We start from the raw sequence: 57,671 nt of genomic DNA, 5'->3' as shown, positions 1-57,671 counted from the left end.
CTGCCAGGGAGTTGATGTCATCAAGTTGACGGACGAAATCAGCAATGAGCGGGTCGTCAATGGGCGCCAGAAGGCGGGCGATGTTGATTTGTGCGAGGTGATTTTGTGACATTTGGTGAGCGATTTGGCTAAAAGATAAGTTTTTTCAAAAAAAAGCGGCAACAGATGGTCACATCCGCTGCCGCTCCACTCAATATTGCGAAATAAAAACTTACAAATTCCCCTTCTTCAACTCCGAAACCGCATAATCCGCAGCTCTGGCAGTCAGCGCCATATAAGTCAAAGATGGATTGACACAGTTGGCTGAAGTCATGGCAGCACCGTCCGTTACGAATACGTTAGGAGCAGCCCAAACTTGGTTGTGTTTGTTGAGTACCGAGTTTTTGCGGTCAGTACCCATGCGGGCCGTCCCCATTTCGTGGATGCCCAAACCAAGAGCAGGATCGCTGCCTCTGGAAGTTACGTTCTTTGCACCCATGGCTTCCAACATTTCGGCAGCATCGGTTTGCATGTCTTTGCGCATGTTGAGCTCGTTGTCGGTGTAGCCGGCATCCACCACGATTTGTGGCAATCCCCATTGGTCTTTCTTGTCGGGGCTAAGGAACATCATGTTGTCTTTGTAAGGCAACCATTCTCCAAAGCCGCCCATACTTACACTCCATGGGCCAAGGGAAGTCAATTGCTTTTTGAAGTCTTCACCAAAGCCTAGAATGTCGCGGTTCCAGCCCATACGCGTTCCGCCGCCCTGGTAACCAAAACCACGGATATAGCCCTTCCCTTCTTGATAGAGGTTGCGGTACCGAGGAATGTAGAAGCCATTGGGCCTGCGGCCAAAGGTTGTTTTATCCAATTCACCTTCAAAAGTACCGCTAGCGCCCACGCCCAAGTGGTGGTCCATCAGGTAACGCCCCAAAGAACCCGACTCATCCAAGCCAGCATCACCGTACCGTTGGGTTTTGGTGTTCATCAAAATGCCCGTGGAAGCAACACAGGAGGCATTAACGAAGATAATTTTGGCAAAAAACTCCATTGGTTGTTTGCTCAACTCATCAACTACGTTTACCCCTTTGGCTTTGCCAGTGGTTTCGTCATAAATCAAAGATCCCACAATGGAGTGTGGGCGGAAGGTCATGTTGCCCGTGCGCTCGGCGGCAATCAACGTAGCGCCGTTGCTGCTGAAGTAGGCACCATAAGGGCATCCTCTGGAACAGAGGTTGCGGTATTGGCATTTGCCGCGGCCCAAGGCGAGTTGCTCCTGCGTAGGTGCAGTCAAGTGGGCAACGCGACCGGGAATCACCTTACGGCCATTCCATTTCTTTTCAACCGAACTTTTGAGGATTTTTTCCGCAGCGGTCAGGTCCATGGCCGGTTGGAAATCACTATCGGGCAAATGTGCCAGATTTTCTACCGATCCACTAATGCCTGCGAAGCGCTCTACATAGCTGTACCAGGGCGCAATGTCGTCGTAATTGATGGGCCAAGGGGTGGCAATGCCATCTTTGGCATTGGCTTCAAAGTCCATTTGGCTCCAGCGGTAAGTCTGCTTACCCCAGGTAATCGAACGGCCCCCTTTGTGGTAGCCTCGCATCCAGTCGAAACGTCTTTTTTCGATGTAAGGATGTTCGGTATCCTTGACAAACAAGTAAGCTGTACCCTCGTTTTGTACGGTATAGCCAGTGCGGGCTTGCACACTTTGTTGCTTTATGCTCTCTTCGGGAGAGCGCCCCATGTGAGGCAAATCCCAAGGCATACTCATCGTGGTCTGGTAATCGACTACGTGACGTAGATCGCGGCCTCTTTCGAGTACCAGCACTTTAAGCCCTTTTTGGGTCAATTCTTTGGCAGCCCAGCCGCCGGAGATGCCCGATCCTACTACAATGGCGTCGAAGGAGTTTTCTGCAACTACGCCGTTATGGTTGATTTGCATGGATGTTCTTTTTTTCATTGGTCATCAATTGTACGCATTTACTACCGTACAAGAGCTGACGATTGACTTACAAATAAATTTTGTCTCCCATTTTGTACAACTCCTCGCCATTCCAGCGACCTGGAGCAATTTGGTACTCAAAAGCAGTGGAAGCACCAACCTCGCTATTGACGTAACAGAACTTAACCAAATCTTTGGTCATGCGAATGAACCCAGGCTTGCCTTTAATGGCGCGCTCAGCTTTCTCCATTTCGGTCAATACTTCGATTTGCTTGGCTTTGCTCAATTTGGCAAAACTTGCACCTTGCTTGGTTTTGCAATCGGCATCAAGATTTACCATGCCATCCATGATCAGTTTCTGATCTTCGGCTTTGTAGCAATCTTGAAGTAAAATCTCAAACAAACGTGGTACCCCGGCTTCGACTGCTCCTGGCGTATCCGTTTTTGGGATGATGCACTCGGAAATGGCAGCCAACAATTTCCGTTGTTTGCCAGCCAAAAGGGTTGGCTTGATTCCATCGCCCAATGGCTCGGCGATGCGGGCAAAGACAGATTCCGGCAAGGCCAAGGAGGCTCCGAAAAATGCCGTTACGATCTTTACAGCTTCTCTTCTCTGCATGATTGAAAAAGAATTAAAACCCGCAAATGAATTCAGTATGAGGAATGAATTTCTTCTTGGGTATGAGTTGATACTTGTGAATGATCCGATTCTCTAAAAGCAAACAAGCTCTGTAAAAATAGCAAGAGGAAATGGTTTTTTCTATAAAATAATCAGTGTTTGACCAAAGGTTTGCAATAAGATTTTGAATGACCGATTGACGACAAATCAGTGCATGGAAATTCTAACAAAAAACGGGTGGACGACAGCACTGTCATCCACCCGAAGCGATTCAAAATAGACTTATTTTAAATTCGTTTAGTTGAGTACATACCGAACGGCAAGCGCACCATAAGTTTGGAAACTGTTGTAGTAAAAATCCCCAACAACGTAAGTTGGAACCCAGTCAGCAGTTAGGCTGATTGGTGTATTTGGGAATTTATAATCTAAACCCAAGTACCCAGAAATACCAACGCCAATTTTTCCATAGTTGTCATAATAAGCATTGCCGTAATTGTTGATGATTGCACTGGCACCGAAACCATAATACCATTGTAACCCATCAACGCCGTTGATAGGTTTATGGATTTGATAAGCGGCGCCAAGGTGGATGGAGTTGAAGCCAAAGCCAGAAAAACCTCCATATGATCGGTAACCGGCAAATAACTCAACCGCATTGGATTCAGAAATGAAAGTTTTGTAGGAAATAGAAACAGGATAGCCCAAACGTAGCCCAATTGCAGATTTGTACTCTTGGGCATGAATCGCGTTACTAAAGAAAATAGCTCCTAAAAAGGCGAACAGGAAAAACAGTTTTTTCATCGTATAAGAGTTTAAGGATTAACAAGCATGCTGTTAAAGATGGGTAATGAGCAACGGCAAAGACAGATTAGGTAAAACGGGCGAAAGCTGCAATCAGAGCAGGCAAGGAATTTTTGTGTAGTAAAATTACCATTTTTTCCCATCACCGCGCAACCTATATCTGATGAAAAATGCGTTAATAGAGACAAACAGTGGAATTTAATGGACATGTTTCGTAAAAAACCAATTTTTAAGTAGGAGTTAATCCGAAAAAAAATTAATTTCACTTCTTAAAATTCAGTTTCAGGCAAAAAATGAATTGCCCAGACGTACGCCTAAATAATGAAGCAACCCGTAATTTTTTTGGCTTTTGCCAATGATAAAGATGATCACTTACCCTTGTTGGACGAGGAGCGTAAGGTCATTAACGGGCATTTGCTTCCATTGGCCAACCAACAATTTCTTCAATTGGTTATCGAACCTACCGCTACAACTACCGATTTAAGCCGCTACATTACTGATTTGAAAGACCGGGTTGCCATTTTTCATTATGGCGGTCATGCGGGTAGCCGGGATGTTTTTTTGCAGGATCAAGCTGCCAATTCAGATGGAGTTGCTCAATTGTTGGCCCTGCAAAAGGAGTTGAAATTGGTATTTCTTAACGGTTGCTCTACCCGGGCTCAGGTTGGGTTGTTACAAGAGCTAGGCATTCCAGCCGTCATCGCCACTGCGGTACCCATTGCAGACAATGCTGCCAAAACTTTTTCGGATGTATTTTATCGGGCTTTGGCCGAAGAGCATACCCTGGAGGAAGCTTATAAATTGGCTGCTGCCAATCACCTGATGACCACCGGGCAGGCGGCCGGAATCAACCGTGGTGTGCGGGTACGCAAAGAAGAAACCGAAGTGCTGCCTTGGGGATTGTACATTACCGAAGGCAAAGAAGCGGTGCTGAGTTGGAAAATATCCCGCCAAAACATTGGATCATTTATCATTCGAGGTGCGGGCTTGAAATACAGCGGGGTTGTCATTAATCAAAAACTGGTGATGGCCATTGCCAATGCCATTGCGCCGTATAGCCGAAACATCCAATTTCTTTTGGACGAGGCCAAATCCAAGAACCGCGAACCCAAAATGCGCGATTTGCGGGTTGCGGTAATCGATTCTTTTCCTACGCCAATTGGCATGCATTTGCGCAAATTGTTGATTGTTGAAGAAATAAGTACCGATCGCCTCCAAAAAATCGTTAACCTGTACCAAGTTTCCTCCCAATTTTTGGCCTATGTTTTAATGGCACAAGTTTGGGATGAAAAATTCAGTCAGCCTGGGTTTAAAATTTTACCCCAGACCCAAGATACTTTGAATGCGTTTTTTGCACTTTCAACTGCAGATAGCCAAACCTATAACTTCGTAACCCTCATTCAGGCATTGGGAGACACTTTGGTGGAAAACAGCACCCCATTATTTGTGGAGGAATTTGTTGCCCTGCGCAAACAATACCTTGAAGAACCAGAGCTCCAAAATGCCGTGCTTTTTTTGGAAGAAATGAAGCGTGAACTCAGTGGTTCGGTGGCTGCAGATGAAATCGAAAGTTTTTGTGTGCAAGGTGAAGACAATTTGTGCCTGATTTTCAAACACATTGGTTTTGCTGCAAAATATACCCTGGCTACAATCAAAATGATTGAACTGGTCAAGGTAAGGCATGCTACCCCACGGTACAAACACAACCTGGTGGTACTCAATCAGCTCACTGCTGCCATCGGTGTACTGGATGATGTGTTGGAATCTATAGAATACACCGACAACAATTCAGTGATCTTGATGCGAGACGAGGAAACGGTGAAGCCTTCCCTCAATTTATCGCCTTTTCTTTTGGATGAAAATGCACTTTCAGGCCAGCAAAATTCTAAATTGTTCTTTTTTACGAGTAGGGAGGGGCGTCAATTGAATTTCACCTTAATCGACAATCTCAAGGATACTTTGAATATAACTGGAGACAATTACCCGGTAGTGACAGAGCTTTTTGATGGCTTTTTTCATAAATTTTTGCCATGACCCGTACACCTTTCAAGTTTTTGGATGCCTACGGTAAAGCAGATACCGAAATCTTCTTCGGACGTGAAGGGGAAGTAGAATTGCTGTATCAAATGAGCTTTCAAACCAACTTAATGCTGGTTTATGGCGTGTCAGGTACGGGCAAAACCAGTTTGGTACAGTGTGGTCTGGCCGGAAAATTTGAATCCAGCGATTTGTTTGACATCACCATTCGCCGCAAAAATAACCTCAATGATTCTTTTTGCGATGAATTGAAAAAACACGATCTGGAAGGTGCTTTTGAAACCGATTTCACCCCGGATCAAATGATCCATTCCTTGTATTTGGATTACTTGCGCCCGATTTACCTCATTTTTGATCAATTTGAAGAATTGTTCATTTTGGGTTCTCCGCAGGAAGAGGCTGTATTTATCAAAACCGTTAAAAAATTGCTGCAAGCCGAACTTCCTTGCAAGTTAATTATTGTTATCCGCGAAGAATACCTCGGGCATTTATCGGCTTTTGAGAAAGCAGTACCCCAAATTTTTGACAAACGTCTGCGGGTAGAGCCCATGAGTCGAGGCAATGCCAAAAAGGTCATCATCAATACCCTTCAAAACGACAAAGTCAAAGTGGTACTGAGCGACGATATGGTTGCCGAGACCATCATCGATAAAGTAACCGAAGGCATGGGACGGGTACAACTGACCTACCTTCAGGTGTTTCTAGACAAATTGTACCGTGTCGCCTCATTGCGCGGTGGCCCCGAAGTGGTGTTTGATCAAGATTTGGTCAATGAAATTGGCCGCATTGAAGATGTTTTGCGCGACTTTCTCGACGAGCAACTCGATGTGTTTGCCCAGGAAATTGATTCCAGGGAGTTGGGTTTGAAATGGCTCAAACTCTTTGTATCCGATAAAGGCACCAAAATACCCATCAAACGCCAATACATTGAGCGCGCCATGCCAGAATTGGGCCGTTTAAAGCATTTTAACTACCTCCAATTTTTTGTCAATCACCGCATCTTGCGACCGCTTGACAACGACCAGTACGAGTTGGTACACGACAGTCTGGCACTGAAGCTGTCCCAAACCAAAACTGCGGGCTTGCCCATGCCTTTGCAGGTGCCTGCGCAACAACTGCCCGCCAATCCTTTCCTCAATTTTTCGGCCTATGAACCAGAGATGGCAGAATTGTTTTTTGGCCGGGAAAAAGAAATCCGTGAACTGTTTGATAAGGTTGTCAACGATACCGAAGTGCGTACAACCCTGGTTTTTGGGCCGATTGGCGTAGGCAAAACATCCCTAATCCGGGCAGGATTGATCCCCAGGGTGAAACAGTTGTTTCGCACTGCCTATATTGCCCTGAGTCGGGAATTGTTCGAGCAAACTATTTTCACCGAAATATTTTTAAAACCACCCAAAAAAGAAGATACACCGCTGCTCTTAACCCTCTTTTTTGGTGTTGATGCCCCTTCCATCGCCCCGGATGAACGAAAAGTACTCATCTTTGATCAATTGGAAGAGTTGTTTATCTGGATTCCAGAAACCACCCAATTGGAGCTTTTTTATCGACATCTGGCTCATTTGTTAGATGGCAACCACAATTGTGATCTCGTGTTGGTGATTCGGGATGAGTTTTTTGCCAATTTGCAAGACCTTGAGACCTATATCCCGGGTATTTTAGAAGAACAAATGCGCGTTAAATATTTAGACAAGTCTACAACCACCGATGTGATTCGCCGAAATTTGCATTATGCTGCGGTCGAATTGGAGGATGATAAAGTGATGGAGCGCATTTTAGACAATGTGATGGAAGGGGACGGTAAAATCAATTTGACTTTTCTGCAATTGTACATGCATAAATTGCTGAGCACTTGAAAAGAATTACGCTCGACAGCCTGAGTAAATTGGGCATGGGAAACAACATGGTAGAAGACCTGCTCGATCAGCAGGTTCGCGAAATCGAAGCCATCCTCGGGGAAGAATACCGGGGCATGGGCAACAAGGTTTTGTCTATGTTTGTACAAAGCGGGAATCGGGTTCAACTCAGCGAAGACAACATTGCAAATGAGCTGTATGCCAAAAAGGGAATTCCCCGCAATAAGATAGAACGGGTTCTGGCTCAAATGACCAGTACCAATTTGTTGCGTAAAACCTCAGGCGGCAAATATGAATTGAGCAACAACCTTTTGGCACAACGTGCTTATCAAAAAGTAGAAGCCGAAAACCGGGTATTGCGTACCATGCGCTCAACCATTCGAGACCGCATGCAACGCAAGGAGTTTCTGGATGAACATTACCTCAATTACATTACCTCCTCTATCGAATTATTAGAATTAAATCCTGAAGAGGCTGATTTTGTAAGGGAATCTCGGGAAGCAATCCAGCGCAACAAAAGGCGGAGAGGCTATTTGTTTGTTTTAATTTTTATGGCCATCACTGCAATGGCATTATTAGCTTGGTTTCAAAGTCGTGTAGCCGAAAAGAATTCCAAGAAATTGGCACAAATAAATCTGCAACTCAATGAAAGCCGTGATAGCTTAAATCAAGCACTGGATACTGAAAAAGAATCTGCAAATACGATTCAGCAAAGTCTGGATTTTGCCATTGCTGAAAAACAAAGAGCAGATTCATTGGCCAAGGTCGCAAAAGAATATGCGGCCCAAGCCAAAGCTGAAGCCGCTCGTGCCAATGAAAATGCCCGGCAAGCACAAAGTGAGAGAAATCGCGCTAAGCAAGAAGCAGCCAATGCCATTCGCTCTAGCGAACTTGCCCGGCAGGCTGAAGCCAAAGCCACACAATCGGCGGAAAAAGCAGAACGCTTGCGCAAAGAGGCCGAACAATCAGAAAAAGATGCCGAGAAAGCCCGTAAACGCGCTGTAGTTTTCAGCAATGCTGTCATTGCCCTCAATGCGGCCCTCAAGAGTCAGGAACTTGACGATCCGCGTTTGCAAGCTCTGGTGGCACGGCAGGCTTACAATATTGTCAGTTCCTCCCCTGAGTTGGGATTGACACGCCACCCTTATATCTACAATGCATTGTACTACGCCGTCAAAGACGTAGATCCATCCACCCAGTTCAGATCAAAAGCCCAGGAAGGTTCGATCCGCGACATTGTTTTTCAAAGCAATGGCAAACGATTTTTTACAACTGGGAGTGATGGCAAAGTGATTCAATGGGACATTGATGAATGGAACGCTTTAGGCGTACCCGCCCACCGTCGAACTTTATTGCCTTTTGATGGGGATGCCGTACACAATTCACTTTCACTAAGTGCCAACGAAGATCAGTTGTTGGTGGGAGGAGAACTGAATTACATGCAAGTGTACAATTTTGGCAACAAAACAACCCAACGGATTCCCTGGCCAAAAGGGAAATCCCACGAAGAGATAACCGCCAGCCACTTTCTCAACAATACCGGGGCTGTGGCCGGAATGGGATTCAGACATGCTTATTATAAGAGCGGGAGCAATGCTCCAATGCGCGATATTCCTAAATTGTACTCAGGAGCGAGCACATTTTTGGAAACCGATCGGGGGATGATTCCTTTGAGCGCGCAATTCATCTACCGCGATGGAGATACCGAATTCAACATCGAAGGTTTGATCAATGGCCGCATGGTACGCCAGGAAAGACATACCCGCAATATTACGCTTCAAAGCAATTATGGCGTTTTGACAGGGCTAGCTGCACAACAAAGTAGCGGGGCAGGACTGATGGCTTTTGGTTTCCAAAATGGCCAGATTTTGTTGGGTAGAATGGATGTGGCAACCCTCGATATCAACAACCTGGTACCTCTATTCAAGCAAAACCAGTCGCCGATTGTCCATCTCGCATTTAGCCCCAATGGACGATACCTGGCTGCGGCCAGTTTGGACGGTCGGGCAACGTTGTGGGACTTGAAAATTTATGAAAGCGATCCTACTTACCAGCCTTTGCTGCTGGAAGACCACGAGGGTTGGGCTACTTCAATCTGCTTCTCACCAGATGAGCGTTTTTTACTGGTGGGAACCAAAAATGGGGAAGTCGCTTTTTGGAACCTCGATCCCAGGGTTTATGCCGAACACCTTTGCAATCAGTTGCGTGCCCGCTACCTTTCGCCCCGTTATGATGAAATGGAAAGCACCGATTGGCGTCGTTTTTTTGGCACTGATATAAAACAACAGAAGGTATGTGGTGGCAATTGAAAACCTATAGCCCAGCCCTAAACGGGTACTCATGCCCCAGCTCATATCTGGGAGGAATGGTTGTAGTGCTCCTGCTCTTCAGCCGCACATTTGTGGCGGCTCAAAGAGACAGTTGTCAGGATAACCTCAGTCAAGCCAGTCAGTTATATGAAAAAGGCAAACTCAGTCAAGTCATTGCTGTTCTGGGGGATTGCCCTTATGATCGAGATCAAAGTCGGAGTTTTCGGCGTACAGCGCTCAATCTCTCTACGGAAGCTTATATCTTTATGGACAGTACCAGCTTGGCTCAGCACACCTTATTGAAATTGCTACAAGTCGATCCGTTTTACAAAATAAATGCCGAAATACCGGAAATGCGCTATTTGCGTCAGCAGGTAATCAGTTTTCCATGTGCGGAGATATCGGGCAGTTTTGGGCCAATCCTTTTCACTTCAGCTCAATTTTTAAGTTCAACTACCTTGCCGGGCGCAAGCATTACCAGCCGCGAGCAAATTTTTAAGAGCGCTGATGGAGATTACGACATCAGCTGGGGTTTCCAGGGTGGCGTTGATATTGGAATGGCTTTATACCGGCATTCTAATTTTGATTTGCATTTCGGCGTAACCGTTTCACGCTATTCGTTTCGATATTTAATGCAGTTGGAAAATGTAGAAAGCCAAAATGGAGAAATTGACAACGCCTCGCTTTTTGTGGCAGAAAAGCATCTCTGGCTGCGGGCGCCGGTTTATTTGTCACTCAATCTGGTTCCGCGTGACGAGATTGTGAATCGCCATTTGATTCCTTACCTCAAATTGGGAGGTAGTTTTGACTATCTACTGAGCAATACGGCCAAATTGAGCACACTGAAGCTCACTTACCAATCTGACCCCACTGCTGCCATTGTTTCTCCCTCGGAGTATATTGGCGATTACCGAAAATCCAATACGTTTTCGGTAATCGGTGGAGCTGGATTAAAATTACACTTGCACCGCTTGTTCTTTTTGATGGATGCACAATACACCTATACATTACAAAACCTGCGCAATACCAACAGCGATCAATTGATCATCCAAAAATTTGCTTACGTTGACAACGACTTTAAATTGAGTAATTTAAGTTTAAATTTTGGCTTGGGCGTCTTCTTGTTTAGGGCAAAAGTCAGGTGAAAAACGTCATCGTTCTCCTTGTCTATTTATCCACTGCAAACGTTTGTTCTATTTTCAATCCTCTTCTCGGCATCAAAATTTAGGATTTTAGCCGTACCTTTCCACCGTGTTATTGTTCACAAAATTGAATTATAATGGTTGAGCATTTAAATGACAGCAGTGTCAAACTAAAGCGCATTTTTATTGAATCTCGCTTGCCAGAAGAGCTTGAACCCCTACAAGAAATGGCCAACAACCTTTGTTGGTCTTGGAGTCAAGATGCTACCGAGCTGTTTAAACAAATCAGTCCGGAAAACTGGGAAGCGCTCAACTACAATCCAATCGCAATACTGGATCAACTCGGTGTTGAAAGAGCACAAGAGTTGTTGAAAGATAAATCATTCATGAGCCTAATGTCCAAAGCTCATGCGTCTTTCAAAAAATACCTTGGAGAAAAACCTGCAATCAACAGCCCCAAAATTGCTTATTTCAGCATGGAGTTTGGTTTGCATATTTCTGCTCGGCTCTATTCTGGTGGTTTGGGTGTACTTGCTGGTGATTTTCTGAAAGAAGCCAGTGACGAAAACGTCAATATGGCTGGAGTTGGCCTCTTGTACCGCTATGGCTATTTTGAGCAAAGCATCTCCTTGTATGGCGATCAGGTCAACAACTATACGCCACAGGAATACACCAAGATGCCGATGCACCCAGTGCGTGACAACAACGGCGAGTGGCTCAAAATAACCATTGATATGCCTGGCCGTCAGGTATTTGCCAAGGTTTGGGCATTGCCGGTTGGCCGTATCCCACTTTACTTGCTCGATACGGATCTGAATGAGAACTCCTGGGAGGATCGCTCTATTACGCACCACTTGTATGGTGGAGACAAAGAACACCGCCTCAAGCAGGAAATGTTTTTGGGTATTGGAGGAATTCGCGCCTTGGAAGCACTTGGTTTTGAGGCTGATATTTACCATTGCAACGAAGGACATGCTGCATTTATGGGCCTGGAAAGAATGCGCGGATTGATTCGCAATCAGCACCTGACTTACCCTCAAGCGATGGAAGTGGTTCGTTCCTCTTCCTTGTTTACGACACACACCCCGGTACCTGCTGGCCACGACTACTTTACCGATGAATTGTTGCGCAAATACATGACGGAGTATTGCTCGCAGTTGGGCATTACCTGGTTTGATTTTATGGGACTGGGCCGCATCGATGCTGCCAACAACGAAGAACCTTTCTCGATGAGTCACCTGGCCATTCACCTGTGCCAGGAAGTAAACGGAGTAAGTGAATTGCACGGCCTGGTTTCTCAGCAGATGTTCAAAACGATGTTCCCGGGCTACAACCAGCAGGAATTGCACGTAGGTTTTGTAACCAACGGCGTGCATTACCCTACCTGGATTGCCAACGATTGGCACCAGCTGTTTCAGGAATACGCGGGGGATAAATTCATCAAGAACCAAGCCGACCTCAAGAATTGGGAAGGCGTTCAGAAAATCCCGGCGAATCGGATTATGGAGATCCGCAAGATGCTGAAAAACCGCTTGTTGCACTACGTAAAGGATAAAATGAAGACCGAATTGACGCGACGTGGTGAAAAACCAGGACGCATCTTTGAAGTACTCAACAATATTCCTGAAAACGCGTTGGTTATCGGTTTCGCTCGTCGCTTTGCTACTTACAAGCGGGCTAACCTGTTGTTCCAAAACCCGGAGCGTTTGGCTCAATTGGTTGGAGACAAACAGCGTCCAGTAATGTTTATTTTTGCTGGTAAAGCTCACCCTGCTGACCAACCAGGACAAAAACTCATCAAAGACATCGTCAACCTGTCCAAACGTCCGGAATTTGCAGGAAAAGTGATTTTCCTGGAAGGCTACAACATGGAAATGGCGCGATTACTGGTACAGGGGGTAGATATCTGGCTCAATACCCCAACGCGTCCTTTGGAAGCTTCAGGTACTTCAGGCATGAAAGCAGCCATGAATGGGGTAATGAACTTCAGTGTATTGGACGGATGGTGGGCAGAAGGTTATCGCTCAGACTCTGGTTGGGCACTTCCCCTCGAAAACACTTATGACGATCCCGTACTGCAGGATGAATTGGATGCAGAAACGCTCTACAATACGTTTGAGGAAGAAATCATTCCAACCTACTACAACCTCAACGCAGAAGGTATTTCCGAAGATTGGGTGCAGTACATTCGCAACGTTATCTCCAAAGTAGGGCCTCGTTTTACCATGAAGCGCATGATGGACGATTATTTTGCCCGCTACTACAACAAGTTGGCCAAGCGTGGCGGACAACTCAAGCAAGACCATTTCAAAGACGCCAAGGTTATGGCGGATTGGAAAAAACAAATGCAACAGCGTTGGTCGGGTATTCACCTGGTGGATCGCGATATTTTTGATACCGATAATTATTCGTTGACCATTGGGGAAAGCTTCAAAGTGGGGGTCAAAGTGTATTGCAATGGCGTCAAACCAGAGCATTTGGGGATCGAAGTATTGTTTTTCAAACGCAAGAGTGATACAGAATTGGAACTGCGCAATACCCATCCTTTGTCTTTGACACTCGGTACCGGAGATATTGCTACGTTTGAATCAGAAATAAACCCACAAATGTCGGGTGTATACGAATATGGTTTCCGTTTGTACCCAAAGCACGAAAGTTTGCCACACCGTCAGGATCTGAGCTTGATCAAATGGCTGTAACCTGTGTTTTTTAACTTGGGTAAAAAGAAATGGCGCTCGAATTTTGAGCGCCATTTGCTTTTTCAATAAAGTTCGTCTATACAGGATTAAATGCAAAAGAATTGGGTTTGCCACCGAATTCGATTCAAAGTAACGGCGGTTCAAAGGTATTCTCTATCCCTACAAGTAGGTAAATTTGAGGCATTTAGCAAAAAAACCTTAAAAGGAATCAAGAATATCCCAAAATCTTCAACATTTCATCTGATGTTTGCTCTGGTTGATACAAACGATCCACGATATTACCTTGAGGATCCTTGTAAATCAATACATGTTTGGGAGAAGGAATCAGGCAATGCTTGATGCCGCCGTATCCACTGATTTGATCCTGATAAGCCCCTGTATGGAAAAAACCAATAAACAAACGCTCGGGTTCATCGTTTTCGAAAGTGGGTAAAAACACTTGGGCTTGATTCACTTCCGCGTTGTAGTAATCCGAATTGTCGCAACTCAAGCCTCCGATATTCACCCGTTGGTATTCGTTGTACCATTTGTTGATGGGCAAGAGGATGAAACGTTCACCAATACCCCACACATCGGGTAGGGTAGTCATCAACGAATTGTCGATCATGTACCAACGCTCCGCGTCATTCTGTTGCTTTTGTGCCAAAACCGAAAATATTGCTGCGCCACTTTCTCCTACGGTATATTTGCCAAACTCAGTAAACAAATCCGGTTCGGGGATTTGCTCTTTTTGGCACGCCTGAAGAATGGTTTTGACAATCTCTTTGATCATGTATTTGTAATCAAATTCAAAACCCAGCGAGTTGCGAATGGGCATGCCTCCACCGATGTTCAGGATTTGCAAATCTTCGGAATCCCGACGCAAATTGGCGTACAAACGCACCGCCTTGCGCAATTCACCCCAATAATACAAGCTGTCTTTGATGCCAGTATCGACAAAAAAGTGCAGCAATTTCAGTTTGAACTTGGGGTTGTTTTTGATTTTTTCATTGAAAAAAGGCAACACATCCGAATTGCGGATACCCAGACGTGAGGTATAAAACTCAAAATTAGGCTCTTCTTCGGTGGCCACCCGGATGCCAATTTTGCATTCCCCCTGGATGTGCTGATCGTAAAACTCAATCTCCTGGATGTTGTCACATACCGGGATCACGTTTTCAAACCCATCGTGGATTAGGTCTACAATCCGCTGTTTGTAATGATCGGGTTTGAAACCATTGCAGACAATGGTGATGTCCTTTTCGACCAGTCCTTTTTTGTACAATTTGCGAATCAAATCGATGTCAAAGGCCGAAGAAGTTTCCAACTGTACATCGTTTTTGATGGCTTCCTCCAGGATATAGCTAAAGTGATTGCTCTTGGTACAATAGCAGTATTGGTATTTGCCATTGTAATTCAGCGACTTCATGGCGCGGGTGAATAAATTGCGCGCTTTTTTGATTTGCGCTCCAATCTTTGGCAGGTAGGTCAGCTTGAGTGGAGTCCCGTATTTTTCAATCAAATGCATCAATGGAACCCCGTTGAAAACCAGGTAGCCATTGGCGTCGATGTCGAAACCTTCTTGTGGGAAATAGAAGGTTTGGTCAATCAGGTCAAAGTATCTATTGGTACCGTTCACTTGAGCCAGCGATTTAAATGGTTGAGCAAACTTGTTGCAGGAAGAGTCAGATCAAATTCTAGTATTGAAGTGCTCTAAGTGCGGTGCAAAGCTAATATTTGCCCCCATTAATTCTTGCGAATTCATGTATTTTGTGCCATTAAAACCACTTTCTATGGAACAACTCGATGCCCTCAACCAAGTGGCCGAATTTCACCGCACGTTTCAACACCCCATTGAACCCCAACCCACCATTCCTGCTGAAGCGCGTTGCCGCTTGCGGGTAGCCTTGCTTGAAGAAGAGGTAGCCGAGTTGAAAACGGCCATTGCCAAAGGCGATTTGGTTGAAATTGCCGATGCCCTTTGCGACATCCAATACGTACTCAGTGGGGCGGTATTGGAGTTTGGTATGGGCGAAAAATTTTGCGAACTTTTTGATGAAGTACAGCGCTCCAACATGAGCAAAGTATGCAAAACCCTGGCCGAAGCCGAAGCCACCTCCGAGTATTACCGCAACAAACGTGGTGTAGAAAGTTACATCCGCGAAGTAACGCCGTACTTTTTAGTGTATCGAAAAGGTGATGACAAAACCTTGAAATCCATTAACTATTCTCCGGCAGACCTGGAACGTATATTGTTATAAGTCATGGATTTTGAGTTGCATACAACTTTTCACAGCTATGAAATATTTGCTACTCAAAACCTTAAATAAAACCAGAATCATGAAAAAAATCCTTGTCTTTACGCTATTTTTTGGTTTAAGCCTGGTTGCTTTTGGCCAAAAAGAATTGCCTGAATTTGCGATCACCCAAGCGGAAGTAGAAATTCCCCTGCGGTTTTTATCCTCTGATGAAATGGGCGGTCGCCGCACCGGATCTATTGGCAACCTCCTTGCTGCACGCTACATTGCTGAAAACCTGCGTACCTACGGCTACAGTATGGCTCCAGGTTTGAATTCCTACTTTCAACCGGTAGGATTCCAAGCGAGCACACCTCCCGTAACAGCGAGCTTGACCATTGGCAAAACGGAATACAAGTTGAAAGAAGACTTCATCTTTATGACGGGTGAAGCTGCTAATTTGAGTAAAATTGATGTGGTTTTTGCGGAGCATGGCTGGATTGACGAAAAGACTGGTCGTGATGATTACAAAGGCAAAGATGTCAAAGGTAAATTGGTATTGGTACTGCCTGGTCCACCGGATGAAACTTCGCCGCAGGCTATTTTTGGCGCTATGGCCAAAAAAAGAGATTGGGCCTTCGAGCACGGTGCGGTGGGTTTAATCGAGTTGTACCGACTTTCCTTCCCCTGGAATTTCTTTACCAGTTATTTTGGCAACGAAAGCTTGCGTCTTGCACCCAAGGATGGCCCCAAGCCCTCCACCAAAATGATTTACGGCTGGATGAAAGAGAAAAGTGGCATCAGCGACATCAAAGACTTGCAAGCAGGCAAAAAACTCAAAGCCAATTTCTCCAGCTCTGGTTTCTCTCGCCGCATGATACCCAGCCAAAACGTGGTAGGCATCCTGGAAGGTACTGACCCTGAACTGAAAAATGAATACGTCATTTTGAGTGCCCACTTCGATCACGTGGGGATGGGTAAAGAAGGGGGCAACGCTTATTCCAAAGAAGACAGCATCTTCAATGGCGCACGCGACAATGCCATGGGTACTGTAGCCCTGCTTACCGCGGCCAAAGCACTGTCTTTGCAACGACCCAAGCGCTCCATCATCATCCTTGCCGTCACTGGTGAAGAAATCGGCTTATTGGGCAGCCAATATTATGCCGATAATCCATTAATTCCGCTTAAACAATGCATTTTCAATCTTGATACCGATGGCGCGGGATACAATAGTACCGAGCACATTTCCATCATCGGCTGGAACCGTACCGGAACCGATGCCCTCGTAGAGCAAGCGGCCAGCAGCGTCAACCTCAAGGTTTTCCCCGAGCCTGCGCCAGAACAAAACCTTTTTGACCGCTCAGACAACGTTTCTTTTGCGGTAAAAGGAGTTCCTGCCATGGACTTCAGCCCCGGTCTTACCAAGTTTGATGACGTGATCGCCAAGTACTACCACCAGGTCGCCGACGAGGCATCGTCAGTGGATATGCCTTATTTTCTCAAATACTGCAAAGCTTACGCCAACCTTGCTCGCCTCATCGCCAACAATCCTCAACGCCCTCAGTGGAAGGAAGGAGACAAGTATGAGAAGGTAGGAATGGAGTTGTACAAGAAATAAAGTTTTTGGGGTTTGGGTTGCCCGCAATTCTACACAACCATTGTAGATTTGTGGGCAGCCCCAAAACCAACACCTAAAACCCAAAACGAATGAACCCACACCGCCTCGGCGTTTTAGCCGTTGTACTTGGCGCGACCATCTGGAGCACCGGTGGATTGTGCATCAAGTTGTTGCCTTTCGATCCATTTACCATCCTGTTTTACCGTTCGATATTTGCCGCACTTACTTTTCTGGCGGTATTCCGGCGTAAGGCACTGACGCTAACTCCTGTGGTTGCAACCGTAGGATTGGAATATGCCGGCCTCGCCATTTGCTTTGTGGTCGCCACCAAAATCACGACCGCAGCCAATGCGGTTTTGCTACAGTACACCGCACCCATCTACGTTTTTTTGTTGGAACCTGTTCTTTTCAAGTTTAAGCTTACCAGACTCAATATCATCACAGTTGTGGTCTGTTTTGTAGGCATGCTGCTCTTTTTTGCCGAAGACATGGGTGGTGGCAGTACCTCTGGTAATCTAATTGCACTACTATCGGGATTGTTGCTTGCGGCCATGATGCTCACCCAGCGCTTCAACAAGCCTGAAAACTACGATGCTGGCCTTTTTTGGGGAAACATCTTCATTGCCCTGATCTGTTTGCCCTGGTTTCTCCGGTCTGCACCGCCAACGCTGGAGCATTGGGGCCTGTTTTTTATACTAGGTGTCATTCAAATCGGACTGGGATACATGCTGTTCAACTATGGACTCAAACGCACCCTGGCTATTGAAAGCGTCCTGTTAGCTATGATGGAACCCATTTTAAATCCAGTCTGGGTATTTGTAGGCTATGGTGAAAAACCCGGAAACTGGACGATTCTGGGGGGGCTGGTGATTTTAGGAATGTTGGCAGTACAAGTGGTACTGAGTGAACGGAATCGGAAAAGCACTCTAGTTGAAAATTTAAAATCTAATCCCAATACAGCGCTCTAATTCAATTATTCCGCTTATCTTAACTGCCTAATTATGAGGCTGAGATTGGATCTCAACCTAACCCTATCTAACATCGATTGTACACTCTGATCACCCGCTTATGAAACAGCTTTACTTTGCCCTGGGTATTATTTTGCTGTCATTGGCAGTGCTTCCAGCGCAAAATGCGCGCATCGAAATCTGCAATAATGCCATCGATGATGATGGCGACGGGTTTATCGACCTCAACGATACGATTGACTGTAAATGCAAAGTCATTGAACCTGTTTCACTTATTCCTAATCCTTCTTTTGAAAAATACACTTGCTGCCCGCAAGATCGCTCACAACTCAATTGTGCAGTCGGCTGGATTCAGGCTTCGGAGGCGACCACCGATTTTCTCCATACCTGTGGCTGGATGGGGCGAGCCAACTTGCCGGTACCCTTGCCTTTCCCTGATGGGGAAGGGGTAGTTGGTTTTCGAAATGGGACTTTCGGTAATCAAGAACCCAATCCCAACTTCAAGGAGTATACCGGTGCCTGCCTATTGGGTCCATTGAAAGCCAAAACTGCTTATCGCTTCAAATTTTGGGTAGGCTTTACCAATGCTGAAAACTCTCCTCCGATGGATGTGGTTTTTTATGGTACCCCAGATTGTAAGTATCTCCCCTTTGGCAAAGGCAATTCTCGTTACGGTTGCCCTCTAAATGGCCCAGGTTGGGTCGAGTTGGGCAAAGTATCTGTGAGAGGAGTGAAAGAATGGAAAATTTATGAATTGAACATCACTCCCCAAGAAGACATTACCGCCATCGCCATTGGGCCAGACTGTGAGCAAATCAGTTGGAATACCGAGACCTATTACTACTTTGACAACCTGATTTTGGACGAGCGCATCAATTTTGAATATGTCATTTCACCCAAAAACCATCCTTGTTCTCCCGATCTTTCCCTGAGTGTGCCTACCATTTCTGGATATACTTACCAATGGTACAAAGAGGGCATTGCTCTCGTGGGAGAAACCAAACCCAAAATGGTGGTCAAAACTGGAGAAGGGGCTTATCAAGTACGCATCGAATCGAGCAATGATTGCCGCATTACCACAGTGTACCGCCATCAATTGCCGATAGAAACCAATGCCGTCAGTCGGAAAATCTGCCCAGGAACAAGCTATGCCTTCAAATCGCGCCAACTCACCCGTGCTGGAGTATATGTAGATACCTTTAAGACCATTAACAATTGTGACAGCATTGTCACCCTCACCCTAAGCCTGGAAAATGATTTGGTCGATTCTGTGGAAGCGCGCATTCTGGAAGGTGACTTTGTCCTGGTGGGCAAACGCCAAATCAAAACCCCCGGACAACATATACTTTTGATTAAATCTACCTTGGGGTGCGACAGCACGGTTTACCTGGATTTAGACTTTCTCAAAGTCTTTATGCCTACCGCGTTTTCTCCCAACAACGATGGCATCAACGATACTTTTGGTGTGCTTGCCAATTCTCCAGATCTACAAATCGTATCGCTCAAAGTTTTTGATCGCTGGGGAGGACAAGTATTTAATGCCAAGGACTTATCTTCAGAATCTCCAATTACCCGTTGGGATGGATCGATTAGGGGGAAACCTGCTTCAGAAGGAGTTTATGTTTATGTGGTAAATGTTGTACTAAAAAACGGACGAGAACAATCGCGGTATGGTGAAGTACAGTTGATGCGGTAAAAAATTAACTACAAAAAAGTGATTTAATTAAATAAAAGTTTATTTTTGTATAAAAATATGTGAAACCTAATTCTAAATACACCTGAAGGTTAAAAACCAGGCAAAAACTCAATTTTTTGCCCACTTTTGCCCACTGATGTATCGCCGAATGGAAATCTTCCAATTGTTTCCATTTCAATCCTAACGCACTGTTTCTAAGGATATTTATCTTAAAAGCATCACCAAATAAATTAATGATATAATTGTAATAGTTATTTTCTTAAAGAATAGATCTGAATTATAGAAAAAAATGTAAAATTTGGTTAAAAAAGTGGGAAAAAGTGGAAGTTTGTGGAAAATGTCCTTATTTTTGGACACACAAACATTCTAAAGGTGTATCCATGCGTAAGCTTCTGGGCGAATTCGAATGCAAAATCGACGATAAGGGTCGAATGCGTTTGCCCACCGGGTTGATCAGTCAACTCGGCGAGCGCGAAGCCTATACCTTTGTAATGAACCGGGGTTTTGAGAAATGTCTCATGTTGTATCCTCTGGAAGTATGGGAAAAAATTACTGAAGAGATCGATCAGTTGAATTATTACGACAAGGAAAGCCGAGATTTTCAACGCTACTTCTATCGAGGTGCCCAGCAGATGGAGATGGACAGTGCTGACCGCATCCTCCTCAATAAGCGCCTGCTGGAATATGCGGGTATCGAAAAGGAAGTGATCCTCATGGCGTACAACGATCGGGTAGAGGTATGGTCGAAAGAACGGTACGACGAAATGCTGGACGAAGAACCTGCTGATTTCTCTGGACTGGCTCAAAGGGTAATGACCCCCAAAGCCTAGCAACCCATGGATTTATCCGTGGGCAAGCAGCAAGGATCAAGCCCACGAATTCATTCGTGGGAAACCAGCAAGGTGTAAGCAAAAAATAAAAATGGAATACCACAACCCGGTCTTGGCCGTAGAATCAATCGAAGCATTAAACATCCAGGCAGCAGGCACTTATGTCGACGCTACTTTTGGAGGTGGAGGGCACGCCCGATTGATCTTGCAGGCCTTAGGTGAAAAAGGTCACCTATTCGGGTTTGATCAGGATGAAGATGCGCAGCGCAACGCCCTAAATGATCCACGGTTTACTTTTGTGCCACACAATTTTCGCTACTTACGCCGGTTTTTGCGCTTGCACGGCTCAACGGAGGTAGATGGAATTCTGGCAGACCTGGGCGTTTCCTCCCATCAATTAAATGAAGCCGAACGAGGTTTCTCTTTTCGTTTTGACACCCATTTGGACATGCGCATGAACCAGCAGGGAGAGCGCAACGCGTCAGACATTCTGGCCAGCTACACCGAAGCCGAACTGCAAAACATGTTTGGCACCCTTGGTGAAGTCCGCAATTCCCGTACTCTGGCGCAGGCCATCGTACGCGAACGGCAGGTACGCCCTCTGAGAAGCATCAGTGACTTGCTCGCAATCCTGGATCCCCTAGTACGCGGGCAACGCAATCGTTACCTGGCACAGGTTTTTCAAGCCTTGCGTATGGAAGTAAACGATGAAGTTGGCGCACTCGAAGAATTCCTGGAACAATGCCTACAGGTGCTTAAACCAGGAGGCAGATTGGTAGTCATTGCCTATCACTCGATTGAAGACCGACTGGTGAAGAATTTCATGAAAACGGGCAAAGCGGATGGGCAAATGGAACAAGATTTCTACGGCAACATATCCCGGCCTTTTGAGGTAATTACCAGGAAAGCCATGTTGCCCGGAGAAGTTGAACAAAAGGAGAATCCACGGTCACGCAGCGCCAAAATGCGCGTTGCCGTAAAACTGTAGCAGCAACCCTCGCGGTTGCCCAAAAGATAACCGTAAGGGCAACCCTACGTGGTTGCCTCGTGGCAACCGCAAGGGTTGCCCCGACAAATAAAAAACATGGCAAAAAAATCAGGCATCGGACAATACCTTGAGCTTGGCTTCCTTACCTCGGAGCTGATCCTTAAAAACCTGTCTTTTGTGATTTTTTTAGGTTTTTTGGCGGTGATTTACATTGCCAACTCCCGTTTTGCCGAAAGCAATATTCGCCAGATTCAGCACTTGCAACGCGATTTGCGGGAATTGCGCTGGCAATACATGACGCTGGAATCGGAAAACATGTTCAACAGCAGGCAATCCGAACTGGCAGAACGCCTTAAAGATCAAAACTTCGAAGCGTTTGGCACACAGCCCAAGCGCATTGTAGTAGTGGACAAAAACGATTATTAACCACGATTGCAAAGCAATAGCCAGGCAATCTGCAAAACCAAATGATGGAAATCAAGAACGAAATTCTCTATCGGATTTACTTCTTGCTGTTCGGTATCTTCATACCGATCTCTGTCATTATGGTATACCGTACCATCGTCATCAGCATTGTGCAAGGCGAAGACTGGCGCCAACGAGGCAAAGACAATTACGTACGCTTTAAGGCAATTGAGGCCGAGCGGGGCAATATTTTGGCCATGGATGGAAGTGTATTGTCTACCTCCATTCCTTATTTCGATTTGTACTTTGACCCCGTAGCGCCACAGGCCGAAGATTTCAATGAGCACATCGATTCTTTGTCTTTTTGCCTGGCCAGCTTTGTTGACGATACCTACACCCCTGGTGGTTTGCGAGACTATTTGATTCGTGCCAGAGCTGATTCGAGCAATCGCCACATTTTGATCAAAAAAGGAGCGACGTTCGTTGAAAAAGCGCGCATCGAGCAATTTCCCTTATTCAGCAAAGGGCGCTTTAGAGGCGGGCTGATCGTAGAACAACGCAATGAACGCCGCCGTCCATTTGGGTTGCTGGCCCAACGTACCATCGGATATGTGCGGGAAAGCGCAAAGCCAGTGGGAATCGAAGGCGCCATGGATTCCATTTTACGCGGAGAACCTGGCGGACAAATGATGATTCGGGTGGATGCCAAAAAAGATATTTGGTTGCCCCTCGAAGATTTAACCGCAATGGATCCCAAGAGTGGCGATGATGTGGTCACTACCATAGATGTAAACATTCAGGACATTGCTGAAAATGCCCTGCTGCGCGGCATGAATGCCCACGATGCAGAATGGGGTACGGCCGTAGTCATGGATGTGAAAACAGGCGCAGTACGTGCCATTGCCAATTTAGGGCGAGGCGAAACGGGCTGGTGGGAGTCATTCAATTACGCAATAGGTTCTTCGGTTGAACCGGGGTCTACTTTCAAAACGGCTACCATGTTGGCGCTTTTGGAAGATGGCGTGATCAAGTTGGAAGATTCTATCGATATCCACCACGGTAAAGCGCAATTTTTTGAACAGCTCATGGTCGATTCATCCCCAGAAAGCAATGGGTTGGATACCATTTCGATCCAAAGAGCTTTTGAAATTTCCTCTAACGTAGGGGTTGCGGGGTTGGCACAACGCTATTATGGTACAGGCAATGGCCCGGATCGATTCATCCGCCGACTCAAGCAGTTCAGTTTACACCTGCCTTCGGGCATTGAAATTGAAGGCGAAGCCAATCCTTATTTGAAGGAGGCATTCAGCGAGACCTGGAGCGGTATTTCCTTACCCTGGATTGCCCACGGATACGAAATGCGCATCACTCCATTGCAACTGTTGAGTTTCTACAACTCAATAGCCAACAACGGCGTAATGATGAAACCCTATTTGGTTTCGGCAACGCAACATTATGGAGAGGTACTGGATGAATTTTCACCGGTAATTGTCAAAAAAAGAATCGCTTCTGAACGCTCGATCCAACGGATTCGCCAGTTGTTGGAAGGAGTCGTCAATGACGGTACAGCTCGGAAGCTGCACACGGATGCGTATAATTTTGCAGGCAAAACTGGAACCGCGCAGATCAACTACAAACGCAGTGGCAAAAACATAAAGATTGGTGGTTACCGGGCATCTTTTGTAGGATATTTTCCTGCGGAAAAGCCAAGGTACTCTTGTATAGTGGTGATTCACCGGCCACGAAAAGCAGGCTTTTACGGTTCAGATGTAGCCGGCCCTATTTTTCGGGAAATATCGGACAAGATTATGGCTTCAGGTTCTAATCATCAAACGCCACTCAATCTTGCGGTGCGGCCTGTGATGAAAAATGAGGAATTGCCTGGTCTGGATGTAGGTGCTTCAGCAGATTTGCGTACTGCATTGAAATACCTGGATTTGCCATTTTATGGCCGTCCCGGAACCGAAATGGCCGTAATGCGTACCCATGCAGATTCGATTTTGTTCCAAAATCGAACCATTGCTGAGCGAACAGTACCTAATGTATTGGGCATGACCTTACGCGATGCTTTGTACAGCTTGGAAAATGCCGGACTGAAAGTGCGACTCAATGGAGTAGGCAAAGTCATCAGTCAATCTGTACCTCCCAGCGCTAAAGTGAGGGGGCAAACCATTTCAATCACCTTGAGATGAGTACAGATATGGAACAGACGAAACATACCTTGAAATCACTCTTGCAGGCAGTAAAACCCTTGCAGGTTCTCGGTTCGACTGATATTGAGATCAATGAAATTGTCTTTGATTCCCGGAAAGCGGGGCCAAATAAAGTGTTTGTTGCGGTAAAAGGGGTACAGGTGGATGGCCATCAGTTTATCCCTCAAGCCCTACAAGCAGGCATCAATGTTTTGGTGGTAGAAACGATCCCGCAAAACGTTCCGGATCAGGTTACGGTAGTGCAAGTTGCTAATTCTGCTCGCGCCTTGGGCTTACTCGCCTCGGCTTTTTATGAGCACCCTTCCCAACAGCTTACGCTGGTGGGCGTGACGGGTACCAATGGCAAAACCACTACCGTTACTTTGCTCTATGACCTTTTTAGTGGTTTAGGCTATAAATGTGGTTTGCTATCAACGGTAGAGAACCGCATTGCCGGCCAGGTGATCGCCTCCACCCATACAACGCCAGATGCGGTTGCCATCAACGCATTGCTGGCTCAAATGGTGGAAGCTGAATGTGATTACGCTTTTATGGAAGTAAGCTCTCACGCAGTAGACCAAGGTCGAATTGCCGGGCTGGATTTCAAAGGCGCTATTTTTACCAACATTACCCATGATCACCTGGATTACCATTTGACTTTTGACAATTACATCCGCGCTAAAAAGGGCTTTTTTGACCAACTATCGAAACAGGCCTTCGCTTTGATCAACATCGACGACAAGCGTGGAATGGTAATGACTCAAAATACGGCTGCCGGTATAAACCGCTACAGCCTACGTCAAATGGCCGAATTTCGGGCACGCATCATTGAAAACAGCCTAACGGGGCTGCACCTGGACATTGACAATCAGGATTTTTACGGACGCTTGATCGGTGAATTCAACGCCTACAACTTGCTGGCCGTGTATGCCACGGCGGTGTTGCTCGATCAGGACAAAGTGGAAGTACTTACCCAATTGAGCCGACTGAAAGCGGCTGAAGGCCGCTTCGATTATGTGTTGGATCAAAAACGCCAGGTAACCGCCATTGTGGATTACGCCCATACGCCGGATGCACTGGAAAAGGTTTTGGAAACCATTCAGGCGCTGCGCAAAGGCGATTCAAAGGTGCTTACAGTGGTAGGGTGCGGCGGAGATCGGGATCGAACCAAGCGCCCAACCATGGCCAAAGTGGCTTGCCAGTACAGCGATCAGGTGATTTTGACCAGCGACAATCCGCGTTCGGAAGAACCAGAAGCCATCATCCGCGAAATGGAAACTGGAATTCCTGCCGAGGCCCGCAAGCAAGTATTGAGTATTACGGATCGCAAAGAGGCCATTCGTACGGCATGTCGGCTGGCTCAAACCGGCGATGTCGTTTTGGTTGCGGGTAAAGGGCACGAAAAGTATCAAGAAATCAAAGGGGTAAAACACCCTTTCGACGATAAGGAAATTCTAAAAGAAGAATTTTCTCATTAGCACTACAAAGGTAGAGCTGATTTTGAGGTTTTGTGGATAACTCTTGTACCATCAAGGGAAAAAAGCAGGGTATAATTTCTATTTTTGCGGCTTTGAAAAGAAAAAAGGGTGTTTGCCTGGTTTGATTGATTTCAAACCAAGATCCTTACAATCATCGAACTTATGCTGATTAATCTAGTCGATTGGCTACAGGCCAATTTTGGACACTTTACAGGCGCTGGTTTGTTTCAGTACATTACATTCCGGGCTGGAGTAGCAATTATTCTTTCTCTGATTATTTCCATGGTGCTTGGTGGCCGGATCATCAATTATTTGCGAAAGCAGCAAATTGGAGAAACGGTACGCGACCTTGGTTTGGAAGGCCAATTGTCTAAGAAAGGAACGCCAACCATGGGTGGAGTAATTATCATCCTGGCCATTTTGATACCCTGCTTATTGATGTCTAAACTGGATAATGTGTACATTATTCTCATGGTGGTTACTACTTCCTGGATGGCCATCATCGGTTTTGTGGATGACTATATCAAGGTGTTCCTGAAAAACAAGGAAGGCTTGAGCGGTCGGTACAAAATCATCGGACAAGTTGTACTCGGGATCATCATTGCCACGGCCATGATGTTCAACCGGGACATTAAAGTGCGCATGGAAACCAAAACGGCAAAGGAGTTAGGCCTAACCGAAGCAGATCGAGTAAGCAGTTTCATTTTCATTGAAACACCCGAAGGTGCTATCGAAAAAGCCGACTACAAGACCAACGTGACCAATGTTCCTTTTTTGAAAAACAACCACCTGGATTACGCCTGGCTGATGCCTGGTGATGAAGCAACTGGAAAAAAATGGCTTTGGCTGTTGTACATTCCATTCATCATCATCGTAGTCACTGCGGTATCCAATGCGGCCAACCTGACCGATGGAGTTGATGGATTGGCAACCGGAGTTTCGGGCATCATTGGAGCAACCTTGGGCATTTTTGCCTACGTATCGTCCAATGCAATTGCGGCCAATTATTTGAATATCCTGCATTTGCCCGGTACAGAAGAATTGGTGGTCTTTTCGGCTTGTTTGGTTGGGGCTTGTATTGGGTTTTTGTGGTACAATGCTTTTCCAGCACAGGTTTTTATGGGGGATACCGGAAGTTTGACCCTTGGAGGAATCATCGCTGCCTTGGCCATCTTGTTGCGCAAAGAGTTATTGATCCCGGTCTTGTGTGGCATTTTTGTAGTAGAAAACTTGTCGGTAATCATCCAGGTTGGCTACTTCAAGTACACCAAGAAAAAATACGGCGAAGGCCGTCGGATTTTCTTGATGTCGCCACTGCACCACCATTATCAGAAAAAAGGGATGCACGAGGTGAAAATCGTGACCCGCTTTTGGATTGTCGGAATTTTATTGGCCGTAATGACCATCATTACCCTTAAAACTCGCTAAGACCATGGGCCTCGAACAGATTTTGAAAATTGCCATTCTCGGCGCTGGCGAAAGCGGCGTTGGAGCAGCGATATTGGCCAAACAAAAAGGCCACAAAGTATTTGTATCTGACAAAGGTCAGATCAAGGAGCATTACAAGGCAGAATTGAACCAACACGGGATCGCTTTTGAAGAAGGCAGTCATGACCAGGAGCGCATTTTGGCCATGAACCTGATCATCAAAAGCCCTGGAATTCCTGATAAAGCACCGCTTTTGCAGGAAATTCACCGCAAAGGACTTCCAGTAATCTCCGAAATTGAATTTGCAGCGCGGTATACCCAGAGTTTTACCATCGGCATCACCGGAAGCAATGGCAAAACCACTACCACCAATCTCATTTATCACTTGCTGGCAACTGCAGGTAAGGATGTAGCCATGGGGGGCAATGTGGGCAAAAGCTTTGCACGAATTGTTGCCGAGCGGGATTATCCCTTCTACGTACTGGAACTCAGCAGTTTTCAGTTGGAAGGCATCCAGGAATACCGCCCGGATATAGCCATGTTGTTGAACATTACCCCCGATCATTTGGATCGTTACGAGTACCAACTGGAAAAGTACGCGGCGGCAAAGTTCAACATCATCAAGGCTCAAGAGGCAACGGATACTTTTCTCTACAATGCTGATGATCCCATTTTGGGAGCGTTGAGGGAAAATTACCCGACCCTGGCCAAAACAATATCCTTATCCTTCCAAATGACGGAAGGGACACGCCTCAACGTTGGCGGGTTTAATTTTGAAATGAGTACGACTCCACTGATGGGGCGGCACAATTACATGAATGCACTCTTTGCGGTGCAGACAGCGCTACAGATCGGAATTGCACCAAAAGTTATTCAAGAAGGCTTGAATACTTTTGTGAATGCACCACACCGACTCGAAAAAGTGGCTACTGTAAATGGTGTCAACTACATCAATGACAGCAAGGCCACCAATGTCGATTCGGTGTTTTATGCACTCGAAGCCATGACCCAACCTACGGTTTGGATTGTAGGCGGTCAAGACAAAGGCAATGATTATGCGCCGCTGCTCGATTTTGTCAAAGCCAAAGTCAAAGCCATCGTTTGTATGGGCTTGGACAACAGCAAGATTTTGCAAACTTTCAGTGGAATGGTAGAAAATATCGTAGAAACCAGGAGTGCGGTGGAAGCAGTTCAAAGGGCAGCGCAGTTTGCAAGTACCGGAGATACTGTTTTGCTTTCGCCAGCATGTGCCAGTTTCGATTTATTTCAAAACTACGAAGACCGAGGCAACCAATTTAAAGCCGCAGTCTTGGAGTTATGAATTATGAGTTATGAGTTATGAACACTCTCTCATAATTCATAACTCATAATTCATAACTATTATGAGTGTATTTGCGAGAATCAGTTCTGAATTACAGGGAGATCGTTCCATTTGGGCGGTGCTGTCAATTTTGGCAGTATTCTCGCTATTGGTTGTGTACAGTTCTACTGGTACATTGGCCTACCAAAAAAGTGGTGGCCACACCGAAATCTTTTTGATTCGACAAACGGTGTTTGTATTTGGAGGGTTGCTGATTACTTACCTCTGTCACACCTTCAATTACATGCGCTTTCACCGCGCAGCGCCCTATCTCTTTTTCCTGACCTTGCCTTTGTTGATCTATACGCTGTTTTTTGGTGCGAACATCAACGATGCACGGCGCTGGATTCAAATTCCTTTTACCGGCCTGACTTTTCAAACCTCTGATTTTGCCAAACTGGCACTGGTCATCTATGTGGCAAGGTCAATTTCGGCCAAACAGGACTACATCAAGGATTGGAAGTCTGCTTTCATTCCGATCATCGTACCTGTGCTGATCGTATGTGGATTGATCGCTCCTGCCGACCTTTCTACAGCGGTTTTGTTGTTCTTTACCTGTTTGATGATGATGTTTGTGGGTCGGGTTGATGTACGTTTTATCTTGGCCCTCCTGATTTTAGGGTTGATGGTATTTGCCATGTTGATTTTTACAGCAGATGCGTTTCCCGGGTTTATTCGGGTAGAAACCTGGTCAGAGCGAATCCGCGATTTTGTGACCAACCCTGACGGAGGATATCAGGTACAGCAGGCCAAAATTGCCATCGCCAATGGTGAATGGTTTGGGGTAGGCCCCGGCAATAGCATACAACGAAATTACTTGCCTTCGCCTTATTCGGATTTTATTTACGCCATTCTCTGTGAAGAGTATGGTATCATCGGCGGTACCATTGTCATATCCATGTACATCGTGCTTTTCTTCCGAATTACGCGCCTGGTAACCAAAAGCTCCAAAGCATTTGGTGCAATGGTCGCCCTGGGGCTGGGCATCATGTTGATTACTCAGGCTTTTGTCAATATATCTACAGCATTGCATTTGATTCCGGTTGCAGGGGTAACCCTGCCAATGGTGAGTCGAGGGGGGACATCCACCTTGTTTACCTGTATCGCTTTTGGAATCATCTTGAGTGTAAGCCGATTTGTGGAAATAAACGAAGCAGATTAAACGAAAATGAGCAATACAGAAGCACCAAGAATCATCATCAGCGGCGGCGGCACGGGAGGACACGTTTTCCCAGCTATCGCCATTGCCGATGCGATCAAGGCAAAAGTGCCTGGGGTCGAGATTCTCTTTGTGGGTGCTCAGGGGAAGATTGAGATGGAGAAGGTACCAAAAGCCGGGTACCCGATTGAAGGCTTGTGGATCAGTGGGTTCCAGCGCTCTTTGTCACTTCGCAATCTTCTTTTTCCGGTAAAACTGGTCTACAGTTTGTTGAAAGCACGCACAATAATACGGAAATTTAAGCCGCAGGTTGCAGTTGGGGTAGGGGGATATGCAAGTGGCCCGTTGCTGGAGATTGCTACCCGCTTTGGAATACCTGCCTTGATTCAGGAACAAAATTCTTATGCAGGGGTAACCAACAAACTGCTGAGTAAAAAGGTGCAAAAGGTCTGTGTGGCTTACGCCGGGATGGAAAAGTTTTTTCCAGCCGAAAAAATTGTGTTGACTGGAAATCCAGTTCGCCGGGCCGTTGCCCAAGCAAGCGACCCTGTAGCTTCGCGCTTACATTTTGGTTTGAATGCCGATTTGCCCACTTTGCTCATTTTTGGAGGCAGCCTCGGGGCGCTATCGATCAACGAAGCAATGGCACAGAACACCGCGTTTTGCCAAGCAAATGGAAACATCCAGGTATTGTGGCAATGTGGAGGCAGCCATTACGAGAAATACCAAAATTGTGCAACGGCGCAGTTGGGCAACGTCAAGCTTTCGGCATTCATTGATCGGATGGATTTGGCTTATGCCGCAGCCGATGTAGTATGTTCCAGAGCAGGAGCCTTGACCATTTCGGAGCTTTGCTTGGTAGGGAAACCAGCAATTTTGGTGCCTTCGCCTTTTGTGGCCGAAGACCACCAAACCAAAAATGCCCAAGCGCTGGTGAATAAAAACGCAGCCATCATGGTAGCCAATGGCGAAACTGTGAGCCAGTTGTTGCTTCAAGCGCTTGAATTATTGCAAAACGAAACAAAACGAAATACCCTTGCCCAAAATATCCTGGCGTTGGCCAAACCCAACGCTGCGGAGGAAATTGCGGAACAAGTACTTGGTTTAGTCAAATTTTAACTATGCTTGACCTTCAAGACATCAAGAAGATTTACTTCATCGGAATCGGCGGAATTGGCATGAGTGCCATTGCCCGCTATTTCCTCCAACGCGGTGTTGAAGTGCACGGTTACGACCGTACTTCAACAGAATTGACCCGCGCGTTGGAAGCCGAAGGCATGCAGGTTCATTACGAAGAAGACTTGAGCAAAATCCCGGTTGGGGTGGATTTGGTGGTGTATACACCCGCCGTTCCGACCAGCCATGCTGAATACCAGTATTTTTTATCCAATGGATTCCCGATCAAAAAACGGGCAGAAGTATTGGGTATCCTGAGCAGAGGAATGAAAACTGTGGCCATCGCCGGGACACATGGCAAAACCACTACCTCCTCTCTCACTGCGCATTTATTGCACAGTACAGGCATAGATTGTACCGCGTTTTTGGGCGGAATTGCCCGCAATTTCGAATCCAATTACGTATTGGGCAGCAGCGAATGGATGGTTGTTGAAGCTGATGAATTTGACCGTTCCTTTTTGCACTTGCATCCAGATATTGCCTCCATCATGTCGATGGATGCAGATCACCTGGACATTTATGGCGATGCTGAAACCCTGTTGGAAACCGGATTCAAAGCATTTGCCAAGCAGCTCAAACCTGGTGGCACGCTTTGGCTGCAACACAACTTAACGCATCAATTTGATGCCAGCACGCCTTACCGCAGTTTTGGGGTAGAAGGTGGTGATTACCAGGCACACAACATCAGGGTAGAGAAAGGTTACTTTGTTTTTGATTATACCAGCCCAGAGGGCACAATTGCTGGTTTGCGTATGCCATTGCCGGGGCGACACAATGTGGAGAATGCCACGGTTGCGCTGTCCATTGCCTTGCAACTGGGCGCGAGTGAGGAAGCTTTACGTGCTGGATTGGAAGCATTCCGGGGAGTAAAACGCCGTTTCGAAATCATCTATCGGGATGAAGAAGTAGCGTTTTTTGACGATTACGCCCACCACCCAACTGAATTGAAAGCTGCAATTGGTGCTGCAAAGGAATTGTTTCCAGGTGAAAAAGTAACCGGGATCTTTCAGCCCCACTTGTTCAGCCGTACCCGCGATTTTGCCGAAGGCTTTGCGGAAGCATTGGATGGACTGGACGAAATATACTTGTTGGAAATTTACCCGGCTCGGGAACTGCCCATACCTGGAGTGAGTTCTGATATGTTGATCCAACTGATGAAAAACCACAATGTTCAGTTGATCAGCAAGGCAGATTTGCTTCCGGCCCTGCAAAAAAACAAGCCGAGGGTATTGCTGACGCTAGGAGCAGGAGACATCGATACCTTAGTTGAGCCAATTGGCCAATGGCTAAAGAATACCCAAAACCCAAATAACTAAACCAATGGCAGAAACCACAAATAGAAACGTAATCACCAGGCAGCAAATGAAAGCCCTGGGCTGGATGGCAGGTCTGCTGATTGGCGCTATGGTCATTCTGTCGGCAGTGAACCACCGCAAAGGCGCGGCAGTAAAAGGGGTAGAAGTGGACATCAAACCGCTGCCCAACGGCGATTTGCTCATGCAGCCAGTAGATGTACGCGAGGTGATCCACAAAGCTTTTGGATACGAATTTGAATCCCGTTCAGTGCGTACTGTCGAAATTGACCGCCTGGAGCATGTATTGGAAAAAGACCCACTGGTGCAAAACGCGGATGTGTACATCGATGCACGCGATGTGGTGCGGGTCAGTGTAACGCAAAGAGAACCCGTAATTCGGATCATCGATAAAGATGGTTGGAATTATTACCTGGATAAAAATGGGCGCAGAATGCCGCTTTCAAAGCATTTCACCGCTCGTGTTGTAGTGGCTACCGGCAAAATTCCGGCCTATGTACCGGACTATTTGCAACGCAAAAGACACCTGTTGCGACACTTGTTCTTGCTCAGCCAAGACCTGCGCAATGACCCATTTATGAGTGCAATGATTGGTCAAATTTTTGTGAGTAGCAATGGCGATTTCATATTGGCGCCTTTGATTGGCGATCAAAAGATAGTGTTTGGAAAGTATGAAGACGCTCAGGACAAAATCCAGAACCTGAAAATCTTTTACCGTGAAGCCATGCCCTACGAAGGATGGCGAAAATACCGCAGCATTGACGTTCGCTTTCGCGGACAAGTGATATGTAAATAACAACATTTTAAATCCCATTATACGGAAGCAGGATTGCAGCTAACTAACTGATACTAACAAAAACAACCAGCTTTCCGAAATAACTGCCTATATTCCCTTTTGTGGTGGAAAAGGCCAAATTGAACATTCATGATGGAAACAAATGCTCGCAAATCAGACGTCGTGGTGGCCGTAGACATCGGCACAACCAAAGTATGTGCCATCGCGGGACGTAAAAATCAGCATGGAAAGTTGGAAATTTTAGGTGTTGGAAAAGTAAACTCGGAAGGCGTTTTGCGCGGGGTCGTTTCCAATATTGAAAAAACAGTCAATGCCATTTCTGAAGCCGTAATCGCTGCCAAACGTGGCGTCAACGCCAATTTCGATTGGGTACATGTTGGCATCGCTGGTCAACACATCAAAAGCCTCCAGCATCGAGGAATTCTCATGCGGGACAGCAATATCGTGGAGATCAGCCAAGAAGACATTGATCGCCTGATTGGGGATATGTATAAGCTGGTATTGCCTCCTGGAGATAAGATCATTCACGTGATTCCGCAAGAATATGCGGTCGATAACGAACAGGGCATCCTGGACCCAATCGGGATGTCTGGGGTACGTTTGGAAGCCAATTTTCACATCATTACCGGCCAAATCGCAGCCTCCAACAATCTTTACCGTTGTGTAGAGAAATCTGGATTGCGAGTAGCCAACATGACGTTGGAACCCATTGCTTCGGCTATGTCCGTTCTCAATGAAGAAGAAAGAGAAGCCGGAGTAGCGTTGGTAGATATTGGTGGTGGTACAACCGACATTACCATTTTCCAGGATGGAATTATTCGCCATACTGCTGTGATTCCTTTTGGTGGAAACGTAATCACCAAAGACATCAAAGAAGGCTGTACTGTAATGCCTCAGCAAGCGGAAAAACTGAAAGTAAAGTTCGGTTCGGCGCTGGCAGATGAGGTTTTTGACAACAGAATTATCACCATCCCAGGTGTACGGGGACGTGACCACAAAGAAATTTCTGAGAAAAACCTTGCCCGCATCATTCAGGCACGGGTAGAAGAAATTCTCGATTACGTAGTATGGGAAATCCGCCGATCTGGCTATGAGCGCAAACTGATTGCAGGGATCGTTCTTACGGGTGGTGGCGCGCTATTGAGTCATATTGACAAATTGTCGGAGTACCACACCGGATTGCCCACCCGCATAGGATTGCCCATCGAACCCTTGGCTCATGGATATACCGAACAATTGAGCAGCCCGATTTATGCTACGGCAATTGGGTTGTTGATGCGCGGAATCGAAGACCGCGAAAAAGGCCGCTTCAATGTTCCCGCTGAATTGGAAGAAGAAGAAGCTCCAGCAACCAAAGAGAACATCAGCAAGCCGAAAGTGGTAAGCCTGGAAGATGAAGAAGATTCCCGCACAGCATCTGGCGGACGCTGGATCGATAGCCTATTCAAAAAAACCAAAGAATGGTTCGAAGCAGAACCGGACGCGGATTTATAACACCCTAAAAAATGCAAGGTATGCTTTTCGATATGCCAAAAAATAAAGGCTCCATCATCAAGGTGTTGGGCGTCGGTGGTGGCGGCAGCAATGCAGTTACCCACATGTTTAAGCAGGGCATCGTTGGTGTAGATTTTGCGATCTGCAACACCGATGTTCAAGCGATGGAAGCAAGTCCGGTTCCGATTCAAATCCCGTTGGGTACCGAGGGGCTAGGCGCAGGTTCTCATCCTGCCAGGGGTAAAGAGGCTTGCGAAAGCTCAATCGATGAGGTTTGCAAATACCTCGGCAGCAACTGCAAAATGTTGTTTGTTACCGCAGGTATGGGTGGAGGTACCGGTACTGGTGCTGCACCCATTATTGCCAAAACTGCTCGCGAAATGGGCATTCTTACCGTCGGTATTGTGACCCTGCCTTTCAATTTTGAAGGCCGCCGGCGGGTAGTTCAAGGAGTAGAAGGCTTGTCTGAACTGCGCAAAAACGTAGATACGATCATTATCATTTCCAATGATAAATTGCGCCAGATCTACGGAAACCTGTCGGTTTCGGATGCATTTGCCAAAGCCGACAATATCCTGACCACTGCCGCAAAAGGAATCGCCGAAATCATCACCGTTCCTGGTTATGTCAACGTGGACTTTGAAGACGTACGCACCGTTATGTCCAACAGCGGCATGGCCATCATGGGTACGGCCAGTGCGGAAGGAGACGACCGCGCGCGCCGGGCTGTAGATGAAGCCCTGCACTCTCCATTATTGGAAGAAAACGACATCCGGGGTGCCCGCCACATCTTGCTCAACATCACCTCTGGCCGCAAAGAAGTGACCATGGATGAAATCTTCGAGATCACTGAATTTGTGCAAGAAGAGGCAGGTTATGGAACGGACTTGATCTGGGGAAATTGCTTTGACGAACGCCTGGGGGATAAACTCAGCGTTACGATCATTGCCACGGGTTTCAATGCGCCAACTGTAGACGAGGTGATTCCCGCAGCCAAAGACCAAAAAATCAAGGTAGCTCTGGATGATGACGATGTGCGCCAAAAGAAAGACGGCACAACCCGCTTTGGTTTGAAAGAAATTACCCAGTCCGAACCAGATCATGGCAAAAGCCCCAATACGGTGGAGTTTGACAATATCCGGTCTACCATTGAAAAATACCAACGCGGCAATAAGCACGGCTACGACGAGCCTTTTGTAAAGGAAGAAAACGACCGGATGGAAGAAGAGCGCCGCCGCCGCCAGGAAATGGAACAACGCCGCAAAGAGCGCATGCGCAGCGAAATCAATCCTCAAAAGTTGAACAACCCGCAGATGGTCAACAACATGGAGAGCGAACCAGCGTACATGCGTCGCGGCATTCACCTGGATGATGTACCCGCGGCCAATGAACAAGCATTTTCTCGTTGGACAATCAGCGATGATGAAGAGTTGGACATCTCAGAAAGAAATTCATTTTTGGATGATCGGGTAGATTGATTTTCTGCTTCATTCAAGCGTATGTATAAAAGTGCCAAGGGGTTTCTCTATGGCACTTTTGTATTTGAAGCCCATACGCTCTTGTTTCATATTGGGATTTGGTCTAACTTTAACCAGAATTTTGCATAGAGTGGAATCAATTACCTTGGAAAGCATCAAATCCGTCAATGCCCTTGCAGAAGGATATGCGCTGGCAATGCTGGAAGCCGCAGTGGTTTGTTTTGATGACCAAGGACACGGTTCCGGTTCGATCTTGCCCGTTACCACTAAAGCAGATGGAACTACAGTAAATTTTGTAGTAGATTGGTTTTTGGAGATTTCAGAGAACATCCGCAAATCCTATCAAGAACCAAATCGCACAACTGATTATGGCGCAATGTGTGTAGCTGTATTGTTGAGTATCAATTTGATAGAAAATTGCAGCGCAGTGGAACCAACCATTGGCAACAATGGTTTTGACTTCTACCTCTGTGACGAAGACGATGAATTGAATTTTTTGATAGCCAGACTAGAGGTGTCTGGCATTCGTAAGGAAACCACTAAAAATACCGTAGCCAAACGAGTAAAGGTCAAAAAGACACAAACTTCGAGATCAGATCATTCTGGGCTACCTGCGTATATTTGCGTAACTGAATTTGGAGCGCCTAAAGCAACCTTTGTACAAAAATGACTACAACAGCACGCCAACTTCGCTCGGTTCACCGACAATCGGCCATCTTTGCTCAAGAAGCCTGGCTGGCCAAAGATAATGGTCAGCAAGATCGTTCTTTGGAGCTGTATCGAAAAGCTTACGCTTTAGAAAAAGAGGTAGCTTCGGCTTACGTTGACTTGAAAGACATGGAACCTACCCGTTCCATTATCCTGAAAAGTGCAGCCGTTTTGGCCAAAGAATGTGGACTTTTTCGGGAGGCTGAGCAATGGCTGAGTCATGCCTTGGCTGGCAATCCTCCTGATGAAGTTGCCAAGGAATTGCGAACGCTCTTCAAATCCATTAGTAAAAAACAAGTTAAAAAAGCGACCAAAGCCAAGCCAAACAGCAATGTCCTTACCGTAGTAGAAGGCGTTTTTAGTATGGTTGATACCGTGAAACACCGCATTGGTGTAGACGCTCCTGAAGGCAGAGTCAAAATTGAAGTACCATTTGATGTCAATGAAATTGTCAAAAAATACTTTGACAATCAGGTAAAAGTGACTTACCAAATTCAAGGGCGACGGAAATGGTTGAAACAGATTCAGAAAGCAGGTTGACATCAAACCTGCTTTCTGGATTTGAAAATTCTCTAAATCATATCTTCCAATTTGAATTCTTTTTTGAGTTTTTCCCCATTGCGGATGATCGTTAAAATTACCTTTTTCCCTGCTTTCCCTCTGAATTTATACATCAGATCTTGCAATTTTAGAAAACTGGATGGCACTCCATTGATGGCTCGAATCTCATCTCCATTCTCGATCCCTGCCTTCGCAGCAGGACTAAGCGGCACCACATCAAAGATCATAAACTTGGTCAAATTAGGGCCGGATGCAGTCACAAACAAACCGCTTCGGTCAAATTCAAACTTCTTTTTAAAATTGGGATTGGGTTGAAAATAGGCGCGATTTTTGACGTAATCGATAATGATATTGAAACGATCCAACAATTGATTGCCAATGATTCCATTGCGTTCATTCATGTACGTACTGTCTTCAATAATCGGAAGCTCTTGATAACTGGTCAGTACATCGTTAAAGGAATTACCGAAAAAATCCAGGTTTCTAACTCGCCCTAAATATCCATAAATCACTCCGCCCAGGCCACGGCCCAATACACTCCGAATTACTTTTTCGGGAACCTTTAGCTGGGGGTGAGTATCCGTATACAACAACAATGCAATACTGGCACCGGTATCCATCAGTAATTTGGTTTGAACGGTCGTTTCGCTGCTTAATTTTACTGGGGTTACCAGGTAAGGCTTGCTGCGGTGCATTTCTAAAGGGGCTTCTGTGTAGCGGCCTTTGGGCATTTGAAAATTTGCCGGATCGTAAAGCGTGATGACTTGTTTATAGTAGTTGATTTTAACAATAAAACGTCGAAAAAAATCTGCTCCCAGAATGCCTTGAATGTCGATCCCCGAAAACTCATCAAATTGAAAGTAATCTTCTTCCAACACCAAGATGGAACGTTGACTGGCCTTCAAATCGCCAATTCGAAAAGTAATGCCCCTTACCAAGTAGGCATACAAGTTTTGGCTTAAATCCGCGCCATAAATGGTAAAACGCTTTTGGTAGTCAATCTGAAAGAGATCGGTGATTTCTCGCTTGGTCAGTATGGTGTTTTCCGCTCCGGTATCAAAAATAAACTTTAACGGAAAAATGTCATTGAACATCAGTTTGATGACAATGAAGTTGTTTTCATACTCAAAAGGGATCTCTACTTGGGTTTCTCCATTGAGAAAAATCAAATCGTTCGTTTGCCCTTTTAAATTCGAAACGCATAGGCAAAAAGAGAGAATAAATACAGTCAAGGAATAAGATTTCATAAAGTCAGGTTTATTTTTAGGGTTGGAAGTTTAGTAACGCAGAAAAATCGGGAAGTAATTTTTTGCGTCATTCTTGGTCTTTAGTTGTCGGGCAGTTTTAGTAGTTGGTAACAATCACCTATAACTATTACCATTTATTTTAACATTGGGTTGTTGTCCGGGTTCTGAAGAAGTCGAAGTTAACAAAGAAAATCGGATTAAAGACACCCAAAGCCCTAAAACTCAAAACACTGATTTGATCGTACTCCTTTTTTAAAGCCTCAAAAAACCTTTTTCCATTCCGCAATATAATTTGGTAAAACAAAATATCCCGAAAATCTTTTAGCCTCTTCTTGGTTTTTTCAGACTTATTTTAGACTTTTACACCCAGTCAGTTAGTGTAGGGTACACATCATTGTGGGAAAAATTCTATCCCAGCAAACAAGCGCGTTAAAATACGAAAAGAGACATTAGTACAAAATCGTTTGCAGTGAAAGATAACCCTCTGCGAAGAGGTTTTTCTATACAAGCTCCTTCTGAAAGGAAGGTGACTTAACACGTTTAGCACAATTTTTTTAACAAAACACTAATAATGTATGAAACTTAGAGTCGGCTATTGCTCGAGGTGGCTACTCGCGGCAGTTGCAGTTCTTTTGTGCAACTTCGCTTTCGCCCAGCGTACCCTATCTGGCAAGGTAACGGACAAAAACAACGGGGAGGCACTGATCGGAGCCAACATCCTCGTAGTAGGCACCAGTGCCGGTACCGTTACTGATTTTGATGGGTCTTATAGCCTTGAGGTTCCAGCCGGTGCTACCGAACTGGAATTTTCTTACACTGGCTACACCACTCAGCGCGTTCCTTTAGGCAATGCTACTACTTTGGATCTTGCGCTGTCTCCTGGACAGTTGTTGGACGAAGTGGTGGTTACTGGCTACGGTACAGCCAAAACCCGTGAAGTATCTAGTGCCATCGTCAACATTAAGGCAGAGAACTTCAACGGCGGTAACGTCAACAACGCTGCTCAATTGCTGCAAGGTAAGGTGGCAGGTTTGACCATTTCTCGTCCTGGTGGCGACCCCAACGGAGGTTTCACCCTGCGTTTGCGCGGTTTGTCTACTTTAGGTGCCAACACTCAGCCTCTGATCGTAATCGATGGTATCATCGGTGGTTCATTGGACAACGTTGACCCTAACGACATCGAATCCATCACCGTTCTGAAAGACGGCGCTGCATCTGCAATCTACGGTACTCGTGGTGCATCAGGTGTATTGCTGATCACCACCAAGAAAGGTAAAGATGGCAAATTTACAGTAGACTACAGCGGTTATGCAACTGCGGAAAGCAAACTACGTCCTCAGCCAATTATGACTGCTGATGAATGGCGTGAAATTCCTTCTTTCAGCATCCCACAGAGTGTAAAGGATTCGTACAAAGATTATGGTGCAAACACCAACTGGATCGACGCAGTGACTCAAACTGCCAAGTCTCAGGTACACAACCTTTCTTTCAGTGGCGGCAACCGCAACAGCAGCTACCGCGTAGCGTTCAACGTACGTGATTTGCAAGGGGTACAAAAAGGAACAGGCAGGCAAACCTTAAACGGTCGCATTACCTTGACCCAGAAGTCATTGGACAATCGCCTGCGTTTGTCTACCAACTTGTCAATCACCAACACCAAGGCTGATTACGGATTTACCGATGCTTTGCGTTATGCAATTCTGTATAACCCAACTTCTCCAATCAAGTCAACTGCTCCTGAAAATGCCAAGTACGGCGGTTACTTCCAGCTAGCAAACTTTGATTACTTCAACCCAGTAGCGATCAATGAGCAGAACGTAAACGAAGGTACTTTGACCCAATTCATGGGTAACTTGCAAGCTGATTTTGACCTGACCAAGAATTTGACGCTTTCAGCGTTTTATTCTCTACAGCGCAACAACAACTTCAGAGGTACTTACGTCAGCCGTTACTCTTTCTGGGGCGGTGGTGCCGACAACAAAGGCATCGCTACACGCAACACCGACGACGGAACGCTGCAACAAGCAACATTCACTGCTACCTACAGCAAGACGTTTGGCAAATTGGATTTCCGCCTCTTGGGTGGTTACGAATACCAGTCTGGTAACTTTGCTGGATCTAGCGCGCGTAACTTCAACTTCCTGACTGATGTATTCAGCTACAACAGCATTGGTGCTGGTTTGGCCTTGTCTCAAGGTTTGAGTGGAGTAGGAACTTACCGCAACGACTATCAGAACTTTGCTGGTTTCGGTCGTTTGAACCTGAGCTATGACGATACTTACAACTTGATGGTGAGTGTACGCCGCGAAGGAAACTCTCGCTTTGGAGAAGGCAACAAATGGGGCGTTTTCCCTGCGATCAGTGCAAGTGCAGACCTCGTTAAAGCGTTGGGCCTGGGCTTTGCTGATGCCTTCAAACTGCGTGCAAGCTACGGTATCACCGGTAACCTTCCACCATCTAGCTACTTGTCATTGGAGCGTTTTGGTGCAGGAAGCAACTTCTACTACAACGGCAACTATGTACCTAGCTACGGCCCAATTGCCAACGCTAACCCTAACTTGAAGTGGGAGCGTCAGAAGGACTTCGATTTGGGTATCGACTTCTCTTTCTTGAACTACCGCTTGAACGGTTCGTTGGACTTCTACACCCGCTCTACTTCTGACTTGTTGTTCTTTGCACCAGTTCCAGTTCCACCAAACCTCTTTCCCAACACTTGGGTGAACCTGGGTGAAATTCAGAACACTGGTTTGGAATTGGCTTTGAACTACGCAGTGATCAAGAAGCAGCACTTCAGCTACAACGTGTCTTTGACACCTACTTACTACATCCAGAACAAATTGATTTCTTTGTCAAATGCTGATCTGGACTTGGGCAAAGAATCGTTCTATGCCAACGTTGGTTCTCCTGGTTTGAACGGTACGCCTATGGTTCGCGTAGCCACTGGTGCTAAAATTGGTACTTTCTGGGGCCCAACTTATGATGGTGTAAACGAAAATGGTACCTGGAAATTCGTTGACCGCAACAACGATGGTAAAATTACCTTCGAAGACGAATCTGCGATCGGCAACGGTTTGCCTAAGATGGAATTGGGTTTTGGAAACAGCTTCACCATTGGCAAGCTTGACCTGAACTTGTTCTTCCGTGGCGTATTTGGACACGACATCGTGAACTCTTACCGTATTTTCTACGAAACCTTGAATACCCTGACCTGGAACCGCATCAAGGCGGATGATTACTTCAATCCAAAATTGACCGACGGTGCCAAGTTTTCTAGCTATCAGGTAGAAAAAGGTACTTACCTCAAATTGGACAACGCAACGGTTGGTTATACTTTCAACCTGAAGCCTGGCAGCAGCTTTACCAAGTTGCGGGTTTACCTGGCAGGTCAAAACCTGTTTGTGTTGACCAAGTACTCTGGTAGTGATCCTGAAATTCGCTTCGCTGACACTGAGCAGCAAGGTGCTGGTGCATCATTGTCTCCTGGTATCGACCGTCGCAATACTTACTATATGGTTAGAGGATTTACTTTCGGTGTGAACGTAGGCCTTTAATCGAATATCCGCTTGGTCTGGAAATTTTCGGTAAATCCGAAAATTTCTACCACCTGGATGCGAAAAAAATCAATCAAAATGTATGCTATTTTTCATAAGTGCATAAAATTGGACACAAGGAAAACCTTTTTTTGATTCCTTGATTTCTAAAGTGGTATGAAAAACAGCGTATTCAATTCAATTTAAATCAATTGCAATCATGAAAAAATATTGGTTTAAGGCCCTATTAGCGGGTCTTTTCGTGATCGCTTTCAACCAGTCCTGCTCTGATCTTAAAGAAACCCTTTACGATCAGGTTAAATCCGACGAATTCTTCAAATCAGATGACGAATTCATCGCAGCACTGGGTGCGGCCTACACGAACCTTTACGGTTTTGAAAACCACGGCAATTACATGGCTCTTCAGGAAATTTCTTCCGATGAAGCGATGATCCCTCAGCGTGGTGGTGACTGGTATGACGGTGGTCAGTGGTTGAATGCACACCGTGCAGAATTCAACCCGCAGGATGAAAACCTCAAAAACGCCTGGAATTTCCTTTTTGGTGGTGTAAACACTTGCAACCGTTTGATCTTCCAGTTCAACAAACTGATCAGCGAAGGTGCAGTAGATCCAGCTTTGGCTACTCCATTCCTTTCTGAATTGAGAACCTTGCGTGCGTTGTGGTACCTCTGGTTGGTGGATAGTTTTGGCAACGTTCCGGTAGTAGATCGTTTCGACGTTGCTGCAGACTTCAAACCAGCAACCAAAACACGTGCAGAAGTATATGCCTTTATCGAAAAGGAATTGAACGAAAGTGTGCCTAACCTTCCTAAAAAGGTGGATGGATCTACTTATGCTCGTATCAATTACTATACTGGTAAAGCCATCCAGGCCAAATTGTACCTGAACGCTCAGGTGTACAAAGGTGCTCCTGAGTTTGACAAAGCGATTGCTGCTGCTGATGAAATCATCAACTCGGGCAACTACTCTTTGGAAAGCAACTACTTCTCCAACTTCAACACAGACAACTCTGGATCAAAGGAATTCATCTTTGCGATTCCTTACGACAAAGTAAACGCTCAAGGCTTCAACCTGCCTCAGATGACGTTGCACTACACCAGCCAGCAAACCTTTAACCTGACCGATCAGCCTTGGAATGGTTACTGTTCATTGGCTGAGTTTTACAACTCTTACCAAGACGGCGATGTACGCAAAGGCGTAAGTGGCAACCAGGCCATCCGTGGCAACTTTTTGGCAGGAAAGCAATTCCAGTCGAATGGTAAAGATCAACTGCAGGATCCTTCTGCTGATGACTCTGACGGCGTTGGTGTTGTGTTCACTCCAGAAATCAATGCCCACTTCCCCAACTGTCAGCGTCAGGCGGGTGTACGGATTGGTAAGTTTGAATTTGCCAATAAAGCTACTCCTAACCTGAGCAACGACTTCCCGATCTTCCGTTATGCCGACATCCTTTTGGTGAAAGCTGAAGCATTGTGGCGCAAGAGCGCTGGCGATGTCTCTGCGTTGGCATTGGTGAATCAGATTCGTACGCGCGCTGGTGTTGCAGCATTCACTTCATTGACTGCTGACAACCTGTTGGCAGAACGTGGCCGTGAAATGTTCTTCGAAGCATGGCGCCGCTCTGACTTGGTTCGTTTCGGAAAGTACGATGCTCAACGTCAGTGGAAACCAGCTTCACAGCCTTGTAAGCAAGTGTGGCCTATCCCACGCTCACAGATTGATGCAAACAGCAACTTGAAGCAGAACCCTTGCTATTAATCAAGTCGGATCATCCCTTGCGGATGTCCTAACTTGAATGCAAAAGGAATGTTTCTATAAAAAAAACGGTGCAGGAATTCACGAATTTCTGTGCCGTTTTTTTATTTTTGTTGGGGCGACCTGTTTGGGCGGCCCTATGTGGCCGCCCAAATCATCCTAACTGGGCGACCGCGAGGGGTCGCCCCGACAGATCGCCCCGACGGATTACCTTCCAAACCTATTTGCACAACCGCGATTTTTACACCTTCATACAATCGCGGTATGCACAAATTCAATCCAAAAATTCATCATCGGCGGTCTATTCGCCTGAAAGGGTATGATTATTCTCAGCCTGGAGCGTATTTCATTACGATTTGCGTGCAGGATAGGTTGCATTTGTTTGGGGAAATTCATGATGGAAACATGATATTAAACGATGCAGGTAAAATGATTGAAAAATGGTATTTCGAATTGGAAAACAAATTCCCGGATAAAAAATGCCGCGAAATGGTGGTCATGCCCAACCATTTTCATTGTATCATCGAAAATATGGCCGGTCATGCGGAGGGTCAGGGCGCCCACGTCGGGGCGCCCCGACGTGGGCGCCCCGATACGGACGAACGTGGGCGCCCCGATACAGACGAACGTGGGCGTGACCGTCCACATGACCACCCCGATACCCCATATGGTCCCGAAAACAAAAAATTCAACGCCACCGTCGGCGATGCAATGGATTGGTTTAAAACCATGACCACCAATGAATACATCCGAGGAGTTAAAAACGTGGGTTGGGAAAGATTTAACCGCAAACTATGGCACCGCAATTATTGGGAGCACATCATCCGCGATGATAGGGCCTATTTCAACATCTCCAATTATATTCTCAACAATCCGAAAAACTGGAAGAAAGATTGCTTCATTTGAGCACATTTTGCCAACTTTGCATCTCAGTATGAAACAGATAGCAAGTATTATTTTTGCCACTATTCTTGTGGTGGCAAGTGGATGCAATAGTGATAGGCGGAAACCTGATTCGGTTTCTCAGACCTCTCTTTTTTCGACTATGCCTAGCACAGTCACAGGCATCGATTTTTCCAATCAGATCAAATACACCGAGGAATACAACCCATACACCTTCCGCAATTTTTTCAATGGCAGTGGCGTCGGTTTGGGCGACATCAACAACGATGGCCTGATTGATGTGTTTTTTTGTGCCAATATGGAAAGCAATCGCCTTTACCTCAATAAAGGCAATTTCCAGTTTGAAGACATCACCAAAAAGGCAGGACTCAGCACTAATAATGTTTGGTCTTCAGGTGTGGCTATGGTGGATGTCAACGGTGATGGCTTGCTGGATATATACGTGTGTAAATCTGGCCGACCTGAAGGCAATCGCCGCTATAACGAACTGTTTATCAACAATGGAGACCTGACTTTCACCGAAAAAGCCAAAGAATACGGACTGGCTGATTTAGGCCTTTCTTCGCATGCCGCATTTTTTGATTACGACCGCGACGGAGATCTCGATTGCTATTTGCTCAACAACTCAATTAAATCGGTGGGAGGGTATGACCTGATCAAAGGGCAGCGCACGGTAAGAGACAAAAAAGGAGGCAATAAACTCTACCGCAACGACAACAATAAATCTGTAGACGTTAGCGCAGAAGCCGGAATTTATGGCAGCAAAATCGGCTTCGGCCTGGGGGTAACCATTGGCGACATCAACAGAGATGGCTGGCCAGATATTTATGTCTCGAATGATTTTTTTGAGAAAGACTACCTCTACCTTAACCAAAAAAACGGCACTTTTCACGAAGAACTCGAAGACTGGATTCAGGAATTGAGTTTCAGCTCAATGGGCGCCGATATGGCCGACCTCAACAACGACGGTTTCCCCGAAATCTTTGTAACCGATATGCTCCCGGAATCGCAAGCCCGGATGAAAACCAAAACCGATTTCGAAGACTGGAACAAATACCAGCGCAATTTGCTCAATGGGTATTACCGCCAGTTCAACCGCAACGTACTTCAACGCAACAATGGCGATGGTACCTTTAGCGAAATTGGCCGCATGGCGGGAGTATACGCCACCGATTGGAGTTGGGGCGCTTTGATGGCCGACCTTGACAACGACGGGCAAAAAGACATCTTCGTAGCCAATGGATTGCTCCGGGATTTGATGGATCAAGACTACATCAATTTTTATTCCGACCCACGCAATGTCCAGGATTTAATGAAGAAAAAGCGCGGTGTCATCACCAAAATGGTAGATGCCATGCCTTCTGAGGCCATTCCGAATTATGCTTTTGCCAACAATGGCAACTTTTCCTTTCAAAACAAAGCCGGAGAATGGGGCCTAGGTGAACCCAGTTTTTCCAACGGATCTGCCTACGGCGATTTGGACAACGATGGCGATTTAGACCTGGTAGTGAACAACATCAACATGCCAGCCTTTGTATACCGCAACAATGCCGAAACCCTGCGCAAAAAAAAGGCCAATTACCTCAGTGTCGAACTCAGTGGCGAAGGCAAAAACCCTTTTGCCATTGGCGCGCAAGTGACCATTCGGCACGCGGGGCAAACCCTTTTCCAAGAGCTATTCCCCATGCGGGGCTTTCAATCCTCGGTGGATTATCGGCTCAATTTTGGGCTTGGCAACTGGGCCTCAGTAGATACCCTCATCGTTGCCTGGCCGAATGGACGTTTTAGCATTCAAAACAATGTAAAAAGCAACCAACGCTTGAAATTGGCCCAATCAAAAGCGGAACTGGACCACATTCCAACGACACCCCAAACGTACAAACCAATTTTTTCCAAAATACCGGATGGACTTTCTTTTCGCCATCAAGAAAATGAGTTTTCAGACTTCGACCGAGACCGTTTAATTTACCAAATGATGTCCTATGAAGGGCCCAAAATGGCTACCGGAGACATCAACAAAGATGGCCTGGAAGACCTGTTTATTGGCGGCGCCAAAGACCAACCTGGAGCCATTTTTGTACAAACGGGAGGAGGCAAATTTCGGCGTTCAGTGCAACCTGCACTTGAAGCGGACAAAGCCTCGGAAGACATGGATGCCATTTTCTTTGACGCCGATGGCGATCGGGATCTCGATTTGTACGTTTGCAGTGGTGGCAATGAGTTTTCCAGCAATTCCACTGCGTTGATCAACCGCTTGTACTTTAATGATGGAAAAGGCAATTTTACCAAATCCAATCAAATCTTGCCCACTTCCCAATTCGAAAGTACTTCGTGCGTGGATGCGGCAGATGTAGATGGCGATGGCGACCAAGATTTGTTTGTGGGCGTACGTTTGCGCTCTTTTGAATACGGAACCCCGGTCAATGGCTATATCTTGCGCAATGATGGACGCGGCAATTTTAGCGATGCTACTGCTCAAATTGCCCCTGCTTTGCTGAATTCCGGCCTCTACACCGATGGCCGTTGGGTGGACATTGATCAAGACAAAGATCCAGATCTGATTGTCACTGGAAACTGGATGCCCATCCGAGTTTTGAAAAACAACCAGGGGCAATTGATCGAAACCACGACCGAAGCAGGCTTGGCCAAAAGCAACGGGTTTTGGACTTGTATGGAACCAGCAGATGTGGACGGCGATGGCGATCAGGATTTGATAGTTGGTAACCTTGGTGCCAATACCCGCCTTAAAGCCAGCAACGGCAAGCCTTTGAGCATGTATGTCAACGATTTTGATGGCAACGGAGCGGTTGAACAATTCATCAGCATCTACGAAGGGAATAAGGCTTATCCATTTGCCCTGTTGCCAGATGTCGTAAAACAGATTCCTTCGCTCCGCAAAAAATACCTCAAACACGCCGATTACAAAGGTCAAACCATTCAGGATATGTTCCCTGAGGAAGCATTGGAAGTAGCCGTAAAATGGGAAGTTTTTACGACGCAAACATCGTTGGCCATCAACGACGGGAAAGGTCATTTTACCTTAAAACCATTGCCAATTGAAGCACAAATTTCTTCGGTTTATGGCTTAAAAGTTGACGATTTTGACCATGACGGTATTTTAGATGTATTGTTGGGAGGCAATTTCTTTCAGGCAAAACCAGAGTTGGGCATCAATGCCGCCAGCTATGGTTTGTGCTTAAAAGGAAATGGGAAATGCACTTTTCGTGCGCTTTCTTCTCGTGAATCCGGCATTTTAATAAAAGGCGCAGTACGCGACTTTAAATCTGTTCGTACCGGAAACCGCAAGCTTTTGCTTGTGGCCAAAAACGACGACTGGATGGAAATGTTTACTTATTAATTTCATTTAAACCAATTTTAATCATGAAACAGCAAGGCTTGATACTTTGGAGTTTGATTTTGCTGGTGTCTCTGTTTGTCATGAGCGGTTGCCAATCCGATTATGAAAAAATGCGCAACCGAGAACTGGCCAGTGGCATTCGACACGATAGCTTGTTTTTTGGGTTTTACATGGGGATGCCCAATCAGGATTTTTTTGCCCATTGTTTGAAATTAAACCGCCAGCGCATTCTGACCAATGACGGAGGCGGGCGTAAAGTCAAATGTTACCTCAAGAATACTGAACCCCGCATTGCAATGACGTTTTATCCCAATTTCAAGGATGGAAAAATTCGGGAAATTCCAGTTGAGTTCTATTATGAAACCTGGGCACCATGGAATAAGGAATATTGGTCTGAAAAATTACTCCCTCGAGTACTTGGTGTCCTTGAAAAATGGTACGGGAAAGGATTCATCAAAGTGGAAGACAAAGAGAAAGGGACAATTTATGTGAAAGTTGACGGGAACAGACAAATTGTCGTCGGCATCAAAAATGATCAGCAGGTAAAGGCGAATTTTACTGATTTGTTGAACCCTATGAACCCCAATGAAATCGAAAACCCGGCAGCAATGCCCAAAACGACCTCGAAAACTACACGTTGATATGAACCGATTTTATTTTGTCTGCTTTCTTCTGGTGCTGGGATTGATTGGGTGTAAAAAAGAACAAGAACAGGCCTCGGAAATCAAAACCGATACCCTGTTTTCGGAAATGCCCACTTCAGTAACTGGAATCGACTTTGTCAATACCCTGAGGTTTGACAATGAATTCAATATTTATACCTACCGCAATTTTTACAACGGGGGTGGTGTCGCCTTGGGTGATGTCAACAACGACGGCCTGATCGATATTTATTTTTCGGCCAACATGGATACAGATCGCCTGTACCTCAACAAAGGGAATTTTCAGTTTGAAGATGTAACCCAAAAAGCAGGCGTGAGCGGCAGACGCGCCTGGTCTACCGGGGTAAGTATGGCCGATGTAAATGGCGATGGTTGGTTGGACATTTACGTGTGCAACTCGGGCCAAATCAAAGGCGATGACCGTGCCAATGAATTGTTTATCAATCAAAAAGACGGTACATTCAAAGAAATGGCCAAAGCCTATGGCGTAGACGATAAAGGGTATTCAACCCATGCCGCATTTTTTGATTACGACAAAGATGGAGACCTCGATCTGTATGTGCTCAACAACTCCTTTCAAGCCATCGGTTCTTTTAATTTGCGCAAGCAGGTGCGGAATACCCGCGACCCCCTGGGTGGACACAGATTTTACCGCAATGATGGCGAAAAGTTTGTCGACATCAGCGAGCTGGCCGGAATTTACGGCAGCATCATCGGATTTGGCCTGGGTGTGACGGTAGGGGATATGAACCAAGATGGCTGGCAAGATATTTATGTTTCCAACGACTTTTTTGAACGGGATTACTTGTACATCAACAACCAAAAAGGCGGATTTTCCGAGGTTTTGGAGCAATCCATGCGTTCGATCAGTGCCGCTTCCATGGGAGCAGATATGGCAGACATCAACAACGATGCCTTGCCAGATCTCTTTGTCACCGACATGCTGCCTGGTACGGATCAACGGTTGAAAACCAAAACGACTTTTGACAACTGGGACCGCTACAAGCTGAATGTAGAGAATGGCTATTGGCATCAATTTACCCGCAACATGTTGCAAATCAACAATGGGGATGGTACTTTTAGCGATGTTGGGCGTTTGGCTGGAGTAGAAGCTACCGATTGGAGCTGGGGTGCCTTGTTTGTAGACCTGGACAACGACGGCAGGAAAGACATTTTTGTAGCCAATGGTATTTACCAGGATTTGACGGATCAGGATTACGTGTCCTTCATTGCCGACGAGCAAACCAAACGTTCGATCATCACGCGGCAAGGGGTGAATTTTAAGACCCTGGTGGATTCTATCCCGGTGGAACCCATTCCCAATTACGCTTTTCACAATGAAGGCAATCTGAAATTTACGAATCAGGCCAAGCAATGGGGCCTTGGCAAACCCAGTCACTCCAATGGTTCTGCATATGGCGATCTGGACAATGACGGTGACCTAGATCTGGTGACCAACAACGTCAACATGCCCGCCTTTATCTACCGCAACAACACGGAAAAACAGCTAAAAAATCACCACTATTTGAAGTTTGAACTACAGGGTGAAGCTAAAAATACCTTTGCCATCGGCACTCGCATTACCTTGAAGTACCAAGGCCAATTGCAATACCTGGAGCAAATGCCGATGCGGGGATTTGAATCGACAATGGATGCCAGGCCAAATTTTGGCTTGGGCAAAAGCAAGGTTGTGGATACCGTGATGGTTGATTGGCCAAATGGGAAACGCACCCTTTTGACCAAGGTTGCTGCTGATCAAACTTTGAAACTAAAGCAGATCGAAGGCAAACTGGTAACGCCTGCCCCCGCTCCACCGGCACCTAAACTCTTTAAGGAATTGACCGTACTCAACGGCGTCAACTACCGCCATCAAGAAAACGAATTCATCGATTTTGATCGAGATCGGTTGCTGTACTTGATGATGTCTACCGAAGGCCCTAAAATTGCCAAGGGTGATGTCAACAGTGACGGACGTGAGGATTTTTATGTGGGAGGCGCCAAAGATTCGCCAGGAAAATTGTTTGTCCAAAATCAAGATGGTTCTTTCCGATCCACCAACGAAGCCATTTGGCAAGCAGACGCCATCTGCGAAGATGAGGAAGCGCTGTTTTTTGATGCCGACCGGGATGGAGACCAAGATTTGTACGTTTGTAGTGGGGGCAACGAATTTTCGGCCAACTCCACTGCGTTGATCAACCGGCTTTATTTCAATGATGGCAAGGGCAATTTCAGCAAATCCCCTCAAATCTTGCCCACTTTCAATTTTGAGCCTACCTCCTGCGTAGATGCCGCAGATTATGATCAGGATGGAGACCTGGATCTTTTTGTTGGCGTGCGTTCCGTCCCATTGATTTATGGAATTCCGGTGAATGGCTATATCCTCAACAACGATGGCAAAGGCAATTTTCGCGATATAACCCAGCAGGTAGCGCCTAAATTGCTGAAACTTGGCATGATCAAGGATGCAATTTGGACTGATTTTGACGGGGACAAAGATTCTGATTTGATCGTAGTAGGGGAGTGGATGCCCATCAAAATGTTTCGCAACAATCGGGGTGTTTTTGAAGACATCACCGAACAAGCAGGCATGAGCAATGCTACGGGTTGGTGGAACTGCATCGAAGCGGGAGATTTCGATGGCGACGGCGATGTTGATTATGTGATTGGCAACCATGGCCTGAATTCCCGTTTTCGCGGAAGTAAGGAACATCCCATGGTGATGCAAGTAAATGATTTTGACCAAAACGGAACAGTAGAGCAAATAACCAGCGTGTACAATGGAGAAGGGACTTACCCCTTGATCTTGCGGCATGATTTGGTGGGCCAATTGCCTCAGCTCAAAAAGAAATACCTCAAATACAAAGACTACGCAGCGCAGCGCGTGGAAGATATTTTTACCTCTGTACAAATGCAAATGACCCTCAAATACGAGGCCACCGAAATGCGGACGAGTGTCCTTATCAATGAAGGCAAAGGCAAATTCAGTCTGAAACCCCTTCCGGTTGAAGCGCAACTTTCTCCCAATTATGGAATTTTGATCCGGGATTTTGACCAGGATGGTCACCAGGACATCATTTTGGGCGGAAATTTATATGGTGTTAAGCCAGAAATTGGTAGATTCGATTCCAGTTACGGCCTTTTCCTGAAAGGTGACGGAAAGAACAATTTCAAAAGTGTACTTACCCGCCAATCAGGCTTGAAACTGGAAGGAGAAATTCGCGATTTTCAGGTCATCAAAGTCAAAGGCAAAGAAGTGCTGCTCGTAGCGCGGAACAATGACGCACTGCAACTGTTTGAATGGTAAGGGGTAGAGACGCGATTCATCGCGTCTCTACCCAAAGCCCTAAACCAAAGAACCATGTCTGCAATAGCCAATCGTTTTCAAAACTTGCCTTGGTTTAGACGATGCTTGATTTGCATGTTGGTATGGTTGTGTTTAGAAACCATCCAAGCACAAGTTACTTTGCCTTGTGACGGTTCATTCTACCTCATTACCTTCACTACCGGAGGCAGCATCCTCGAAAAAATAAACCTCAACGGTAATGGTGTAAATTCAACTGCAATCCCTCTCAGCGAGCCCAAGCGCAGAATATCTTGCTTGGGTTACAATGTGACCGACCAACTGTTGTATGCCCTGGATTTTGACTCTTACGAATTGCTCCGCATTGATGGAACTGGAAAAATTGAAAACCTGGGCATTCCTGCCAACCTGGATAAAAAACTGCAGTACTATGCTGGTCAAGTTACTCCTACTGGGCGCACCTTGATGGTCATCGGTAGAGACCCCGATACTCAATTCGACAAAACTGTGTACAACATTGGATTGCAGCGTGCCCCTTATTTTGCATCAAGCCAGGCCCTGATCGTTGATCTTCCGGTTCGACTCAATGATTTGGCCACCCATCCCTCACTTGGGGTAACCTATAGTTTTGATGGCAAGGGTAAAAGACTGGCCAATTTGGGGGCGGGACAAGTCTCTTCCTTCAATTATCCCATCAGTTCGGAGTTCCTTTCCGCGCTCTATTTCAACCCTGCTGGCAATTTGTATGGTTATGGAAATCCTACCAGTGAGGATGGTTCTACTACCCATTTTGCAGTAAACCGCCAAAATGGCAAAATGGTGCAATTGGGCAGAGGCAACGCAGGCAGGGAGAGCGATGGCTGTTCTTGCCCCTACAGTTTGCAGTTCGACATGAAGATTACCCCAGCCCAGGTATTGCCTTGTTCAGAGGTGACCATCGAATATACCCTGTTCAATGCAACCGGAGCAAACTGGTCTGATCTGGCCTTCCGGGATTCTTTCCCCGCTGGATTGGTCATCACGGCCATCGAAAAAAACACGTCCAACCTCAGTACGGTAATTGGTGGCGTTGGCACCAATGTTTTCCGCTTGATCAACATGAATTTGATCCTGGAATCGAACACCATTCGCCTCAAAGCTTGGGTAGACAACTTGCCACCAGGGCGTTATGCTGCACAAGCCGTATTGGAATACCTCCCCAAAATGTATGGCGATCCTTTGCTTTCTGATAATTCTTTGACCATCGCACCCAACGATTCTGCCTTTTTTACCGTCATCGAACCCAAGGATCTCAAACTGAGCAGCAAGATCCGCTATTCTTGCAATGGCGATACGGCTTTTGTGGAGGCACCGATTGAAGCTCAAAGCTATCTTTGGAGTGACGGCAGCAAAAACAAAACCCTCGTAACTACCCGCAACGGGAAATACACGCTGTTGGCCAAAACCCCCTGTTTGGACTATGTCGATTCCATTGAAATCAAAGATCGCCCCTTGAGCTTGAGCACCAAAGCAATTGCCCCCGAGCAGATGGAGTCGGGAGAACGCAAAAACCTTAGTTTTTCTGCGATAGGAAAAGGCCCTTTTGTGGTACAATGGTCGAGTAAGGGCGGGTTGAATTTGAACTGTAGCAATTGTGAGAACCCTGAATTGAGTGCTTTGAGTTCAGGATCTGTGCACTTGAACTTGCGCACAGCTGAAGGATGCACCGCCTCCGACAGTGTTCAAATAGAAGTCATCCCCACCCGCAAAGTATACATTTCCAACGCTTTTAGCCCCAATGGCGATCAGTACAACGACGTATTCTACATTCAAGGGCGAGATGGGGGCAAGATCCTCTCCTTACGCATCAAAGACCGCTGGGGCAACCTGGTTTTTGATAAAAAAGAAATTGCCATCAACGATCCTGCATCCGGTTGGGATGGTACTTCCCGCCAGCAGCCTTTGCCAGCTGGTGTTTTTTACTACGAATTGTGGATTGAATTTCCAGATGGGGAGCGGAAAAAATGGAACGGGGAAGTGGCGTTGGTGAGGTGAATTGTCAATATAAATAACCTCTTGGCCTTGCATAACAATACTCTTTTACTTAATTTGACTTCGAAAAATAAACGTTGAAACTCATGCTGGATTATCAAGACTTGCATTTAAAGTATGTAATGGGTAAAAACCTATCTGCTGAAGAGTTTTATCATTTGGAAAAATGGTACGAAGAACAAGATCAGCAAGAGGCATCTCAAATTACAAACCATTCTGACATCAAAGAACCTTCAATAGGTCAAATTCAAGATCAGATTGATCTTTTGCTAGAACAAATTACAGGAGGGCTCTTGCAAATAAAAACGTTGACTGAAGAGAATAATGCATTGAAGAATAGCAATGAAACATTAAGGTTACAATTAATAAACATGCTAAACCAAAAAGCTGCTTGATGATTTCATCTGAAAACCTGGAGTTCATACGAAGGAGGTCGAATTATCAATGCGAATATTGTACTGTGTAAATTGTTGTTTTTTAGAATAAAATCCAAGCCAATCAACGCTAAGTTAGTACTTTAGCCAAGATCATAGTAACTTGAACAACGCTTATCCACCAGAACACTCACAGTTATGAAAAGTCAAATACTCTGCACCGTTTTTGTATCTCTTTTGCTTCTTGTTTCTGGCCATTTATTTGCGCAAGAATGGCAAGGACAGGTAATCATCAAGGAAAAGTCAGGGGATTATTTATGGAGCATAATCATTCAAAATAAAACAAAAAAAATTGAGGCAGTATCAGACGATTCTGGAAGGTTTCAGATTAAAGCCAAAGCAGGTGATAGTATTTTAGTCCATATTCCTGTATCCGACTATATGTTTTGGCCTTCAGATTCAATTTTTGCCTGGAATGGTATCGATCAGACGATTAATTTCTATGTGAGAGGAGTTGCATGTGTCATGTGGACTCCATTGACTAATCCTGGTTCAGACCAAAAAAAAATAAATCAATTTGATTCCAAATACTTCAACCCCGGCAACCGCTTCGACCCCTACCAACTCATCCAGGGCAAAATACCCGGCGTAGTGGTCACCCGACCGGGAGGAGATCCCAATTATGCCTACCAAGTCCAAATCCGGGGCCTGCATTCTGCCATCTACAACCGCTTTGCTTATTTCCCGACTGCTACGGGTTACAACGAACAATTCAACCTGACTCAGCCTTTGGTCGTGGTAGATGGCCTTCCAGGCCTGGCCTTGAACTCAGTAGATCCACAAGACATTGCCAGCATCGAAGTCATTCGCGATGTGGCGTCTCTGGCCGAATATGGCATGCGGGGTGCCAATGGCGTGATTGTGATCCAAACCAAACGGGGCAAAACCCGCAGCAGAGGACTGGAATATTCCACTTACTTCGCCATGGATCGCGCCAGCAACCCCGATTTGGGCATCAGCGCAGCTACCTATCGCAATTTAATTGGCCCCAATGGCAAATACCAGGGCGTAAATCAGGATTTAGGCGCCACTACCGACTGGTACAAGTCCATCACCCGAACGGGATTTAGCCAGGCGCACAACCTGGCCTTGAGCGGCTCAAGTTTAAGTTCTGCGTATCGGCTTGCGGTCAACCTCCGGCAAGTCAATGGAACCGCCAAAAAGTCTGATTTTGATCAAGTCAATGCTCTGTTCAATTTTCAGCAAGATATAGCCAAAGGCAAAGGGGGCTTGTCGGGCATTTTTTCGATAACCAAGCGAAACACTTCGGAAGTCAGCCCGGACATTTTTCGCAACGCAGCTTTGATGAATCCAACCGCAGCCATAAGGTCTGACACTGGTTATTACGCACCCCGTTTGTTTGGATTGTACAACCCGGTTGCCCTGCTGGAACAAAATACTTATGAGAATGCCTACCAAACCATAACCACAGGATTAACCGGATACTGGAAATTGTTTAAAGGGGTGGTGGCCAAAGTTCAAACGGGTTATCAACACAACCAGGACGGCTACGGTTGGGCGCTTGCTGAAAAAGTACCAGGAGGCTACAGCAGCAATGCGGCCTGGGAAGAGCGCAGACTCCGCCATTGGTACCTCAAGGGTCAATTGGAAGGCAACTGGTATTGGAAAAAAAATACCTTGCAAACCAAGCTTGGCTACGTTTTACAGCGCTGGGATGGAAAAGGTGTTGATCGTCAAGGACTAAGTTTTGATTACCTCAAGCCCTCTTACCGCCCCCTGATCAATTATGCCGGAAATGAACCCGGCTGGCTGGTCGATGAAAAAACCTACCGCGAAAGCGATGAAATGCCTGCCATCTTTGGACAAGCACAATACACCTTTAACGGGAAATGGTTTGTACAAGGAAACTTGCGTCGAGAAGGTTTTACCCGCTTGGGCGAAAGCAATAAATGGGCATTGTATCCCGGAGTGACGCTTGGAGGCACTTTGATTGAATTCAGAAACACTATTGATCATTTGGGTTTTAGACTCGGCTATGGCGTTACTGGCAATATACCGCCCAAAAATCATGCTACCCACCAGCTGATCCTGCCCAATGGCTCAAATGTATTTGTGGACGGCCAGTTTAAACCAGGCATTTATTACCCCTATATTCCCAATCCGAATTTGCAATCCGAAATTCGCAAAGAAATCAATCTTGCCCTTGATTTTACACTTTTTGGACAGCGCCTACAGGGCCAAGTTCAATTTTACCGCAGCCGATCTTCCAATTTGTTGTGGCAGTATCCAACTTCAAATGGAGACGGATTTTCAGAGCAAAAGTTTGAAAACGCAATGGCGCTGCGGAACCAGGGGGTAGAAGTCCAGCTCAATATCAATGCCATTCAAACCCAAAGTCTACACTGGCAAAGCAACCTCAGCTTCGCCCACAACCGTACCATTCTGGATGCTTCTTTCCCAAAATCCAGCCCCGAAAGCATTTCTGACCAGTTGTCAGTGGGTTCACCGGGTAGCCCCGGTTATTGCTGCTTGAATTTGGAATTGCTGCAAAATCAAAAGCCAATTGGGCAATTTTATACGACTCAAACAGAGGGCATCGGACAGGATGGACAATGGAAATTCAAAGATGTAAATGGGGATGGCATCTACAACGAACCCACCGATAGAACCGTTACAGGCAATGCGCAACCAACCCTTACTTTGGGCTGGGACAATACCATTGCCTGGAACCGGTTTTCCTTCAATGTTTTTTGGCGAGGAGCTTTTGGACATGATTTATTGAACGTTTTCAATCTCTTTTATGCCAATCCGCAAGCCTTAAAAAACAATGCAGGCTACAGTATTTCACAAGTGGCTTTGTCGGGAGATTTCTCCAGATTGACCGCGCCATTCAACCCTCTTTCAGACTACTTTGTGCAAAATGCCTCTTTTTTGCGTTTGGAAAACCTGAGTTTGGCCTATGATGTACCCTTTGCCAAACCAGGATCTAGAAAAAGCCTGAACCTTTACTTTAGCGTACAAAATTTGCTGACTTTTACCTCCTTTACCGGAAATGACCCCGAAATTCGCCTTTCTAATTTGGGTACGGGGTTGGTTCCTGGCTTGGTGAATCCTAACTATTTTGGCATTCAAGGCAGCCTCAAAGAAGTAGACCGAGGTCGGTATCCGCTTACCCGGACTTTGACCATTGGCGCCAAGCTGAAACTGTAATTT

The 57,671-nt window shown here is 46.0% G+C and carries 39 protein-coding genes (1 of these 39 cut by a window edge); 33 read left to right on the top strand and 6 right to left on the bottom strand.

The genetic code is table 11. The annotated features are described in order from the left end of the window. The 4 genes from ABW391_RS11130 to ABW391_RS11115 all read right to left on the bottom strand — a co-directional run. Nucleotides 1–112, bottom strand: the 5' end (the start) of a protein-coding gene (locus tag ABW391_RS11130; protein ID WP_353481938.1) for a DUF3291 domain-containing protein. The gene continues 332 nt to the left of window position 1, outside the view; only the first 112 of its 444 coding nucleotides appear in the window; the start codon lies at nt 110–112; the stop codon falls past the left edge of the window. Nucleotides 113–211: 99 nt separating this feature from the next. Next, nucleotides 212–1,945, bottom strand: a complete 1,734-nt coding sequence (locus tag ABW391_RS11125; protein WP_353481937.1) for a GMC oxidoreductase — start codon at nt 1,943–1,945, stop codon at nt 212–214. Between the two features lie 49 nt (nt 1,946–1,994). After that, nucleotides 1,995–2,546 carry a gluconate 2-dehydrogenase subunit 3 family protein gene (locus ABW391_RS11120; RefSeq protein ID WP_353481936.1) on the bottom strand — a complete coding sequence of 184 codons (552 nt, stop codon included), beginning with the start codon at nt 2,544–2,546 and terminating at the stop codon, nt 1,995–1,997. A 297-nt stretch (nt 2,547–2,843) separates the two neighbouring features. Then, nucleotides 2,844–3,347, bottom strand: a complete 504-nt coding sequence (locus ABW391_RS11115) for a hypothetical protein (RefSeq protein WP_353481935.1) — start codon at nt 3,345–3,347, stop codon at nt 2,844–2,846. Nucleotides 3,348–3,668: 321 nt separating this feature from the next. Between ABW391_RS11115 and ABW391_RS11110 the strand changes: the two genes are divergently transcribed. The 5 genes from ABW391_RS11110 to glgP all read left to right on the top strand — a co-directional run bounded on the left by ABW391_RS11110 (nt 3,669) and on the right by glgP (nt 13,390). Continuing rightward, complete coding sequence (locus tag ABW391_RS11110; RefSeq protein WP_353481934.1) at nt 3,669–5,381, top strand: CHAT domain-containing protein; 1,713 nt, start codon at nt 3,669–3,671, stop codon at nt 5,379–5,381. Further along, the gene (locus ABW391_RS11105; RefSeq protein WP_353481933.1) at nt 5,378–7,240 is read left to right on the top strand and encodes an nSTAND1 domain-containing NTPase; all 1,863 of its coding nucleotides are present in this window, start codon (nt 5,378–5,380) and stop codon (nt 7,238–7,240) included. Before ABW391_RS11110 ends, ABW391_RS11105 begins: the two co-directional genes overlap by 4 nt. Then, on the top strand, nt 7,237–9,549 hold the full coding sequence (locus tag ABW391_RS11100; RefSeq protein ID WP_353481932.1) for a WD40 repeat domain-containing protein: 2,313 nt from the start codon (nt 7,237–7,239) through the stop codon (nt 9,547–9,549). The genes ABW391_RS11105 and ABW391_RS11100 overlap by 4 nt, the downstream gene beginning before the upstream one ends. Next, on the top strand, nt 9,534–10,694 hold the full coding sequence (locus ABW391_RS11095; protein WP_353481931.1) for a hypothetical protein: 1,161 nt from the start codon (nt 9,534–9,536) through the stop codon (nt 10,692–10,694). The genes ABW391_RS11100 and ABW391_RS11095 overlap by 16 nt, the downstream gene beginning before the upstream one ends. Nucleotides 10,695–10,828: 134 nt before the next feature. Next, nucleotides 10,829–13,390, top strand: coding sequence for an alpha-glucan family phosphorylase (gene glgP / locus ABW391_RS11090; protein ID WP_353481930.1), 2,562 nt, complete (start codon nt 10,829–10,831; stop codon nt 13,388–13,390). A 208-nt stretch (nt 13,391–13,598) separates the two neighbouring features. Here the strand turns inward: glgP and ABW391_RS11085 are convergent, their stop codons facing one another. Then, entirely contained in the window at nt 13,599–15,008 is a 1,410-nt protein-coding gene (locus tag ABW391_RS11085) for a type III PLP-dependent enzyme domain-containing protein (RefSeq protein ID WP_353481929.1), read from the bottom strand. A 154-nt stretch (nt 15,009–15,162) separates the two neighbouring features. Here ABW391_RS11085 and ABW391_RS11080 point away from each other — a divergent pair, with 154 nt between their 5' ends. From ABW391_RS11080 to ABW391_RS10990, 19 genes are all read left to right on the top strand, one after another. Next, nucleotides 15,163–15,630 (top strand): pyrophosphohydrolase domain-containing protein, encoded by a 468-nt coding sequence (locus tag ABW391_RS11080; protein WP_353481928.1) that lies wholly within the window; start codon nt 15,163–15,165, stop codon nt 15,628–15,630. Nucleotides 15,631–15,709: 79 nt separating this feature from the next. Then, nucleotides 15,710–17,224: a M28 family peptidase gene (locus ABW391_RS11075; RefSeq protein ID WP_353481927.1), complete on the top strand. Its 1,515-nt coding sequence runs from the start codon at nt 15,710–15,712 to the stop codon at nt 17,222–17,224. Nucleotides 17,225–17,313: 89 nt separating this feature from the next. Continuing rightward, entirely contained in the window at nt 17,314–18,192 is an 879-nt protein-coding gene (locus tag ABW391_RS11070; RefSeq protein ID WP_353481926.1) for a DMT family transporter, read from the top strand. Between the two features lie 100 nt (nt 18,193–18,292). Further along, nucleotides 18,293–19,888 carry a T9SS type B sorting domain-containing protein gene (locus ABW391_RS11065; protein ID WP_353481925.1) on the top strand — a complete coding sequence of 532 codons (1,596 nt, stop codon included), beginning with the start codon at nt 18,293–18,295 and terminating at the stop codon, nt 19,886–19,888. Nucleotides 19,889–20,268: 380 nt separating this feature from the next. Further along, nucleotides 20,269–20,718 (top strand): division/cell wall cluster transcriptional repressor MraZ, encoded by a 450-nt coding sequence (mraZ, locus tag ABW391_RS11060; protein WP_353481924.1) that lies wholly within the window; start codon nt 20,269–20,271, stop codon nt 20,716–20,718. A gap of 91 nt (nt 20,719–20,809) precedes the next feature. Continuing rightward, on the top strand, nt 20,810–21,706 hold the full coding sequence (rsmH, locus tag ABW391_RS11055; protein WP_353481923.1) for a 16S rRNA (cytosine(1402)-N(4))-methyltransferase RsmH: 897 nt from the start codon (nt 20,810–20,812) through the stop codon (nt 21,704–21,706). A gap of 96 nt (nt 21,707–21,802) precedes the next feature. Then, a complete protein-coding gene (locus ABW391_RS11050; RefSeq protein WP_353481922.1) occupies nt 21,803–22,132 on the top strand; it encodes an FtsL-like putative cell division protein in 330 nt (109 codons plus the stop codon). Between the two features lie 41 nt (nt 22,133–22,173). Beyond that, complete coding sequence (locus ABW391_RS11045; protein ID WP_353481921.1) at nt 22,174–24,303, top strand: PASTA domain-containing penicillin-binding protein; 2,130 nt, start codon at nt 22,174–22,176, stop codon at nt 24,301–24,303. After that, complete coding sequence (locus ABW391_RS11040) at nt 24,300–25,781, top strand: UDP-N-acetylmuramoyl-L-alanyl-D-glutamate--2,6-diaminopimelate ligase (RefSeq protein ID WP_502916322.1); 1,482 nt, start codon at nt 24,300–24,302, stop codon at nt 25,779–25,781. Before ABW391_RS11045 ends, ABW391_RS11040 begins: the two co-directional genes overlap by 4 nt. 162 nt (nt 25,782–25,943) lie before the next feature. After that, complete coding sequence (gene mraY / locus ABW391_RS11035) at nt 25,944–27,209, top strand: phospho-N-acetylmuramoyl-pentapeptide-transferase (protein WP_353481920.1); 1,266 nt, start codon at nt 25,944–25,946, stop codon at nt 27,207–27,209. Between the two features lie 4 nt (nt 27,210–27,213). Then, a complete protein-coding gene (gene murD / locus ABW391_RS11030) occupies nt 27,214–28,530 on the top strand; it encodes a UDP-N-acetylmuramoyl-L-alanine--D-glutamate ligase (protein ID WP_353481919.1) in 1,317 nt (438 codons plus the stop codon). Between the two features lie 61 nt (nt 28,531–28,591). After that, nucleotides 28,592–29,731 carry an FtsW/RodA/SpoVE family cell cycle protein gene (locus ABW391_RS11025; protein WP_353481918.1) on the top strand — a complete coding sequence of 380 codons (1,140 nt, stop codon included), beginning with the start codon at nt 28,592–28,594 and terminating at the stop codon, nt 29,729–29,731. 6 nt (nt 29,732–29,737) lie between these two features. After that, nucleotides 29,738–30,847, top strand: coding sequence for an undecaprenyldiphospho-muramoylpentapeptide beta-N-acetylglucosaminyltransferase (murG, locus tag ABW391_RS11020; RefSeq protein WP_353481917.1), 1,110 nt, complete (start codon nt 29,738–29,740; stop codon nt 30,845–30,847). Nucleotides 30,848–30,849: 2 nt separating this feature from the next. Next, nucleotides 30,850–32,220, top strand: a complete 1,371-nt coding sequence (gene murC, locus ABW391_RS11015) for a UDP-N-acetylmuramate--L-alanine ligase (RefSeq protein ID WP_353481916.1) — start codon at nt 30,850–30,852, stop codon at nt 32,218–32,220. Between the two features lie 4 nt (nt 32,221–32,224). Then, nucleotides 32,225–33,013 (top strand): cell division protein FtsQ/DivIB, encoded by a 789-nt coding sequence (locus ABW391_RS11010; RefSeq protein ID WP_353481915.1) that lies wholly within the window; start codon nt 32,225–32,227, stop codon nt 33,011–33,013. A gap of 129 nt (nt 33,014–33,142) precedes the next feature. Next, nucleotides 33,143–34,507 (top strand): cell division protein FtsA, encoded by a 1,365-nt coding sequence (ftsA, locus tag ABW391_RS11005; RefSeq protein ID WP_353481914.1) that lies wholly within the window; start codon nt 33,143–33,145, stop codon nt 34,505–34,507. 20 nt (nt 34,508–34,527) lie between these two features. Next, nucleotides 34,528–35,985, top strand: coding sequence for a cell division protein FtsZ (gene ftsZ, locus ABW391_RS11000; RefSeq protein WP_353481913.1), 1,458 nt, complete (start codon nt 34,528–34,530; stop codon nt 35,983–35,985). Nucleotides 35,986–36,115: 130 nt separating this feature from the next. Next, nucleotides 36,116–36,655 carry a hypothetical protein gene (locus tag ABW391_RS10995; RefSeq protein WP_353481912.1) on the top strand — a complete coding sequence of 180 codons (540 nt, stop codon included), beginning with the start codon at nt 36,116–36,118 and terminating at the stop codon, nt 36,653–36,655. Next, entirely contained in the window at nt 36,652–37,233 is a 582-nt protein-coding gene (locus tag ABW391_RS10990) for a hypothetical protein (protein ID WP_353481911.1), read from the top strand. Before ABW391_RS10995 ends, ABW391_RS10990 begins: the two co-directional genes overlap by 4 nt. Before the next feature lie 32 nt (nt 37,234–37,265). Here the strand turns inward: ABW391_RS10990 and ABW391_RS10985 are convergent, their stop codons facing one another. Beyond that, entirely contained in the window at nt 37,266–38,501 is a 1,236-nt protein-coding gene (locus ABW391_RS10985) for an aspartyl protease family protein (RefSeq protein WP_353481910.1), read from the bottom strand. 575 nt (nt 38,502–39,076) lie between these two features. Between ABW391_RS10985 and ABW391_RS10980 the strand changes: the two genes are divergently transcribed. From ABW391_RS10980 to ABW391_RS10940, 9 genes are all read left to right on the top strand, one after another. After that, the gene (locus tag ABW391_RS10980) at nt 39,077–42,052 is read left to right on the top strand and encodes a SusC/RagA family TonB-linked outer membrane protein (protein ID WP_353481909.1); all 2,976 of its coding nucleotides are present in this window, start codon (nt 39,077–39,079) and stop codon (nt 42,050–42,052) included. Nucleotides 42,053–42,251: 199 nt separating this feature from the next. Then, on the top strand, nt 42,252–43,811 hold the full coding sequence (locus ABW391_RS10975) for a RagB/SusD family nutrient uptake outer membrane protein (protein ID WP_353481908.1): 1,560 nt from the start codon (nt 42,252–42,254) through the stop codon (nt 43,809–43,811). Between the two features lie 261 nt (nt 43,812–44,072). After that, the gene (locus ABW391_RS10970) at nt 44,073–44,714 is read left to right on the top strand and encodes a transposase (protein WP_353481907.1); all 642 of its coding nucleotides are present in this window, start codon (nt 44,073–44,075) and stop codon (nt 44,712–44,714) included. A gap of 28 nt (nt 44,715–44,742) precedes the next feature. Beyond that, nucleotides 44,743–48,069 (top strand): VCBS repeat-containing protein, encoded by a 3,327-nt coding sequence (locus ABW391_RS10965; protein ID WP_353481906.1) that lies wholly within the window; start codon nt 44,743–44,745, stop codon nt 48,067–48,069. Nucleotides 48,070–48,092: 23 nt separating this feature from the next. Further along, nucleotides 48,093–48,710: a hypothetical protein gene (locus tag ABW391_RS10960; RefSeq protein ID WP_353481905.1), complete on the top strand. Its 618-nt coding sequence runs from the start codon at nt 48,093–48,095 to the stop codon at nt 48,708–48,710. Between the two features lies 1 nt (nt 48,711). Next, nucleotides 48,712–52,035 (top strand): VCBS repeat-containing protein, encoded by a 3,324-nt coding sequence (locus ABW391_RS10955; RefSeq protein ID WP_353481904.1) that lies wholly within the window; start codon nt 48,712–48,714, stop codon nt 52,033–52,035. Nucleotides 52,036–52,089: 54 nt separating this feature from the next. Further along, entirely contained in the window at nt 52,090–54,066 is a 1,977-nt protein-coding gene (locus tag ABW391_RS10950) for a T9SS type B sorting domain-containing protein (protein WP_353481903.1), read from the top strand. A gap of 83 nt (nt 54,067–54,149) precedes the next feature. Beyond that, nucleotides 54,150–54,458: a hypothetical protein gene (locus tag ABW391_RS10945; RefSeq protein ID WP_353481902.1), complete on the top strand. Its 309-nt coding sequence runs from the start codon at nt 54,150–54,152 to the stop codon at nt 54,456–54,458. A gap of 177 nt (nt 54,459–54,635) precedes the next feature. Next, nucleotides 54,636–57,668, top strand: coding sequence for a SusC/RagA family TonB-linked outer membrane protein (locus ABW391_RS10940; protein ID WP_353481901.1), 3,033 nt, complete (start codon nt 54,636–54,638; stop codon nt 57,666–57,668). Nucleotides 57,669–57,671 lie beyond the last annotated feature (3 nt).

Origin of the sequence: Haliscomenobacter sp. (assembly GCF_040403615.1) — a bacterium.
Lineage (GTDB): Bacteria > Bacteroidota > Bacteroidia > Chitinophagales > Saprospiraceae > Haliscomenobacter.
The sequence above is the reverse complement of the archived record's forward strand: the minus strand, read 5'-3'. Positions and strand labels throughout refer to the sequence as shown.

Bases quoted from the DNA above. Each gene is read 5' to 3' on its own strand.
- ABW391_RS10970 (WP_353481907.1), top strand. From the start codon at position 44,073: ATGCACAAATTCAATCCAAAAATTCATCATCGGCGGTCTATTCGCCTG.
- ABW391_RS11105 (WP_353481933.1), top strand. From the start codon at position 5,378: ATGACCCGTACACCTTTCAAGTTTTTGGATGCCTACGGTAAAGCAGAT.
- ABW391_RS10985 (WP_353481910.1), bottom strand. From the start codon at position 38,501: ATGAAATCTTATTCCTTGACTGTATTTATTCTCTCTTTTTGCCTATGC.
- ABW391_RS10960 (WP_353481905.1), top strand. From the start codon at position 48,093: ATGAAACAGCAAGGCTTGATACTTTGGAGTTTGATTTTGCTGGTGTCT.
- ABW391_RS10990 (WP_353481911.1), top strand. From the start codon at position 36,652: ATGACTACAACAGCACGCCAACTTCGCTCGGTTCACCGACAATCGGCC.
- ABW391_RS11045 (WP_353481921.1), top strand. From the start codon at position 22,174: ATGATGGAAATCAAGAACGAAATTCTCTATCGGATTTACTTCTTGCTG.
- ABW391_RS11010 (WP_353481915.1), top strand. From the start codon at position 32,225: ATGGCAGAAACCACAAATAGAAACGTAATCACCAGGCAGCAAATGAAA.
- ABW391_RS10945 (WP_353481902.1), top strand. From the start codon at position 54,150: ATGCTGGATTATCAAGACTTGCATTTAAAGTATGTAATGGGTAAAAAC.
- ABW391_RS11095 (WP_353481931.1), top strand. From the start codon at position 9,534: ATGTGGTGGCAATTGAAAACCTATAGCCCAGCCCTAAACGGGTACTCA.
- mraZ (WP_353481924.1), top strand. From the start codon at position 20,269: ATGCGTAAGCTTCTGGGCGAATTCGAATGCAAAATCGACGATAAGGGT.
- ABW391_RS11115 (WP_353481935.1), bottom strand. From the start codon at position 3,347: ATGAAAAAACTGTTTTTCCTGTTCGCCTTTTTAGGAGCTATTTTCTTT.
- murG (WP_353481917.1), top strand. From the start codon at position 29,738: ATGAGCAATACAGAAGCACCAAGAATCATCATCAGCGGCGGCGGCACG.
- ftsZ (WP_353481913.1), top strand. From the start codon at position 34,528: ATGCTTTTCGATATGCCAAAAAATAAAGGCTCCATCATCAAGGTGTTG.
- ABW391_RS10940 (WP_353481901.1), top strand. From the start codon at position 54,636: ATGAAAAGTCAAATACTCTGCACCGTTTTTGTATCTCTTTTGCTTCTT.
- glgP (WP_353481930.1), top strand. From the start codon at position 10,829: ATGGTTGAGCATTTAAATGACAGCAGTGTCAAACTAAAGCGCATTTTT.
- ABW391_RS11125 (WP_353481937.1), bottom strand. From the start codon at position 1,945: ATGAAAAAAAGAACATCCATGCAAATCAACCATAACGGCGTAGTTGCA.
- ABW391_RS11075 (WP_353481927.1), top strand. From the start codon at position 15,710: ATGAAAAAAATCCTTGTCTTTACGCTATTTTTTGGTTTAAGCCTGGTT.
- murC (WP_353481916.1), top strand. From the start codon at position 30,850: ATGCTTGACCTTCAAGACATCAAGAAGATTTACTTCATCGGAATCGGC.
- ABW391_RS11025 (WP_353481918.1), top strand. From the start codon at position 28,592: ATGAGTGTATTTGCGAGAATCAGTTCTGAATTACAGGGAGATCGTTCC.
- murD (WP_353481919.1), top strand. From the start codon at position 27,214: ATGGGCCTCGAACAGATTTTGAAAATTGCCATTCTCGGCGCTGGCGAA.
- ABW391_RS10975 (WP_353481908.1), top strand. From the start codon at position 42,252: ATGAAAAAATATTGGTTTAAGGCCCTATTAGCGGGTCTTTTCGTGATC.
- ABW391_RS11080 (WP_353481928.1), top strand. From the start codon at position 15,163: ATGGAACAACTCGATGCCCTCAACCAAGTGGCCGAATTTCACCGCACG.
- ABW391_RS11065 (WP_353481925.1), top strand. From the start codon at position 18,293: ATGAAACAGCTTTACTTTGCCCTGGGTATTATTTTGCTGTCATTGGCA.
- ABW391_RS11110 (WP_353481934.1), top strand. From the start codon at position 3,669: ATGAAGCAACCCGTAATTTTTTTGGCTTTTGCCAATGATAAAGATGAT.
- ABW391_RS11040 (WP_502916322.1), top strand. From the start codon at position 24,300: ATGAGTACAGATATGGAACAGACGAAACATACCTTGAAATCACTCTTG.
- rsmH (WP_353481923.1), top strand. From the start codon at position 20,810: ATGGAATACCACAACCCGGTCTTGGCCGTAGAATCAATCGAAGCATTA.
- ABW391_RS10965 (WP_353481906.1), top strand. From the start codon at position 44,743: ATGAAACAGATAGCAAGTATTATTTTTGCCACTATTCTTGTGGTGGCA.
- ABW391_RS11050 (WP_353481922.1), top strand. From the start codon at position 21,803: ATGGCAAAAAAATCAGGCATCGGACAATACCTTGAGCTTGGCTTCCTT.
- ABW391_RS10980 (WP_353481909.1), top strand. From the start codon at position 39,077: ATGAAACTTAGAGTCGGCTATTGCTCGAGGTGGCTACTCGCGGCAGTT.
- ABW391_RS11120 (WP_353481936.1), bottom strand. From the start codon at position 2,546: ATGCAGAGAAGAGAAGCTGTAAAGATCGTAACGGCATTTTTCGGAGCC.
- ABW391_RS10955 (WP_353481904.1), top strand. From the start codon at position 48,712: ATGAACCGATTTTATTTTGTCTGCTTTCTTCTGGTGCTGGGATTGATT.
- ftsA (WP_353481914.1), top strand. From the start codon at position 33,143: ATGATGGAAACAAATGCTCGCAAATCAGACGTCGTGGTGGCCGTAGAC.
- mraY (WP_353481920.1), top strand. From the start codon at position 25,944: ATGCTGATTAATCTAGTCGATTGGCTACAGGCCAATTTTGGACACTTT.
- ABW391_RS11070 (WP_353481926.1), top strand. From the start codon at position 17,314: ATGAACCCACACCGCCTCGGCGTTTTAGCCGTTGTACTTGGCGCGACC.
- ABW391_RS10950 (WP_353481903.1), top strand. From the start codon at position 52,090: ATGTCTGCAATAGCCAATCGTTTTCAAAACTTGCCTTGGTTTAGACGA.